We start from the raw sequence: 57,671 nt of genomic DNA on the forward strand, positions 1-57,671 counted from the left end.
CCGAGCTTGTGGCCGACCATGTTCTCGGTCACGTACACCGGGATGAACTTGTTCCCGTTGTGCACGGCGAACGTGTGGCCGACGAACTCCGGCAGCACGGTGCTCGCCCGCGACCAGGTCTTGATCACGCGCTTCTCGTTCCTGGAATTGAGCGCGTCGACCTTTTTGGTCAGCGCCTCTTGAACGAATGGACCCTTCTTTACGCTACGTCCCATAGGATCGATACCTTATTGAGTCGCTTTGCCGCGCTTGCGGCCGCGGACGATGAGGCGCTGCGACGATTTCTTCTTGTTGCGCGTCTTGACGCCTTCCTTCTTGCCCCAGGGGCTCACGACGTTGCGGCCGCCGCGTGTGCGGCCGCCGTGCGGGTGATCCACCGGGTTCATGACTTCGCCGCGGACTTTCGGACGGCGTCCCTTCCACCGCGTCTTGCCCGCCTTGCCCCACGACACGAGCTCGTGCTCTTCGTTGCCGACGACGCCGATCGTCGCCAGGCAGCGCGCGTGCACGAGCCGCATTTCCGTCGACGGCATGCGCAGCGTGACGTACTCGCCTTCCTTCGCGACCACCTGCGCCGACATCCCCGCCGACCGGCAGAGCTGTCCGCCCTTGCCGATCTTCAGCTCGATGTTGTGCACCGCGGTGCCGAGCGGCATCTCGGAGAGCGGCAGCGTATTGCCGGTGCGGATGTCCGCGCCCGGCCCCGACATGATCGTGTCGCCGACGGCCAGCCCTTTCGGGTGCAGGATGTAGCGTTTCTCGCCGTCGCTGTACGTGACGAGCGCGATGCGCGCCGACCGGTTCGGATCGTACTCGATCGTCGAGATCGTCCCCGGCATGCCGTGCTTGTTGCGCTTGAAATCGATGATGCGGTACTGGCGCTTGTGCCCGCCGCCGCGGCGACGCATCGCGATGTGGCCGTGGTTGTCGCGCCCACCGCTCTTCTTGAGCGGCTCGAGCAGCGACTTTTCCGGCTCGACGGAGCTCAGCTCGGAGAAATCCGACACCGAGCGGAATCGCGTGCCTTTCGTGACCGGCTTGAATTGACGAATTGGCATTGGTTCGTGTGCTCGCTGCTCAGGCTTCGAAGAAGGGCTCGATCTTGTCGCCCTCGCGGAGCGTCACGATCGCCTTCTTCCAGTTCGGGCGTCGGCCCACGTTGCGGGTCGCGCCTACGCGCTTCTCTTTGCCGCGCACGTTCATCGTCCAGATGTTCGTGACCTTCACGCCGAACAGCTCTTCGATGGCCGCGCGGATTTGCGTCTTGGTGGCTTCGCGGTGCACCTCGAACGCATATTCGCCGCGATTCTGATAGGCCGCCGACGTCTTCTCGGTGATCAGCGGCCGCACGATGGTGCGATGGACGGTGGGCATCGGTTACTTCCCCTTCTTCTTTGAGGTGCGCGGCTTCGAGCGCGCGGCCGCCGACTTCTTCGCGGCCCCTCCCTTGGCGGGAGACTTCTTCGCGGCGGCCTTCGCCCTCGGCGCGGCTTTCGCCGTCTTCTTCGCCGGGGATTTCGACTTCGTCGCCCGCGACGGCGCCGAGTGCTTGGCGTCCGCGGCGTCACGCTCGGCGAGCGGGGTGAGCGGATGGCCGATCGCGTCCGACTCGATCAACACCACGTCGGACCAGAGCAGGTGGTACGTCGAGACGTCGGCGTAGGGCATCACGTGCACCATCGGCAGATTGCGTCCGCTGAGGAACACGTTCGGCTTCGAGCCATTCGTCAGGATCAGCGCCTTCTGCTCACCGACGCCGAGCTTGTCGATGAGCGCCTTGAGGCGCGACGTCTTCGGCGAATCGTACTCGAAGCGGTCGATGATGAAGATGGCGTTCTCGCGCGCGCGGGCGTTGAGGGCGCTCTTGCGGGCGAGCGCGCGCACTTGGCGCGGCACGTACTGCGCGTAGCTGCGCGGAATCGGCCCGAAGACCGTGCCGCCGCCGACCCAGTGCGGGGCGCGGGTCGAGCCTTGGCGCGCGCGGCCTGTGCCCTTCTGCTTCCAGGGCTTCTGGTTTCCGCCGACGACGTACTTGCGGATCTTCGTCGCCGCGTTGCCCTGGCGCTGGTTGGCGAGAAACGCCTTCACCGCCTGGTGCATCACCGGCATGTTCACGGTGCCGTCGAACAGCTCGCCGGGGAGCGCGATCGAATCGCGCGCCGTGCCGCGGGCGCTGTAGGCGTTGGCCCGGAATGAGGTTTCGGTCGTGGTATCAGCCATGAGAGTTCTCTAGAGCCTAGCTCAGCTTGCGCACGACCACGACACCGCCGGGCTTTCCGGCGACGGACCCGCGGACGTAGATCAGGTTGCGCTCGGCATCGATCTTCTCGACGCGAAGGTGCGTCTGAGTGTGGCGCTCGTCGCCGTAGTGGCCCGGCATCCGTTTGCCCTTGATGACGCGCGACGGATCCGTGCCGGGTCCGACCGATCCGGGACGGCGGTGCTTCGTGTTGCCGTGCGTGTTCGGACCACCGCCGGCGCCGTGGCGCTTCACGATGCCCTGGAAGCCGTGTCCCCTCGACGTTCCGGTGACCTTCACCGTGTCGCCGACCGCGAACACGTCGACCTTGATCGTGTCGCCGACGGTGTACGATGGGATTTCCGCCTTGGCGTTCCCCGGCTCATCGAGCCGCACGGAGCGCAGCACGCGCGGCGGCGCCTCGAGCCCCGCCTTCTTGGCGTGGCCGACGGCAGCGAGCGTCGCCCGATGTCCCTTCGGCGCGCCCTCGCCTCGCTTCGACGCGCGACGCAGGCGCGACGCGCCCAGGCCGAGCTGCACGGACGAGTACCCGGCCTTCGCCGGGTCCGTGACCGCGACGACCGGATTCGGCGGCGCCTCGATCACCGTCACCGGGATCTGCTGCCCCGCCTCGTTGAAGATCTGGGTCATGCCCAGCTTTTTGCCTACGATGCCAATCATAGAAATGGAATTCCTCGGAGTCACTGCCGGCCGCGTAGCCTAATGGCAGTTGGACTATGGGGCTGGCTGCTGAGGTCTCCGGTCTCCGGTCACAGGTCACCGGGGTGTTCCCGGAGACCGGAGACCTGTGACCAGTGACCTAGAGTGCCATTCAGTCAACCAGTCCTCGATTAGTGCGCTCTCTACTCCACCTTGATTTCGACATCGACGCCGGCCGGCAGATCCAGCTTCGTCAACGCGTCCACCGTCTGGGCGCGCGAATCGAGGATGTCGATCACGCGCTTGTGCGTCTTGAGCTCGAACTGTTCGCGCGACTTCTTGTCGACGTGCGGCGAACGGAGGACCGTCCACCGCTGCGTCTTGGTCGGAAGCGGAATCGGGCCCGACACCTGCGCGCCCGTCTTCTCCGCCGTCCGCACGATGTCCGCCGACGCCTGATCGATGACGGCGTGGTCGAAGGCTTTTAGACGAATTCGGATACGGCCAGCCATAATTGGGATCTCTGTTGAGAAACTTTCTCGGTCTCAGGTCACCGGTTTCCGGTCACCGGGTCTGACGGCTGTCAGTTCCCGGAGACCGGTGACCCGTGACCGCCTTACGCCAAGATCTTCGTGACAACACCGGCGCCGACCGTGCGTCCGCCTTCACGGATCGCGAACCGGACCTGCTCTTCCATGGCGATCGGCGTGATCAGCTCGATCATCATCTGGATGTTGTCGCCCGGCATGACCATCTCCGTGCCGCCAGGCAACTCGATCGAACCCGTCACGTCCGTCGTGCGGAAGTAGAACTGCGGGCGGTAGCCCTTGAAGAACGGCGTGTGGCGGCCGCCCTCGTCCTTGGTCAGCACGTAGACCTCGGCCTCGAACTTCGTGTGCGGCGTGATCGAGCCGGGCTTGGCGAGCACCATGCCGCGCTCGATTTCCTTCTTGTCGACGCCGCGCAGAAGCAGACCGACGTTGTCGCCCGCCTGGCCGTCGTCGAGCAGCTTGCGGAACATCTCGACGCCCGTGACGACCGACTTCTTCGTCGAGCCGAAGCCGACGAGCGCGACTTCCTCGCCGACCTTGATCTTGCCGCGGTCGATGCGGCCCGTCGCCACCGTGCCGCGGCCCGTGATCGAGAACACGTCCTCGACCGGGAGCAGGAACGGCTTGTCGACTTCGCGCACCGGCTGCGGGATGTACGTGTCGAGGGCGTTGTAGAGCTCCTCGATCTTGCCGACCCAATTGGCGTCGCCGCTGATCGCGCCGCTCGCCGAGCCGCGGATGACCGGGGCTTCGTCGCCGGCGTAGTCGTACTTGCTCAACAGCTCGCGCACCTCGAGCTCGACGAGGTCGAGCAGCTCGGCGTCGTCGACGAGGTCGCACTTGTTGAGGAAGACGACGATCTGCGGCACGTTGACCTGGCGGGCGAGCAGGATGTGCTCGCGCGTCTGCGGCATCGGGCCGTCGACCGCGCTCACCACGAGGATCGCGCCGTCCATCTGCGCCGCACCCGTGATCATGTTCTTCACGTAGTCGGCGTGGCCCGGGCAGTCGACGTGGGCGTAGTGACGGTTCGGCGTCTCATACTCCACGTGCGACGTCGCGATGGTCAGAATCTTCGTCGCGTCGCGACGGCCCTGCGATTCCGACGCCTTCGCCACTTCGTCGTACGCGACGTACTTCGTGCCGTAGCCCTTGTCCGCCGACACCTTCGTGAGCGCCGCCGTCAGGGTCGTCTTGCCGTGGTCAACGTGGCCGATGGTGCCGACGTTCACGTGCGGCTTTGTCCGCTCGAACTTTGCCTTTGCCATTGAACTGATCCCTATTGGATTGAGGTATCTGGTCTCCGGTCGCCGGTATCCGGTCTCCGCGGTGTACGGTGACCGGTGACCTGTGACCGGCGACCTCTTACGCCTTCACCTTCGCCACGATCTCTTCGGCCTTGCTCTTCGGCACTTCATCATAGTGCGCGAATTCCATCGAGTACACCGCGCGTCCCTGCGACATCGAGCGCAGCCGTGTGGAGTACCCGAACATCTCCTCGAGGGGCACCGTCGCGGCGATCACCTGCGCTTCACCCCGCTGCGTCATGCCGCCGATCTTGCCCCGGCGCGACGAGAGGTCGCCCAGCACGTCGCCCATGAAGGCATCCGGCGTCACCACCTCGACGTTCATCAGCGGCTCGAGGAGCACCGGATGAGCGCGCTTCGCGGCCTCTTTGTACGCCATCGAGCCGGCGATCTTGAACGCCATTTCGCTCGAGTCGACGTCGTGGTACGAGCCGTACACGAGCTCGACCTTCACGTCGACCATCGGATAGCCCGCAAGCACTCCGTTCTCGAGCGCTTCCTTGATGCCCTGCTCGACCGGGGCGATGTATTCGCGAGGAATCACGCCGCCCACGATCTTGTCCTCGAACAGAAAGCCCGCGCCCGGCTCCGACGGCTCCATGTTGATGACCACGTGGCCGTACTGGCCCTTGCCGCCCGACTGCCGGATGAACTTCCCTTCGACCTTCTCGACGCGCTTGCGGATCGTCTCGCGGAACGCGACCTGCGGCCGCCCGATGTTCGCGTCGACCTTGAACTCGCGCTGCATGCGATCGACGATGATCTCGAGGTGCAGCTCGCCCATCCCGGAGATGATCGTCTGCGCGGTCTCCTCGTCCGTGTGGACGCGGAACGTCGGGTCTTCCTCCGACAACTTCGCCAGCGCGATCGACAGCTTGTCCTGATCCGCCTTCGTCTTCGGCTCGATGGCGACGTCGATGACGGGGTTCGGGAACTTCATCGCCTCGAGGATGATCGGATGATCATCGTCGCACATCGTGTCGCCCGTGCGCGTGTCGCGGAGGCCGATCGCGGCGGCGATGTCGCCGGCGCGCACTTCCTCGATCTCCTCGCGCTTGTTGGCGTGCATCTGCAACAGACGCCCGACGCGCTCGCGCTTGTCCTTCGTCGAGTTGTAGACGTACGAGCCCGACTCGAGCACGCCCGAGTACACGCGGAAGAACGTCAGTTTTCCGACGAACGGATCGGTCGCGATTTTGAACGCGAGCGCCGCGAACGGAGCCTCGTCGGAAACCGGACGCTCCGCGTGGTGCTCGTCGTGATGCGGGAGATGTCCCTCGATCGCCTTGACGTCGACCGGCGCGGGGAGGTAGTCGATCACCGCGTCGAGCAGCGCCTGGACGCCCTTGTTCTTGAACGAGGCGCCGCAGAGCACGGGGATCATCTTGCCCGTCACCGTCGCCTTGCGGATCGCGCTGCGAATTTCGTCGCAGGTCAGCTCTTCGCCGTTCAGGTACTTCTCCATCACGCTGTCGTCGTTGGCGACCGCGTGGTCGATCAGGTCGTGGCGCGCCAGCTCGGCGGCCTCGCGATACTCGGCGGGAATGTCGACGACGGTGAACTTCTTGCCGAGCGACTCCTCGTCGAAGATGTACTGCTTGCGTTCGATGAGATCGATGTGGCCCGTGAACAGTTCACCCGAACCGACCGGCAGCTGAAGGGGATACGCGTCCTTCGACAGGCGATCCCGAATCATGGTCATACACCGATCAAAGTCCGCGCCGACCCTGTCCATCTTGTTGGCGAAGATGATGCGCGGCACGCCGTAGCGGTCGGCCTGGCGCCACACGGTCTCCGTCTGCGGCTCGACGCCGGCGACGGAATCGAGGAGCGTGACGGCGCCATCGAGCACGCGAAGCGAGCGCTCGACTTCGACGGTGAAGTCGACGTGTCCCGGCGTGTCGATGATGTTGATGCGGTACTCGATGCCGTTGCGCGTCCAGAACGCGGTGGTCGCGGCGGACGTGATCGTGATGCCGCGCTCCTGCTCCTGTTCCATCCAATCCATCGTCGCGGTGCCTTCGTGCACCTCGCCGATCTTGTGCGCCTTGCCGGTATAGTAGAGGATGCGCTCGGTCGTGGTCGTCTTACCGGCATCGATGTGGGCCATGATGCCGATATTGCGATAGTGGTCGAGCGGTGTTTCGCGGGCCATATGAAGTCAGTTCAGCGAAGTCGAATTCAGTGGTCGTGCTGTATCTCGTCGTGCGGTTGCCGCCAGCAAAAACGCGGGTGGACCGGACCCCTCGAGAGGGCGGTATCCATCCGCAGTCGCCGGGTGCGCTCGCCGCTGCCGCGCGAGTGGGGACCCAAGGCGCGCCCGTCCCGAACCGTCCGTCGCGCCGGCGCGTGTGATCACGCCGCTCGCAACTCGGGATGAACGTCAGATTGTCCTGCGTTTCTTTTCGGGAGCCGTTGCACTCACTCGAGCGCGTCAGCCGGAGCAGACCCCTGCGTCATGCAGGCCCATAAGTCGGCGCGCAGTTCGCCGAAGACGTCGCTCGCGGTTGGCCCATTAGAGCGCCAAAACCCGGAGCCCTTTGAAGTTATCGGGGTTTTGCCTTGTGTCAACGGGTGGACACTGCCGGTGGGCCGGCGCGCGACCGCGGACTTGTCGCCGGGACAGGCGCCGCGTGAAGTACCGGCCTACCGGCCCCCTGGCCTCCCTGCCTATCGTGCTAGATGCCACCCTCTCCGAAAGGCCACGTGATCGCCATGGGCGGCGGCGGGTTCTCCATGGAACCCGGCAACACGCTGCTCGACGACTACGTGCTCGCGCAGGCGCGGCGCTCCAAGCCGCGGATCTGCTTCCTCGGCTCGGCCAGCGGCGACGCGGCCTCGTACGTCGAAAAGTTCTACGTCGCCTTCAGCCAACAGGCGTGCGAGCCGACGCACCTGCCCATGTTCGTGACTCCGCCGCCCGACATCGCCCGGATCGTCCCCCGGCAGGACGTCTTCTACGTGGGAGGCGGGAGCACCCGGAATCTCCTCCTCATTTGGCGCGAATGGGGACTCCATCGGCAGCTCGCCCGCGAATGGCGGCGCGGAAAGGTATTCGCCGGCGTCAGCGCCGGCTCACTCTGCTGGTTCGAATCGGGCGTGAGCGATTCGTTCGGTCCGCGGCTGGCGCCGGTGCATGCGCTCGGCTGGATCCGCGGCAGCCACTGTCCCCACTACGACGGAGAGGCGGAGCGACGTCCGGCGTACCACGCCCTCGTCCGTCGTGGCGCGCTGCCGGCCGGCTACGCCGCCGACGACGGTGCGGCGCTGCATTTCGTCGGACGGAAGCTGCGCCGCATCGTCAGCTCACGGCCGAACGCGAAGGCCTACCGCGTGACGCGCGTCGGCCAGGCCGTAACCGAGAAGCCGCTTTCGACTGATTTCCTCGGCGGTCGGGGAACGCGCTGAGCTTGGTGCGGCGTTCGACAATGGCATAGCGGTTTACCGACCGGCCGCCTGGTCGAGCTCGTCAAAATCTTTGCGGCATTCGCCGGCTGGGGCCGGCGTTCTCGTGCGCGCCTCTTGCACTTTGGTCCCATCGACAGGACTCCAACGAGTCCTCGTGGCACTGAAGGTCGCTCGCGACGCGGCCACCACGGAACGGACCCAACGACCGGAGATGCTTCCATGCGAATTCATACATTACTCATAGCGGGCGCGATCGCGGGCCTTGCCTTCACGGCGAGCTCGGCGCGAGCCCAGGACACCACGAGCTCGGTCAAGAAAGCGGGCGCCGCGGTGCACCACACGCTCAAGAAGACCGGCAACGCGGTCAAGAGGGACGTGAAGAAAGCCGGCAGCGCGACCCACCAGGCCCTGAGAACGGCCGGCAACAAGACGAAGACCGCGACCGGCGAAGTGACGGGAATTCACAAAGTGGGCGGCACGGTCGGGAACGCCGCGCAGTCGGTGAGCCGGACCGGTAAATCGGTCGCGCGTTCGGCGAAGCACGGCCTGAAGTCGACCAAGGCGAGCGCGCACCACACGCTGCAGAAAACCGGCGACTCGACCAAGGCCGCTGTAAAGAAACCGTTGTAGCCGGAACGAAACGCAGGGACGCGAAACCCTCCGTGCGCGGCGCGGAGGGTTTTTGCTGTCCGCGGCGCCCTGTCGGTGAACCCGTCGAACGCGAAGTTCCCATCCGTGCCCGCCTCAGCCGAGTGACGCGCTCGGCGGTCGAATCATCTAACAGACATGACAAAGCTCATGATCTTCGCCGGCGCGACGCTCGGCGGCTCGATCGGCTGGTGGCTCGGCGCATACGCGGGAGTCTTCGCGGCCTTCATGCTGAGCATGGTCGGCACGGGGATCGGGATGTACGCCGGGCGCCGCTTCGCCGCGGAACATTTGCAGTAGTCGCCGCTGGTCGCCGAGACCGTCGTGACTCGATCAGGGTTCGGCGACGCGCGCGATTGGTTTCTTTGTGCGCTCAGGTAGCCGGGCGGTGTTCGCGATCGCCCGCGCAATCGACGCGTGGGCATATGGTTCCCACGGTCGGGTCGGTGCGCGCCGGATGGTGTGCCCGCGTCTTGCACTTTGAGCATGTGCAAGGCTCGCGGCGCGGACAAAGCCGCGACGCGAAGTAGAAGTATCGGATGAGACGCTGGAGTATCTATGCGTATTCACAACCTGCTCATAGCGGGCGCGCTCGCTGGCCTGATGGGAACCGCCGGCTCGATGCACGCCCAGGAAGTGAAGAAGCCGCCCAACACCGAGCAGCACATGCAGCAGCCGGGCAATGGCCATCACAAGAAGGCCACGAAGCAGGGCGCGCACAAGCAGCAGCACAACCAGATGAAGGCCGCCAAAGGAAAGACGAAGACGGAGCCCGGCAGCGTCAGCAAGTCGCTGATGCGCAAGCCGTCGAAGTCCTCGAAGAACGGCGCGCGCTCGTCGAAGCACCCCGTGAGCTCGAGTAACGCGAGTCACCACAAGTCGGGTCACTCGACGAAGTCCGGCACCAAGTCCTATCAGTGACCGCACCACGCAGATCGCTGAATAGAATCCGGAAGCACGAAGCCCTCCGCCGGAACATCGGCGGAGGGCTTTTTTCGCGCCCGACGGCGCGGGGTCACGAGCCTTTCGGCTTCGCGGCGAACACCCAAGGAACGCCGCCCGGCGGTCCCGCGAGTCTACCAGCGATAGTGCGCGAAGGCCTTGTTCGCATCGGCCATGCGATGCGTGTCTTCCTTCTTCTTGATCGCGTTGCCTTCGCCCTTCGAGGCGGCGATGATCTCGGCGGCGAGCTTTTCGGGCATCGACTTCTCGTTGCGGTCGCGCGAGAACGAGATGAGCCACCGCATGGCGAGCGCGGTGCGTCGCTCGGGGCGCACTTCCACCGGCACTTGGTACGTCGCGCCGCCGACGCGGCGGCTCTTCACTTCGACGACCGGCTTGATGTTCGACAGCGCCTGCTTGAAAATGTTCACGCCGGGCTGGCTCGTGCGCGCTTCAACGAGGTCCATCGCGCCGTAGAAGATGCGTTCGGCCGTCGACTTTTTGCCCTGCAGCATCATCGCGTTGATGAACTTCGAAACGGTCTGGCTGTCGTAGCGAGCGTCGGCGAGCACCGGACGCTTCACTGATCCTTTGCGACGGCTCACTTCTTACCTCCGCCCTTGGGCTTCTTGGTGCCGTACTTCGAGCGGCTCTGGTTGCGGCCGTTCACGCCGGACGCGTCGAGCGAACCGCGCACGATGTGATAGCGCACGCCCGGCAGATCCTTCACGCGGCCGCCGCGCACGAGCACGATCGAATGCTCTTGCAGGTTGTGGCCTTCGCCGGGGATGTAGGCGATGACTTCGAAGCCGTTCGTCAGGCGAACCTTGGCGACTTTGCGGAGCGCGGAGTTCGGCTTCTTGGGCGTCGTCGTGTACACGCGCGTGCACACGCCACGACGGAACGGATTGGACTTGAGCGCGGGCGACTTCTCTTTCTTCGAGACGTCGCCTCGGCTACGGCGAACTAGCTGATTGATCGTCGGCATGAAATCCTTAATTCGAGACGGGATAACCCCGTGGCTGCGCTTCCCGCCGGCCAGGATTAGCCGGGGGAGACTGGTAAACGTAGACTAGGCTGGTCCGGCTGTCCAGTCGTAATCCGTTATCCGGACGACGGATACGCCCGCCCTCCCACTCCGCTCAGTCCGCCCTCAGCGCCGACATCGGGTCGGCGCGAGCCGCGCGCCAGGCGGGGACAGCGCTCGAGCCAATCGCGAGGAGCGCCAACACGCCGGCCCCAACGCCGAGCACGAGCGGGTCGCGGGGCGAAGTCGCGTAGAGCAGCGTCGACACAAGTCGGCCTGCCGCGAGCGACATCGCCAAACCACAAACGATTCCAGCTCCGACCATCCGCGCCGCGTCGCCGACGATCAATCGGAGGATGTTCGCTCCCGACGCGCCGAGCGCGGCCCGGATCCCGAGCTCGCCGATGCGCTCGTTGACGGAATAGGCCATCGCGCTGTACACGCCGATCGCCGCGACCAGCAATGCCAGGCCGCCGAAGACGGCGAACAGCGCCGCACCGAGGCGCCACGGCCGCAACTCCGGCTCGACCAGCGACGAGACAGTCCGCACGTACGGCGGCTCCGCCGTCGGAAAAACCGTTCGGAGTACCGATCGCAGCTTCATCGTCACTTGCGCGACCTGGCCGGGAGCCGCGCGGACCAACAGGTACGCCGGCCGTCCGAAGAAGCCCGTTTGCTGCGACACGAGCAAGAACGCTTCGGCGGCGGCGCCTTCGATGAGCCTGTTGAGATGCGAGTCCTTCGTGACGCCGATGACCCGCGTGCACGGATTCGTCGGCTTGATGAAGCGCAGGCATTGCCCGAGCGCCTCTCGTCCGGGCCAGTAGGCTCTCGCCGCCGTCTCACTCACCACGACAACTGGTTCCGAACCGGCGTCGTCGGCGTCGCCGAACCATCGGCCGCGTCTCAACTCGAGACCACTCGTCGCGTAAAAAGACGATGTGGCCGCGATCGCGGTTCCCTCGCGGTCGTTGACGAGTGGAACCGCGCCCGAGTCCGTGAACAGCCTGAGCCCGGCGTATCCGCCGAGGGGCGGGTGCGTCGTCAGCGCCACGCTCTCCACTCCTGGTGCGCGCGCCATCTGGTCGAGGGCGGTTTGCAAACCGGCGGCTTTCTCTGCGCGATGGCTCTCGTTGAAGTAGTCGATGGAGTTCGTCATGTCGTTGACGAAGAACACGGTCCCGAAGGCGAGGCGGTCGACGTCGTAGCCGACGTCGATTCCCTTCACGTCTCGCAGGCTCTTCGCGAACAGCCCGGCGCCGACGATCAGCACGAGCGACAGCGCCGTCTGCGCGACGACGAACGCGGGGCGAAGTCGCGAGGCGGCCACCGCCCGGTCGCGCGCGCCCGCCTTGAGCGCACGCGCGAGATCCGACCTCCGCGCGTGCAGCGCCGGGGCAATCCCGGCGACGACTCCGGTGAGTATCGAGACGACGAAGGTGGCGCTCGCGGTTCGCCAATCGAGCGCGCCGCCGGCAAGCTGTCGATCGGGAAGGATGAGACGCGTCAGCGCCGATCCGCTCCACAAGCCGACGGTCGCGGCGATCACCCCAGCCATGAGCGACAGCGTCACGCTCTCGACGAGCAGTTGCATGATCAATCGCGCGCGCGACACGCCGAGAGCAAGTCGCACAGCCACCTCGCGCCGACGCGACACGGCTCGAGCGAGCAACAGATTCGCGACGTTCGCGCACGCGACGAGCAACAGCACGAGTGCGACGCCGAGCAATCGGGAAACGATCGCGACTTCGGTCTTGGGCCGAATGCTCGGACCGAGTGACTCGAGAATCGGCCCGATGAGCACAGTGGCCGTGTCCGGATGTTCCGGCGCGTTCTCCAACTCGCCGTGGCGGAACGCAGCGGTGGCGGCCGCGGCGAGCGCCGCATCCGGTGTGCCGGACGACAGTCGAGCAACGACGCGCACAGCTGGCGAACGACGCCAACTCACGTACCACGGATTCTGTGGGAAATCGTCAGGGACGTTGGAGATCGGAAGCCAAACGTCCGTCGCGTTCAAATCCGCTCCGCGAAACCCGCCGCCGGCGACGCCGATGATCGTGTAGCGCTGTCGATCGAACCACGCTTCGCGCCCGACGATGTCGTTGTCGCCGCCGAAGTGATTCCTCCAGTAACCGTCGCTGATCACGGCTACGAGCGTCCGGCTGCCGAATCTGACTTCGTTCGGCGCGAATGATCGCCCGCGCTCGATCGCGACACCGAGTACCGGGAAGAACGATGCGTCGACGTAGGAGCCCAAGACGACCGAGCGATCGTCCCCTCGACCGACGACCACCGAGTCCGGCGGTGTGTACGCCGTGACCCGCGCGTTCGCGCTCATCGACGCCGCGACGACGCCGAACTGTGGATAGCCGATCTCCGACTTGATCGCGGGGACGCCGCCCGCCGTCCAGGTCGATCGTGTGTAGATGCGGCGGAGCTCGGCGGCCCGAGTGATTCCGTCCGGCGGACGAACGAACAATCGGTCGGCGAGCGACAAGACGGCGACGTTCGCCCCGACGCCAAGCGCGAGGGTGATCACGATCGTCGCGGTCACCACCGGCGTACGGCGAAACCCGCGCAGCGCGTAACGCACGTCGCGGACGATGCGGTCGAGCCACTCCGTAGAGCCTCGCGACCGTTGAACGCGCTCGTCGATCTCGCGCAGCGCGGCGGCGACCGATTTCAAATCACCCAATTCGGCGATCGCTTGCCGCCTGGCGTCATCCGGCGACGCACCGGCCAGGGTCAATTCCTCGACGCGCTCGCTGAGATGAAAGCGCAATTCGTCGTCGATGTCGGCGCGGACGTCTGGGCGCCAGAACCGGAGATACCGCCGCCATACGGGAGTCGGCATGCCTCAGTGTACGCCGCCGGTGCGATTCAATCAAGTGTTGAGGGAATGAACCAGGGGCAGCGCGTCGCGCGCCCGCACCGCGGCCGTGAACGGACCCAGCAGGTGGGCGATGCTGTTCGCGTAGTAGCTGATCAGCTCCCGGCCCCGCGGCAGCACCGCGAAGCCGTCGTTCGTCTCGGCGAGGACGCGGCGCATTTTCAGCATTCGCCACGCGCGGTCGAACGTTTCCGCGATGTCGCGGTCGTGGCGGATGACCCGCGCGTTCAGCTCGAGCAGCACGTCGCGCAGGTCGGCCATTCGGTCGAGGAGCGCGGCCCTCGGCAGAAAGTCGCGATCGAGACTCTGGATGGCCGCGCAGGCAAGCGGCACCGGCGTCACCGGAATCAACTCGCCGATGCGCGACATGACGGTGTCGCAGAGGGACTGGACGCGAGCGCGGCGTTCGACCTTCGGCAAGTCGAAGAGATCCGGATTGGCCGCGAACCACGGCTCGAGCGGCATCGGACGGCCGATGGTGACCGCGGCCCGCCCGTAGCGCTGCCATCGGCGAAGCGCGAGACGCGTCACGTTCCACGTCACGTAGCGCGACACCTCGCCCATCTGCGCGATTCGGCCCGGGCGCTCTCGCCCTTCCGACGACGCCAACTCACGCAGCAGCGAGCGATCCTCGAGCACACGATCGTAGTTGACGGCGACGGGCACGACGTTGATTCGCGAACGGAACGACGGATCGCGCGCGAGGCCGAGGACATAGTCGAGGAGTCCGATCTTGGGCGGCTTGAGCGTCCCGTCGCGCGTCAGGCCGCCCTCGAGAAAGATCCCTTGCGTCACGCCGTCACGCGCGGCGAGCTGCACGTAGCGCTCGAGGACCGCGTGGTAGAGCGGTTCGCGGTATCGCCGCCGCACGAAGTACGAGCCGAATGCCTTGAAGATGTGCTCGAGCGGAAATGCGCGAGCCCATTCGCCGACCGCATACGAGAGCGCCACGCGCCCGGCAAGCGCGTAGCTGACGAGCACGTAGTCGGCGTTCGACCGGTGATTGATCAGGTAGACCGCGACGGCGTCGCGGGCGAGCGGCTCGCCGGTCTCGTGCTCGAGCGTGACCTTGTAGAAGAGGCCGAGCAGGCGTCCGGCCGCGTGGTATCCCAGGCGGTGAAACCCGGCGCCACCGAAGAACGGAACGATCTCGTCGACATAGCCCGAGACGATCGACCACGCCGCCGTCTCGGAAACGTTCGCCGCGGCAGCGTGCTCGCGCACGGCGTGCGCCACTGCGGGGTCGTTCAGCAAACGTTCTCTCACCGCGCGCCGATCCAACCGCGCCGGCGGCTGGACGTTCGTCACGGAGCTGAGGCGGCGCGACGGCGCTGGGCCGCGGCGCGCGCGTAGATCTCCTGGTGGCGGTCGAGCCATGTCTCGGCATTGAATTCGCTCGACAGGCGCAGCTTCGCGCGCCGCACGCGCTCGGCCGCGGCGTCGGGCTTCGCGAACACTCTGCGAATCGCGTCGGCAAGGGCGGCCGGATTCTCCGACGGAACGAGGATCGCCTCGCTGCCCGACACCACGTCGGGCACGCCCCCGACGCGGGTCGCGACGACCGGTGCCTCCGCGGCGATCGCCTCCAGGAGAGCGATCGGCGTGCCTTCGGTGCGCGAGCTCTGCACGAAGACGTCGAATGCTTTGACCAGGCGGCTCGCCATCGGAACCATCCCCTTCCATAGGATTCGCGCACCGACGCGATCGGCGTGCTGCTGCTCGCGCTCGCGCTCGGCGCCGTCGCCCAGAACACACGCGACGATGTCGTCGTCTCGAATGAGACCCATCGCCTCAACGAGGACGTCGATGCCCTTCTCGCGCGAGAGGCGGCCGACCCACCCGACGACGCGGGCATCCGGCGGCAGATCGAGCAGCCGGCGCGCGTCGTCGCGTGGCGCCGGTTCGGCGACGGCCGAAAACCCGTTGCGAATCATGTACACGCGGTCGCCGGGGACCCCGTCCGACGTGAGCTGACTGGCGATCGGCTCGGAGACGGCGATCACCGCGTCGAACCGGCGTAGGCTCCTTCGGTGCACGTATTCATAGAAGCGATTCTTGAGCGAACCGCGCGTCCAGCCGTGGAGCGTCGAAACGGTCGGAATGCCGAGTCCGCGGATCGCCTCGGCATCCACGACGTCGGTGCGGCTGCCGTGGCTGTGTACGACGTCGGGCGCGAGCTCGCGAAGGAGATTCGATATTGTCTGTCGCTCGAGGCGATAGCGCCGCGGGGGCACGACGACTTCGCTGATCTTCACTCCGGCGAGATCGAGCGGAACGCGGAACGGATGGTCGGCGGCCATCGGCTCCTCACCGACGGCGAGCACCGTGACGTCGTCGTTGCGTTTCGACTGCCCGATGGCGAGGCCTTGCACGACGCGCTCGAGACCACCGATGCGGGCGGGCGCGAGCAAATGGACGATCTTCATTCGGCGGGCAAGGCGTGTGGCGGCGAGCGCTTTGGCATCCGTCACCTATCTATGCCGACAGCCGCGACCTGTCCACCAGGCCGCGGCTGCCGTGTGCGCGTCGGGCGGGGCTATCGATTCGCCGTATTGTCCAACGCGGGCTTGGTGGCAGTGACCGTCGACACCATGTCGCCACGCGAGGTGACGGTGTAGACGCGTCCCGCAATGAACGACACGGCCAGGCGCGTGATGACGTTGGTCGCCGAGCCCGTGTTGCGAGTGTTCAAATCGTACACGCCGCCCGGCATGGCCGTGAACGTTCCAGCCGACTTATAGGCGATCGCGGCGCCGACCGGGGCCTCGTTGCCGCTGGTGGTGCTCTTGGCGTAGAGCGTCATCGGCGTCGAATTCGAGACGGCGTTCACGAAACGCACGTACGCTTGCGTCGGATCGATGGTTGCCGGGATCGGATCCTCCACCACGAATGCGTCGGCCGTCTTTGCGACGGGATCGTAGATGCCGCTGATGTAGTACGAGTAGAGCTTCCCGTCCGCGAGCGACGCGGTGACACTCGCGATCGTCGGATGGTTGGCGGGCACCGCGGCGATTTTACCGGTCAGCGTGTACTGCCCGGGCGCGATCTGATTATAGAGTCCCCCGGAGCCCGCGGAGCCGGAGAGTGTACCAGCGGTCGAGTCATTGCCCGCCGTGCGACACGTCGTGGTGGTGTCGGCCGGCGGCTGGCAAATGCTCGAGCTGATCGCCGTGAGCTTCTGATCGTTGGCGTAGAAGGTCACCCCCGGTGCGGCGACACCGAAGTTGAAGAACTTTATGTCCGCGCCGCTGGTGGGAGCGGTGATGTTCTGCACGCCATTCTTGTCGCAAGCGGCGATCGCCGCCGCGCAGAGCGCCAGCGCGAGAGATCGATATCGTTTCATGTCCGATCCCGATTTTACGGTTGAGTGATCCACACGGGCTTCGTGTGGTAATCGAGGGCAAGCCCGCCGATCGCGCTCAGGGCCGGGATGTTCCATACGTATTCCGAGTTGTACCGCGGCCGAATACGCTGCGCGATCTTACCGCCGTTGTCCACATAGAGCAGCGTCGAGGTCGGGGGCGCGAAGCCCGGATACACCTGCGTGTTGCTCGCCGGATCGACGTCCGTGTAGTGGTATCGCCGCATGTCCATCCACAGCTCGTTGTGTCCCCAGGCCCATTGCGCGATGTACTTCTGGGACATGATCTGCGTGAGCGTGAGCTGCGCCGCGCTCGGAATGATGCGCGGATCCGCGAGGAATGCCGCCTTCTCGGCGGCGCCGATCGGGGACGCCGTGGCGGAGTTGATCTCCGAGTTGCGCGAATTCACGAAGTCGATGTGCGATGAGACGGCCTGCGTGTACGCGGCCAGCGCCGTCGCCTTGTCGCCTGATCGATACGCCGCTTCAGCTTTGACGAACTGCAGCTGCGAGTACGTCATGAAGGGAAATTTCGACCTATCGTCGAAGATGTAGCGGCTGTTTTGGCCGGCGGCGCCGGCCGATCCTGGCAGCCCGAAGAAGTTGTTCGGCTGCTGCGTCGTCGTCAGCGCGCCGTATCCGGGCACCGTTGGGTCGACGCCGCGGAACTGACCGTCCGGCGACGGCGCAAGCATTCGGCTCATGCGCGGATCGAGTGCGCCGAAATCCGTTCCGTTCATCAGGTTCACCACGAACTGCGTCTGCCGATAACTGTTGATGTTGCCGCGCCGCGGCCCCCAGAAGTTGTAGTCGTTACCGCCCGGATCCACCGCCGGATACGGGTACAGCGCGTCGTCGGCGTTGCTCGCGAACGAGCTGTTGATCGAGGCGATGACATCGGCAGGCTTGTACGTGCCCTTGTTCGAGAAGTGGTTGAGCGCGATGCCCTGCAGCCCGTACGCCATCTTCAGCCACTTCGTCCGATCGCCGTTGTACAGGTGATCCGTCTTGGCGAAGTAGGCCTGATCGACCGCGCCATCGGTGCGCTGCAGATCCTTGATCGCGACGCCGAGCAGGCGGAGAACTTCCGAGTACGCGTACTCCTGCGTGTCATAGTCGAAGGCGGAGCGCGTCGGATCGATCGCTTCCTTCACGATGATCTCGCCGTGCATGTCGGTGAGCACGAGCCAGCCCCACGCCTTCATGAAGTAGCCGGCGCCGGCGAGATCCCAACGCTGCTCCGCTTCGGCCTTGTTGATCATGTCGACGAGATTCTGGCCGAGCGACCAGTACACGTCGCGCCATTGCTCGGCGCCGTTGTCGCTCGCGGGATCGTAGCCCATTCGATCCCACGTGCTGATTGCCGTCTGCCCGTTCGCCAGGAACCATTCCTGGGTATATCGGCCGATGAAGCGGCCATCGAACTGCGGCGCCGTCACCATCCAGTGCTCCATCGGCGCCAGGTAGAGATTCGCCGACACGGACTCGGGAGCGTTCGGGTTCGTGTTGACGTTGAGATAATCCCGACACCCGCTCGCGAGGCCGACGAAGCCCACGACGAGCGTAGTCGATATTTGTCGTCTATTCATCGTGGAAGCCCTCAGAAGCTCAATTTGAAGCCGAAGTTGATGCCGCGCGGAATCGGGAAATCGCCGTAGTCGATGCCGACGCCGCCCGAGCCGCCGACCGCCGCGTCGTTGCCGTTCGCGATCGGATCGAGGCCGGTGTAGTTCGTCCACAGGAAGACGTCCGTCGCCGTGACGAACGCGCTGGCGTTGTGGCCGATGCGCTCGGGAAGCAGATACGACAGCGTCACGTCGCGGAGCCGGAGCCAGTTGATGTTCTTCTCGATGAACAGCTCCTCGCTCATCGAGGTGTAGTAGGACGTCTGGTACGCGGGGATGATCACGATGTTGTTCGGCGTCGGATTGGCGCTGTTCTCCTTTCCGTCGCGGAGCACGCCCGGAATGATTCGCGGCGTGTAGCGGTCGATGGTGCTCGTCGCGAGGCCGTGGACCGTGAGATAGTGCTCAGTGGCGTTGAAGACGTCGCCGCCCTTGCGGACGTCGAAGAGGAAGCTCAGCGTCGCCCGCTTCATCCGGATGTCGTTCGACACGCCGATCGTGAAGTCCGGCTGACGATCGTAGCCGCGATCGATGAAGGTGGTCGAGCGAACCGGAATGCCGGTGGTCGGATCGATCTCAAGCTGTCCGTTCTTGTTCCGGAGATAGAACAACCCGGTGAGCGACATGGTCGACAGACCAGGCTCGGTGCCGTTGCGAACGTTGCCGTACAACCACGTGTCCGAGACGTACGACTCGGGAAGCGCGTTCGGCAGCGAGACGGTCTTGCCCTTTGCCTTCGCAAAGTTGACCAGGAAGTCCCACGAGTAATCGCGTCGCTGCATCGGCGTCCCGCGAACCGATACCTCCACGCCTCGGTTCTCCGTCGACGCGCCATTCAGGTTGAACAGGATGAAGCCCGTGCCGTAGCTCTCGCGGAGGTTCTGGACGATCTGGTTCTGCGTGCGTTTGTGGTAGACCGTCGCGTCGATACCGAGGCGATTGTCGAGAAAGCCGAGCTCCGTGCCGAATTCGCTGGAATGCGCGAACTCGGGCTTGAGGTTCGGGTTCGGGCCTGTGAAGCCATAGCCGTATCCGCCGAACGAGGTCAGCTTGGCCTCGAGCGTCGTCCGATACGAGTAGGGCTGCGCGTCGCGACCAACCGAAGCAACTGCGGCCCGCAGCTTACCGGTCATGTGCTTCTTGAGCGACGGGAATGCGTCGGTGAAGATGAAGCTTCCCGACAGCGACGGATAGAAGAAGGAGTTTGCGCCGACAGGGATCGTCGACGTCCAGTCGTTTCGGCCGGTCGCGGAGAGATACAGGTAGTCGCGGAAGTTGACGGTGGCTTGCCCGAACGCGCTCACGAGGCGCCGCTGCGTGATGACCGTGCGGTCCGACTTGGCCTGAGCGTTGTTGATCGAGATGAAGTTCGGATCGAGGAAGTTGGTGCCTTCGGCACCATCGACCGTCGACTTCTGGTCGAGCACCTCATTGCCCAGCATGCCGCTGATCGACAGGCCCCTCACGAGCGGACGTTCGTTGAGGTTGAAGAGCGTCTGCGAGGCGATGTTCCGGGTGATGTCGTCGTTGACGTCGAGGATGCCGTTCGCCGTGCCGCTCATCGCGCTTTCGGGATGGCGCAGCAGCAGATCCTGGCTCGTGTAGGCGTCGGCCCCGATGTTGGTCTTGAAGTTGCCCCACGCGAACGGAGAGAAGGTGAAGCCGGCGTTCGTGACCACGCGGTTCGTCTTGGCGTTGCTCTTGTTCTTGTTCACCGAGAAGTACGGATTGTCGACCTCGTTCGACTGCGACAGCCCCGTGATGCGCTGCCGCGTGCCGGCGGGGGTGAGCCAATTCGCCGCGTTGTTCGTGTCCGGCCACACCAGCAAGCCGAGAAGCGGACTGTCGTCGCCCTTATAGGCTTGGTCGTTGTTCTCGTAGATGTAGTTCATCGACAGGTCCGCAATGAGCCAGGATGTGACCTGCCCCTGCGACGCTCCCGTCAGATTGATCTTGTTCATCCCCGTGTTCGGGATGACACCCTGCTGTTTGGTCGACGACGCGGAGATGCGGTACGAGAGCCTCGAGTCCGGCGCGCCGCCGCTGAACGAGAGGTTGTGCCGCTGCGTGGCCCCGGTCTGGAAGAAGTTGCCGATGTTGTTGTAGGTGTGGGTGCCGGAGGGATATGGTGTGCCGAAGTAAGTGAACGATCCGTAGCCCTCGCCCGAGATGCTGACCGTGCCGGTTGGCCCGTAGACGCTTTGAATATCCGGCTTCGCGCGGACCTGCTCGACGCGGAAGCTGTTGCTGTAGTCGAACCCACCGCCGCTGCGGCCGCGCTTCGTCGTGATGACGATCGCGCCGTTCGCCGCGTCGATACCGTAGAGGGCCGACGCCTCGGGGCCCTTGAGGACCGTGAGCGATTCGATGTCCTCGGGATTGATGTCGGCGCCGCGGTTCGTGAAGTCGACGTTGCGGTTACTGAACGCCAGCGCGGACGTCGGCGAGTCGGAGGCCAGGTTGCCGGTGTTGGTCGTCTTGTTGTCAACCGGCAGGCCGTCGACGATCATCAGCGGCTGGTTCGTGCTCGAGATCGAGCTCACGCCGCGGATGACGATCGACGTCGAGGCACCCGGCGCACCCGATGTGCTGGTGACGTCGACCCCGGCGACACGGCCCGCCAGCGCGTTGATGAAATTCTCACGCTGCGTCTGGGCGATGTCGCTGCCGCTGACCGTCTGCTGCGCGGTGCCGAGCTGCCGCTGTGACGCGGTCTGCCCCATCGCCGTGACGACGATGGCGTCGAGCGACGCGGCGACGCGGCGCAGCTGGACGTTGATGACATTCGCATCGCCGACCGTGCGTTCTTCGGGCGCGGTGCCGATCGATCGGAACTGAAGCACCTGCCCGACCGCCACCCGCACGGAGTAGTTGCCGTCGTTGTTCGTCGTCGTGCCGGCTCCTGTGCCGCGCACGACGATGGAGACGCCGGGGAGCGACGTTCCCTGTTCACTCGTGACTCTGCCAGTGACTGTTTTCTGTTGCGCCGCCAGTGGCGCCGCGCAGAGGCACAGTCCCATCAAGGCCGTGAGCACTCTGTTCTTCATAGTCGCGTGTACCAGGTAGGATGGTCGCGAAGGGTGCCCGTTCGTGCGCGTCGATGCGCCGCGATCATGAACGACGGGTCACCGGTGGGAGCTGCTGGACGCCAATTCCGTTCAGGCTGGACGGGGGAATCGTGGCGCCAGCCGGCATAAGTATCAAGACCGAGTCGGTACGAATTTGTGATTCATGAACTGATCAACCAATTCATCGCACTCTTCATCGCACCCATAGATCTCGTCCGAGGCGAACTCCAACGCCAACCGCGCGTCGTTGGATCTTGGATACGCTCTGCCTTACCGCGGGTTGCGACCGGAGCATGCGACGCAAGCGCGGCCGCACGCGGGAAAAAGCGACAAGACGTATACAATTTTGTAACGCGCCCCCGGTCGCTGACACGACGCCGGTTGCGCGGCAGAGGCGCGGCCCCGGCTATGGGGGTCCGCTGCGCTCGCGCACGCCCTTGACCGCGCCGAGGATCATCCGATTCAGCGCCGCGATCGACAAGCCGCCTGGATCGCTCGGCGGAAGCGTTGCGAAACCGATCGCGGTCGCCTTCGGATATCGCGCGAAGATCCGTTCGAACAGCACCGCCAATTCCTCGCTCGACGGACCGCCCGGCACTTTGTTCACGTGCATCGACACTTCTCGCGGATCGAGCACGTCCATGTCGATGTGAACGTAAATCTTATCGACCTGTGAGTTGAGCCGATCCAACTGCGCCCAGACGGCGGGCGTGATCCGGCGAATGTCGTCGACGGATAGCTGCTGAATCTTCGAATGATCGAGGAGACCCTGCTCTAGCGGATCCGTGAGGCGAATGGCGCCCATCACCACGTCTTCGTCACGCAACGGCGGATCGAGCGTTGCGTCGAGCCGCAGATTCTCGAGCGCGCGACCGGTCGCGATGGCGACCGGCATACCGCCCATCGAGCCGCTGCGCGTCGTTTCCGGCGTGTTGAAGTCGGGATGTGCGTCGAGCCACAGCATCCCGATTCGAAGCGGGCGTCCGCTCGGATCCGAATGCTCCAATCCCGCGACCATGCCCGGCATCGACGGACACGTCGCGTACAGTCCCACCGTGAAATACCCGTCGCGCTCGTTCTTCGCGACGATCCGCGCGTAATCGCCGAGCGCCCAGCCGAGGCGCTTCCACGCGCCGTACTCGGTGTCCTGCGTCGCCGTGAGTTTCGATTCTTCGATTCGAACGGCCACCCCTCGCCTGGCAAGCGAGTCTTGAATGCCGCCGCTCGCCATCGTATTCGGTCCCTCCGACGTACCGGTCGGCGAGAACGGCTGTTTGGCGAGTGCGACTCGCACCGATTGCGCGCGAGCCGATGCCGCGATCGGAAGGACGAGCGCGAACCACAGCGCGGGTGCGAGGCGGCGCATGCGACCCAAGAAACGCGCGGGCCGTGGGGGGCGCAAGAGAAGGGGCGAGCCCGAAGGCTCGCCCCTTTTCGTTCAAGAACTCGTCCGACTACTCGGCGCCTTTGATCGCCGGCCGCGGAAGCGGCGGGAACGGTGAATCTTCGTCGTCGGCCATCGAGAAGACGTTCGGCAGCTCGGCCGGCAGTGGCGGAAGCGGCTCGAAGCCTTCCGGCACCGCGAGCGCGATCTCGACATCCTGATACCGGTACATACCCGTACCGGCCGGGATGAGGTGACCGATGATGATGTTCTCCTTGAGGCCGAGGAGGTCGTCCTTTGCTCCCCGAATTGAAGCGTCGGTGAGCACCCGCGTCGTTTCTTGAAACGACGCAGCAGATATAAAGGACTGCGTCGTGAGACTCGCCTTCGTGATACCGAGAAGGAGCGGCTCCGCCGTCGCCGGCGTTTCCTTCTTCTTCTTGGCCCGATCGTTCTCGTCGCGGAAGATCTGACGATCCACGTGCTCCCCTTCGAGGAACTCGGTCTCGCCCGGATCCATGACGCGCACCTTCTGCAGCATCTGCTTGACGATGACGCCGATGTGCTTGTCGTTGATTTTCACGCCCTGCAGGCGGTAGACCTCCTGCACTTCGTTGAGCAGATATTCCTGCACGGCGCGCGGGCCCTTGATCCGCAGAATGTCGTGCGGATTGACCGGACCCTCGGAGATACGGTCACCGGCCCGGACGCGGTCGCCTTCGTGCACGCGAAGGTGTTTGCCCGCGGGCACTTCGTAGGTCTGCGCCTCGCGTGACTCGTCGAGCGAACCGTCCGGATTGATCGGCGCGACGAAGACTTCGCGCTTGCCTCTCTTGATTTCACCGAACCGCACGACCCCATCGATCTCGGAGATCGTCGCCGGATCCTTCGGCCTGCGCGCTTCGAACAACTCGGCGACTCGGGGCAGACCGCCCGTGATGTCGCGCGTCTTGTACGCTTCGCGGCCGACCTTGGCGATGATCGTACCGGGGAAGATGCGCTGTCCATCTTCCACGGTGAGCTGCGCGCCCGCCGGGATGATGAAGTCGCGCACGCGCTTCTCCTTGCCGCCCTTCTCCTGGATGATCTCGATGTGCGGGTGGAGCTTCTTTTCCCGGTCCTCGATGATCACGCGCTGGCGCAAGCCCGTGAGCTCGTCGAGCTCCTCGGACACCGACTCTTCTTCCACGATGTCGACGAACCGAACGGTGCCGTCCACGTCGGCGAGAATCGGGTTGGTGTAGGGATCCCAGGTGAAGATCACCTGGTCGCGCTTGACGTCCGATCCGTCTTCGACCATCAGGATCGCGCCGAGCGGCACTTGCAGGCGCGCGGCGATGTTGGCGTTGCGCTCGCCGCTCGACTTGATGAGGATCTCGCCCTCATACGACGTCACGATGCGCTGCTTCTCGGGATTGGTGACGACGACGAGCCGGTCGGAGTACTCGACCGTGCCCGCCACCTTCGACTTGCGCGCCGTCTGCTCGGCAATACGAGCGGCCGTTCCACCGATGTGGAACGTGCGCAGCGTGAGCTGCGTGCCCGGCTCACCGATCGACTGCGCGGCGATGATACCGACCGCTTCGCCCAGGTCGACGACGTTCATCGTCGCCAGGTTGCGGCCGTAGCACATGCGGCAGAGACCGCGCTTCGCCTCGCAGGTGAGGACGGAGCGAATCTTGACCGTTTCGATGCCCGACTCTTCGATGACGCGCGCCTTCTCCTCGTCGATGAGCTGACCGGCTTCGACGAGCAGCGTGCGGCGTCCCGACTCGTCGAGCTCGTGCGGATCCTCGACGTCCTCGGCGGCGAAGTTGCCGACGATACGCTCCGAGAGCGGCTCGATGATGTCCTCGCCTTCCTTCAGCGCCGACACCTCGAGACCCTGGATCGTACCGCAGTCTTCTTCGCTGATCGTCACGTCCTGCGCGACGTCCACGAGGCGGCGCGTGAGGTAGCCCGCGTCGGCCGTCTTGAGCGCCGTGTCGGCGAGACCCTTCCGGGCGCCGTGCGTCGACGTGAAGTACTCGAGCGGCGACAGACCTTCACGGAAGTTCGACTTGATCGGGCTCTCGATGATTTCGCCGATGCCGCCCGTGAGCTTCTTCTGCGGCTTGGCCATGAGTCCGCGCATTCCCGCGAGCTGCCGGATCTGGTCCCGGCTGCCGCGTGAACCCGAATCGAACATCATGAACACGGGGTTGAAACCGTCCTTCGACTCGCGCATCGACTTGACCATCTCGTCGGCGATGTCAGAGTTGGCGTGCGTCCACGTGTCGATGACTTTGTTGTAGCGCTCACCGTTCGTGATGTTGCCCGTCTGGTAGGCGCGCTGGAACCGCTCGACGCGCTCCTCGGCTTCGGTGAGGAGCCCCGCCTTCGCGGCCGGAATCTCGAGATCCTCGATGCCGATCGACACGCCGCCGCGCGTGGCGTTGGCGAAGCCGAATTCCTTGAGGCGGTCGAGGAACTGCACGGTGCCGGCGAGACCCGCGTTCCGATACGACTCGAACACGAGCTCCGACAGCGCCTTTTTCTTCATGTCGTGGTTCTTGTAGCCGAGCTCCGTCGGAATGATCGCGTTGAACAGCACGCGACCCGCCGTGGTCTTCTCCCAGCGCGGACCAGCCGAGTCGTTGACCCAGAACAGGAGCGCGCTGTGACGCGTGAGACGGTTGAGCGCGAGCTCCATCTCGATCTCGCCGACGTCGGTGAACCGGCGCAGCGTCTTGAGGTCGACGGAGTTGAAGTTGGCCGGCGCCTTGGTCGCGAAATAGCACCCGAGCACGATGTCCTGGCTCGGTTCAGCGACCGGACGTCCGTCCGACGGCTTCAAGATGTTGTTGCTCGAGAGCATGAGCAGACGCGCCTCGAGCTGCGCCTCGAACGAGAGCGGCACGTGCACGGCCATCTGGTCGCCGTCAAAGTCGGCGTTGAACGCCGCGCAGACGAGCGGGTGAATACGAATGGCCTTGCCTTCCACGAGCACCGGCTCGAACGCCTGAATGCCGAGCCGATGAAGCGTCGGCGCCCGATTCAGAAGTACAGGGTGATCTCGGATAATTTCTTCCAAGATCTCGTAGACCTCAGGGCTCTCGCGCTCGACGATCTTCTTGGCGCGCTTCACCGTCTCGGCGATGCCCTTTTCCACGAGCTTATGGATGATAAAGGGCTTGAACAGCTCGAGGGCCATGAGCTTAGGAAGCCCGCACTGATGCAGCTGGAGCTCGGGGCCGACAACAATCACGCTTCGGCCCGAGTAGTCCACGCGCTTGCCCAACAGATTTTGACGGAACCGGCCCTGCTTGCCCTTGAGCATGTCGGAGAGCGACTTGAGCGGACGCTTGCCGCGGCCGCGGATCGCCTTCGACCGGCGCCCGTTGTCGAACAGCGCGTCGACCGCCTCTTGAAGCATTCTCTTCTCGTTCCGGAGAATGACTTCAGGTGCGCGGTGCATGATCAGCTTCTGGAGCCGATTGTTTCTGTTGATGACGCGGCGATAGAGATCGTTGAGGTCCGACGTGGCGAATCGTCCGCCGTCCAATGGAACGAGAGGGCGGAGATCGGGTGGGATCACCGGCACGACGTCAAGAATCATCCACTCGGGGCGGTTGCGGACGTCGCCCGAATCGCCCGAGTTGCGGAACGCGTCGACGATCTTGAGCCGCTTGAGCAGCATTTTCTTGCGATGCTGCGACGTCTCGACGACGACTTGCGCGCGCAGATCCTCGGCGAGCTTGTCCACGTCGAGGCGGCGAAGGAGGTCGCGAACCGCGGGCGCGCCGATGTCGGCGAGGAACGCGGCGTCGTTCTCTTCCTTTGCCTTCGTGCGAAGGTTGAGGTACTCGTCTTCGTCGAGCAGCTGGTTGACTTCGACCTCTTGCTGGCCGGGCTCGATGACGACGTAGTTCGAGTAGTAGATGACCTTCTCGAGATCACGCAGCGTGATGTCGAGCAGGTTGCCCATCGGACTCGGCAGCGTCTTGAAGAACCAGATATGCGCGACGGGAACGGCGAGCTCGATGTGGCCCATGCGCTCGCGGCGCACCTTGCTCAGGGTCACTTCGACGCCGCAGCGGTCGCAGATTACACCGCGATAGCGAATTCTCTTGTATTTGCCGCAGTGGCATTCCCAGTCCTTGACCGGACCGAAAATCCGCTCGCAGAACAAGCCGTCCTTTTCCGGCTTGAACGAGCGGTAGTTGATGGTCTCGGGCTTGGTGACTTCGCCCCACGACCACCAGCTGCGGAGCCCCTGGAGCTCGAGACGCTCGCGCTCCTTGGGGTCCTTGGGTCCGCGGATTTCCTCTGGCGAGGCGATCCGGACCTGAATGAAGTCGAACGAGCTGGCGCGCTGTTCGCGCACGCTTCGGAAATCAATCATCGTTTACTCCTCCCCCCCGCTCCCCGCGCCGTTGGACGATGTGCCATCGCCGCCGGCGGCATTGGCGGCGGCCTGCGAGCCCCAATAACCGTCTGCGCTCTGACCCATCGTGACCTTGATGCCGAGGGCCTGTAGTTCCTTCACCAACACGTTGAACGACTCCGGGATTCCGGGCTCCGGAAGATTCTGTCCCTTCACGATCGCCTCGTAGACCCGGCTACGGCCGTTCACGTCGTCCGACTTCACCGTCAGAATCTCCTGCAACACGTGCGCGGCACCGTACGCCTCGAGCGCCCACACTTCCATCTCTCCGAAGCGCTGGCCGCCGAACTGCGCCTTGCCCGCCAGCGGTTGCTGCGTGACGAGCGAGTACGGTCCGATGCTCCGCGCGTGGATCTTGTCGTCGACGAGGTGCGAGAGCTTCAGCATGTAGATCTCACCGACGGTCACCGGCGACACGAACAGCTCGCCGCTGCGCCCGTCGCGCAGACGCACCTTGCCGAACGCGTTCAGACCGGCGAGCCGCATCAGCTCGACCGCGGCCGCGTCGACGTCCGCCTCCGACTTCTTGCCGAGCATTCCGGCGAGCGCCGGCAGCTCGTGGTCCGTCAACAGTGCGGCCGAGTCGAGCGCCTTGCGCTTCTCGAGCTGCTTGAGCGCGGCCTTGTACTCGGCGCGCTTCGACGCCGACTGCGACTCGTCGTCGACCCACGCCGTGTGGAACGCGATCTGGTTCGCGATCGCCGTTTCCTCACGCTCGCCCAACTCCTTCGCCGCGCCGGCGAGGAAGTCGCGGATCGCGTGGTGCATGTCGCGCGTCTCCTGCGACATGCCGCGGCCGCCAAGGTCGTTCAGCGTCGCCTCTTGCAACCGCACGAAGACTTCGTGCTCGGTCGACACGTCCGGCTTGATGTCGGCGAGCAGCGCGACGACGTCCTTGTCGGTGATCGCCGGCGCCGCGGTGCGAAGTCCCAGCGCCCGCGCGGCCCAGATCACGCCGGCCATCTTGAGCAGCAGCCCGATCTCGCGCTCGTTGGTCCCCTGGAAGACCGGCGTCTTGGCGTAGAAGCCAAGAATGCGCGCGACCCACCCGAGGTGCGTTTCGAGAATCTGTCCGACGTTCATTCGGCTCGGCACGCCGAGCGGGTTGAGCACGATGTCGACGGGCCGGCCGTCGGGGAGGAACGGCATGTCCTCCTCGGGCACGACACGCGCAACGATACCCTTGTTGCCGTGGCGTCCGGCCATCTTGTCGCCGACCGAGACCTTTCGCTTCTCGGCCAGGTAGACCTTCACGAGCTGGATGACGCCGGGCGGCAATTCGTCGGGCTGGAGAATGCGGTCGATGCGCTCTTCCGCCTTCTCTTCGATCTTGGCCTTCTCTTCGTTCGACGCGTCGATGATCTGACGCAGACGCTCGTTCACGCGCTTGTTCTCGACGCGGAGCGTCTTGAGGTCGATCGTCGACAGGCGCATCTCGCGGAGGCTCGCCGACGTGACTTTCGTCCCGGCCGCGATCGCCTCTTCGACCGTGCCCGCCTTGAGGGCGAGCGCGATCGTCTGCCCGTCGAGCACCTCGATGAGCTCCGAGTCGCGCACTTCGTTGACGCGAACCTTCTCTTCGCCCTCGAGCCGACGGACTTCACCGATGCGCTCGCCGCGGTCTTTCTCGACGACCTGGTCTTCGATCCGGGAGAAAATCTTCACATCAATGACCACGCCTTCCATGCCCGGCGGCACCTTCAGCGACGAGTCCTTCACGTCCTTCGCCTTCTCGCCGAAGATCGCCGTGAGAAGCTTCTCTTCGGGTGAGAGCTCGGTCTCGCCCTTCGGCGTGATCTTGCCGACCAGGATATCGCCGGGCTTGACGTGTGCTCCAATGCGAACGATGCCGCGCTCATCGAGGTCGAGCAGCGCCTCTTCCGAGACGTTCGGGATTTCGCGCGTGATCTCTTCCTGACCGCGCTTCGTGTCGCGGACGTGGAGCTCCAATTCCTGGATGTGGATCGACGAATACACGTCGTCCTTGACGAGCCGCTCCGACAAAACGATCGCGTCCTCGAAATTGTGACCGTACCAGGGCATGAAGGCCACCGTCACATTTGATCCGAGCGCGAGCTGTCCCAGCTCCGTCGCGGCGCCGTCGGCGAGCACGTCGCCCTGCTTCACTTTTTGCCCCTGACGAACGAGCGGACGCTGGTTGATGGCCGTGTCCTGGTTCGTTCTCCAGTACTTCTTCAAGCGGTAGCGGTCGTGCTGCGTGAGGCGCGCGAGCGGGCGATCGCCATCAGCGCCCTCCGCGCCCTTCTTCCTCTCGACCGCGGCCGCGTCGATGATGATCTCGTCGGCCGTGACGCGCGCGACGACGCCGGCCCGGCGCGCGATGACGACCGCGCCCGAGTCCTTGGCGACCTTATCCTCGAGGCCCGTGCCGACGAGCGGCGTGCGGGGATTGAGGAGCGGAACCGCCTGGCGTTGCATGTTCGAGCCCATCAACGCGCGGTTCGCGTCGTCGTGCTCGAGGAATGGAATGAGCGCCGCGGCGATCGAGACGAGCTGCTCGGGCGCGACGTCCATGTAGTCGATGCGATCCTTCGGCGTGAGCGGCGCGTCACCCTGCTGGCGGCAGAGCACGAGGTCCTCGAGGAAATTCCCATGCTCGTCGACGCGCGCGCTGGCCTGCGCGATCAACGCGCCTTCTTCTCTGTTCGCGTCGAGCCAGGCGATCTCGTTGAGAACCTTTCCGTTCTTGACCACGCGATACGGCGTCTCGACGAAGCCGAGGTCGTTCACCTGCGCGTAGCAGGCGAGCGACGTGATCAGTCCGATGTTCGGACCTTCAGGCGTTTCGATCGGGCACATGCGGCCGTACTGCGAGTAGTGCACGTCGCGCACTTCGAAGCCGGCGCGCTCGCGCGTCAGACCGCCCGGTCCGAGCGCCGAGAGACGACGCTTGTGCGTCAACTCGGCGAGCGGGTTGGTCTGGTCCATGAATTGGGACAATTGGCTCGATCCAAAGAATGCCTGGATCACCGCCGACACGGTGCGCGCGTTCACGAGGTCGTCGAGCGAGATCTTTTCCGGATCGGTGTTGATCGACATGCGCTCCTTGACCAGGCGCGCCATGCGCGACAGGCCGACGGAGAACTGGTTCGCGATCAGCTCGCCGACCGAACGGATGCGGCGGTTGCCCAGGTGGTCGATGTCGTCGACGTGTCCGCGGCCTTCATGCAGCTCGACGAGATATCGGATGATCTCGACGAAGTCTTCCTTCGAGAGCACGGTGTAGTCGGCCGGCATGTTCATGCCGAGCCGCTGGTTGATCTTGTAGCGGCCGACGCGGCCCAGGTCGTAGCGCTTTGGCGAAAAGAACAGACGCTCGAGCGCCTGCTTGGCCGTCTGCGCGTCGGGCGCGTCGCCCGGACGCAGCAGCGCGTAGATCTGCGACAGCGCTTCCTTCTCGCTGTGCGTCGGATCCTTGGCGAGCGTGTTCTTGATGAGCGTCGACTCGGCCCGCCCCGACGTCACGAACACGCTGACCTTGTTGATCTCCGCCTTGCGGATCTTCTTGATCACCGTGTCGTTGAGGAGCTGGCCGGCCTCGGCGACCACCTCGCCGTCGGAATCGACGACGTCGAGCGCCAGACGGCGGCGGACTTCACGCTCGCCGCGCTCGATCGCGTCCTGCTCGTCGCGCAGGTCGACCCGCATGTGCGACGAGAAGACCTTGATCGTGTCGATGTTCTGTCGGCGGAGGCGGTTGTACACCTCTTCCGTCAGCTCGTCGCCTTCCTTGACGAGCAGCACGTTCTCGGCGCGCTCGCGCTCGGCCTTCGCCTTCTTGGTGCGCGCCTTGGGCGCGTCGTCGGCGGTGGCTTCGCCCGGCAGAGCGATGTCCTCGGCGATGATCGCGCCGAGCAGCTCGCGCTGGTCGGTGCGGCTCTCGCGCTTCTTCGTCAGGTCGAGGTCGCGGACGGCGAAGAAGAGTCGGAGAATGTCCGAGTTGGTTCCGTAGCCAAATGCGCGCAAAAGCGCCGTGGCGGGGAACTTCTTCTTCTTGTCGATGTGGACGTACACGACGTCGTGGATGTCGACCGTGAACTCGACCCACGAGCCGCGGAACGGGATGATGCGCGCCGAGATGAGGCGCTGGCCGTTCGGATGGGTCGCTTCCTCGAAGACGACGCCCGGCGACCGGTGCAGCTGGCTGACGATGACGCGTTCCGCGCCGTTGATGACGAACGTGCCGAGCGGCGTGAGCAGGGGCAGCTCGCCGAGATAGACCTCTTTCTCGATGATGTTGCGCGGGCGCTTCTGCTCGTTGACGACCTCGTTGATGACCAGCTGCAGCGTCGCCTTGAGCGGCGCCGAGTAGGTCATGTCGCGTTCGATGCACTCTTCGACGGAGTACTTCGGCTCGCCGAGCGAATAGCGAACGAACTCGAGGGAGAAGTTTTCGTGGACGTCGGAAATGGGGAACAGGTCCTTGAAGACCCGCTCGAGACCGATGTCCTCACGATCGTGCGAGGCGGCATCCAGCTGGAGCAGCGCCTCGAAGGCGCGCGTCTGGATGTCCAGGAGGTGGGGCATTTCCATCCCCTGGTCGAGCTTCGCGTAGGAAATTTGCTTGATGTCAGACATGATTCACCGGAGACCTGGCGACGGACAGATCCCCCGCGCAGACGCGCGACAGCGCGTCCGTTCGGAGGACCAGGGACTGCATGATGTTGTTGGTGCGCGAAGTATTCGTATTCACTAATGGCGCTGGGCTGAAGGAAGGGACACTGAGGTCACCGGTCGCCGGTCATTGGTGTCCGGGGAAACCCGGAGACCGGAGACCGGTTACCGAAGACCGGAGCGTCACTTCACTTCCACCGTCGCGCCCTGCTCTTCCAGCTTGGCTTTGATCGACGCCGATTCGTCCTTCGTCACGCCGGCTTTGACCGTGCTCGGCGCGCTGTCGACGAGGTCCTTGGCTTCCTTCAGGCCCAGGCCGGTGATCTCGCGGACCACCTTGATGACCTGGATCTTCTTGCCGCCGGCGTCCTTGAGCAGGACGTCGAACTCGGTCTTCTCTTCCACGGCCGGAGCCGCCGCCGCGCCGCCGCCGCCGGCGGGAGCGCCGCCGACCGGGGCCGCGGCAATGGTCACGTTGAACTTGCTCTTGAAGGCATCGATCAGCTCGGCGAGCTCGAAGACGGACTTGTTGCCGATCGCTTCGAGGATCTCGTCGTTCGTCATGGTCGTAGGCATCTCGTCGTTCTCCCTATGTGATAATGCAAGTCGGTCAATCGTTGTCTCGGTCAGTCACTCTTTCAAAAACGGTCGGTCGACTGACCGACTTATCCGGCGCCGGCTCCAGCGCTCTCTTTCTGCTGCCGCAATCCTTCCAGCGCGCCGGCGAACATGTACAGGATGCCGCTGAGCGCTCCGACGAACCCGGCGAGCGGCGACTGCAGTCCGGCGCCGAGCTGGGCGAGCATTTGCTCGCGCGACGGCATCGAGGCCAGCTTGGCCACCTGCGCCTTGTCGATCTTGGTTCCTTCGAATACACCGCCCTTCACCGCCGGCTTCTGGTCGTTCTCCTTGGCGAAGTCGGTGATGACTTTGGCCGCGGCGACCGGATCCTTGGCGACGACGAGTCCTGTCGGGCCGCGCAAACGCTCGCCAATGAGGCCACTCTCGTTTACGGCGCGGAGGGCGAGCGTGTTCTTGATGACCACGTACTCGACGTTCGCCTTGCGCAGCTTGCGTCGGAGGTCGGTCATCCGCTTCACGTTGAGACCGGTGAAGTCGGTGTAATAGAGCGCCGTGGCGCTCTGCAATTTCGTCTTCAGGTCGGAGACCAGCTGTTCTTTCTCGGTGCGGTTCATTGTGCGCTCCCTGCCATTCGGTAGAGCGTGCTGTCGATCGACACGCCGGGGCCCATGGTGCTGGAGACCGAGACGTTCTTGACGTACACGCCCTTCGAGGCCGCGGGCTTGGACCGGACGATCTGATCCATGAACGCCGTGTAGTTGGTCTCGAGCGCGTCGATGCCGAACGACACCTTGCCGATCGGCGCGTGGACATTCCCCGCCTTGTCGACGCGGAACTCGATCTTGCCCGCCTTCGTTTCCTTGACCGCGTTCGAGATGTTGAACGTGACCGTGCCGGCTTTGGGATTCGGCATGAGTCCGCGCGGACCGAGGACGCGGCCGAGCTGGCCGAGCTGCCCCATCTGGTCCGGCGTGGCGATCAGCACGTCGAAGTCGAGCCAGCCGTCCTTGATCTTCTGAATGAACTCCGCGCCCACGTAGTCGGCGCCGGCGGTCTCGGCCTCCTTGGCCTTGTCGCCGGCGGCGATGACGAGCACGCGGACCGACTTGCCGGTTCCGGCCGGGAGAACGACGGTGCCGCGCACGACCTGATCGGCGTGGCGCGGGTCGACGCCCAGACGGACGGCCACTTCGACGGTCTCGTCAAACTTCGCGAATGCCGATTTCTTGACGATCTCCAGCGCCACGCGGGGCTGGTACGCCGAGGCGATGTCGCGATTTTTGGCGGCCGCGTTGTACTTCTTGCCATGGTCGCGCATCAGTCGACGACCTCCAAGCCCATCGATCGCGCCGCGCCGGCGACCATCATCATCGCCGACTCGATCGTGTCGCAGTTCAGGTCGGGCATCTTGATCTCGGCGATCTTGCGCACCTGGGCGCGCGTGACGCGTCCGACCTTGTTCCGGTTCGGCTGTCCCGATCCCTTGTCGATGCCCGCCTCCTTCTTCAGCAAGACGGCCGCGGGCGGCGTCTTCGTGATGAAGGTGAAGGACTTGTCGGAATAGATCGTGATTTCGACCGGGAGAATCGTATCCTGGCCCTGAGTTCGCGAATTGAACTCTTTGCAAAAGGCCATGATGTTGATGCCCTGCGGGCCGAGCGCCGTTCCCACCGGAGGGGCGGGATTGGCCTTGCCCGCGGGGATCTGCAGCTTGACGAACCCCGTGACTTTCTTGGCCATAAGACTCCTATAGACGACTTGCTAACAATCTCCCACTGGCACTGAACCGTCGGAGTGGTCGCCGACTTGCTTCCTGCGGTCTCCGGTCTCCGGTCGCCGGTCTCCGGGGTTTTCCGGTGACCGGTGACCTGCCACCGCATTTCAGTACGCTCTCAACTGCAAGTAATCCAACTCCACCGACGTAGGCCGGCCGAACAACGAGACCGACACCCGCACCTTGCCTTTGTCGACCATCACTTCTTCCACCGTTCCGTTGAAATCGGTGAACGGCCCTTCCGTGATGGCCACCGCCTGACCGACGAGGAACGGAATCTCCTCCTTCGGCTCCTCCTCCTCCTGCTCGACCGCGATGCCGAGGAGGCGGTTCACTTCATCGGGCCGCAGCGGCTGCGGGAATCGCTGGTCGTGACCGACGAACTTGATCACGCCCTGGATGCCGTTCACCACGTGGGCCGTTTCCTGGTTCATCTCCATCTCGACGAGCACGTAGCCGGGATAGAGCTTGCGTTCGACGTTGACCTTCTTGCCGTTCTTGATCTCGACCACTTCCTGCGTCGGGACGAGCGCTTGGCGAATCGCGCGCGCCTCGGGCGCCCGCGCGTCGCCGTCGATCTTCCGCTGGATCAGCGAACGAACCTTGTTCTCGTGGCCCGCGGTGGTCTGGATCGCGTACCAGCGATGCTCCGCCATGGTGTTCATCGTCCCGCGAACAACGCTGGAATTCCTTTGATCAGCAAACCCTGAAGAATCAGATCGAGAATCGAGATGACGGCTCCGAGCGCGAGCACGAAGAGGATGATCGAGATCGTCGCCTGCTGAACCTGCGGTCGGTCCGGCCAGGTGACCTTCTTCATCTCCGCGATCACGCCGTGGTAGAACGTGACGAGACGGGAAATCGGGCCCGGTCCGGGAGCGCTTGGCGTGCCCGACCCGCCCGTGCGTACGGCAGCGTCGGCCATTACTTGGTTTCCTTATGGACCTGGTGCTTGTTGCACCGCGGGCAGTACTTCTTCCACTCCACGCGCTCCGGATGGAGCCGCTTGTTCTTCGTCGTGAAGTAGTTCCGGTTCTTACACTCGCCGCAGGCGAGAATGATTTTCTCTCGAGGCATCTGCCAAGGACCTGAAAAAACGTGGTGCGCGTAGTTCCGCGTGGTACTGCGCGTGCTTCCTACAGAACTCTGAGAGCTGACGACCGGGATTGAACCGGTGACCTCACCCTTACCAAGGGTGTGCTCTACCAACTGAGCTACGTCAGCAACCTCTTACGTCATTTCCCTGCTTACTGTTCCTCGTCCAAACGTCGCCGCCGCTTCGTGACTCGCGCGGTCCAGAGTTCACAGAGCGGGAGACGGGGCTCGAACCCGCGACATCAAGCTTGGAAGGCTTGCGCTCTACCAACTGAGCTACTCCCGCCGAATGACCCGCCCTCTCCCTGTTCTCGCGCTCTACTCCGGCCGAACCGTTGTGTGCCACCAAATGGTGGGGGAAGGATTCGAACCTTCGTAGGGCGTAAACCCGGCAGATTTACAGTCTGCTGCCATTAGCCACTCGGCCACCCCACCGGAGTGTTCCGCGTTCCATCAAACCATCCGCTACTGCTCGCTCTCGCTCACACGAAAAATCGCCTTCCAGCCCGATCTCTAGAGCTGACGGCGAGAATCGAACTCGCAACCGCCTGATTACAAATCAGGTGCTCTGCCAATTGAGCTACGTCAGCAGACGGCCATTTTTTAGCGAGACTCGTAGGATACGCGGTTCGGAAAACAGTGTCAAGCCGCGCAGTGATCGGCGCTTACGCCTCGGCCGTGAAACCCGCCTCTAGCGGACCCGCTTCCAGGTCGTCCGACCGCCCGCGTCCTCGATCGCGATCCCCTTCCCAACCAGCTCGGCCCGAATCCGATCCGCCTCGGGGAAATCTCGGCGTTCGCGCGCTGCCCGGCGAGCCTCGAGCCGTTCTTCCACCCACGAAATGAGGGCCTGATCGTGAATTTCCCGGTCGGGCAGGATGTCGAGAACGCCGTTGATCCGCTCGAACGCCCGCCGAGCTCGCTCGACCGCCTCCACGTCGGATCCGCGGCGGTCGAGCTGGGCGTTCGCACGATGGATGAACGTGAAGAGGCCAGCCAAGGCGTTGGGCGCGTTCAGATCCTCGAAGAGCGCCGCCTCCACTTCGGCTATGGCTGTGTCCGCCGCTGCCGCCAGCTCGGGCGTTCCACCCGTCGCCGCCGCCAATCGATCCGCGAAGTCGCCCACACGACGCACGGCATTGATCGACGCCTCGAGCGCATCGTCGGAAAGGTTGAGCTCCTTCCGATAGTGCGTGTTGAAGACGAAGTGCCGGAGTGCCGCCGGTGATACATCGGCCTCGCGCATCCCCTGCACCGTCGTGACGTTGCCGAGTCGCTTGGCCATCTTCGCGCCGTCGGTCAGCAAAAAGGCGCCGTGGCACCAGAAGCGCGAGAACGTCTTGCCGGTCGCCGCCTCGGACTGTGCGATCTCGTCTTCGTGGTGCGGGAAGACGAGGTCGATGCCGCCGCAGTGGATGTCGAGCGTGTCTCCCAACAAATCGATCGCCATCGCCGAGCACTCCAGATGCCAGCCGGGCCGGCCGCGCCCCCACGGCGAATCCCACGCCGCGCCGGTCACCTCGTCGTTGGGCGTCGCCGCCTTCCAGAGCGCGAAGTCCTGCGCGTTCTCCTTCGAGTAGTCGTCCTGCGCGACGCGCGCCCCCGTCTTGAGCTCGCGTTTGTCGAGACGCGACAAGCGCCCGTACGGAGGAAAACGATCGATCGCGAAATAGACTGACTTGTCGTCCGCTTGATAGGCGACGCCGCGAGCGACGAGCTCCTCGACCAGCCGAATCATCTGCGGGATGTAGTCGGTTGCCTTCGGATAGACCTCGGCGGCCTGGATGCGCAGGTACTCGCGATCCTTGTGGAAGATCGCGGTGACCGGCTCGGTGACCTCGCGAATCGTCTTTTTCTGTTCGTGCGCGCGCCGGATGATCTTGTCGTCGACGTCGGTCAGGTTCATCACCTGGCGCACCTTCCAGCCGCGCAACTGCAGCGTGCGACGCAGGAGATCGACGAACAAAAACGTGCGGAAATTGCCGAGGTGCGCCGGATTGTAGACCGTCGGGCCACAACTATAGATGCGCACCGTCTCGCCGTCGGCCGGGACGAACGCCTCGGTCTGACGGGTCAGTGTGTTGTACAGCCGGAACTCGCGCGTGGCGGTCCCGGTCTGGGGCGCCCGCGCCGGCGAGGAGCTGGACAGGTCGGCGGACTGAGTGTGAGACGGACGCATCGACTCGTGACACGAGCAGTTGAGTGAATGCTAGGCATGTCGGAGGGGTCGGTCAACGAAACGGCGCTCGGCGACGCGGCGCGCCGTCGTTCGCGCCACGATTCGGCCGCCTCGCAGTACTACCGCTCGTTCCGTCAGGCGAGAGGCTAGAACCGGGTCGCGCAAGGCGACTACGACGGCGTCGCCGGCCTCGCATCGCTCACCGATCCACGGTCCAAGAGAGGCCGCACCAGCGTCGCCCAAATCGACCAGATGGATGTGCGACTCGTCCGCGGAGCGCGGCTCGTTTAACGACGAGCGATGGTAGTGCAAATGCGCACGCTCGAGTGCAACCGTTCGCTGCGGATCCCCGAACCACGAGACGACGCCCGAGTCGGGTGTCAGCAGCCCCGCCGCGCACAACAGCAGCGTCGTCTTTCCCGATCCGCTCGGCCCGACGACCGCGACCGATTCTCCCGCGGCGGCGAGGAGGTCCACGTCGACGATCGCCTGCGCGCTGGCGAGGCACGATCCCGATCCCGCGACGTATCGTTTAGAGAGCCGAGAAACTTCGAGCGCGGTTCGCACGCCGATCGATAGTCTGCTGGCGGTGCGTCAGCGTCATCGTTGGCTTTCGCGCGGGAACAAGCGAACGCACTCTGAATCGACAGGGGTCTGACACATGCCAGAAGACGAGTGGCCGTATCCGACAATCGACAAGCCGCTGCCGCTTGCCGACGGCGACGTCGTCCATCTGTACAGCGTCATCATTTTTGACCCCCGTTCCGGAGCCAGGAGCGCGTCCCTGCTTTATGGAACGAGCGTGGCCGAAGGCGATATCGCCGCGCTGGAGCGTCAAGCCGAACGAGTTGCCGCCGCGCTGAACGAATTCGCGGAACAACAACACCTTGGCCGAATGACGGCGCAAATCTGTCGCACGAGAGCTCAAGCCGAATCGCGGGAGCTGAGCGCTCAAACCATCTCGCTGAATCGCGCGGCCGACGGCCGCTGGCAGGTCGGCACCGCGCAGAACGACTGACCGCCGAACCGCGCTGAGCGTCGTGGCGTCAGGTGCGTCGTGACGAAAACCGTATTTCGACTGGAAACGGAGCGTCGCCGCTCAACGCCGAAAGTGACGTCAGCGGTCTGATGTCCGTTCCTGTCGTCGAGCGGAAAGCCGTACCCGAACCGCCAATCGAACTCAGAGTGGCCGGCACTCACCACCGCGCGCTCGTCCACCGGTCCACCCCCGTCCACCGACCTCAGGCGCTCTGCCGCCGCCCCTCGCTCTCGGCGAACGTAATGATGTCCGGCGCGGGTCCCGAAGGCGCGAGCACTCCGCCGCCCGGCCCGGGCACCCGAAGCAGCATTGGCCGCTCGCGCGTGGTGCGGCGGAAGCCCTGTCCCTCGTAGATCCGGCTGATCACGATGCGCCGTACGATGACCATCACCGCGGCGAGCGTCGGGAGCGCGACGACGAGACCGAGTCCGCCGAGCAGCGATCCCATGATGAGCACCGCCATGATCGTCATGACCGGCGGCAGGTCCACCTTCTTCGACATCACGAGCGGCGAGACGAGGTTGCCCTCGATCAGGTGGACGACGACGCCGAGTCCGACGACGAGCAGCGCATGGCCGACCGGACTGAAGCCGAAATAGCCTTTCCCGTTGAGAACGAAGAGCGCCGGCAACGTCGTCGACAGGAGCGTGCCGAAGAACGGCACGATGGCGACGAGGCCTGTGAAGATGCCGAACAAGAACGCGAACGGCACGCCGAGCAGATAGAGACCCAGACCGGTGATCAAACCGAGGAACGTCATCGTCAGCAGCTGTCCGACGATGTAGGCGCGCAGCGAGTCGGCCAGCTCGGCGAGCACGTCGCGGACGAGGTCGCGGTGGATCGGCGGGAAGAGCGCGATCAGCCACTCGCGGTAAAGCGCCGGGTGGATCGAGAGATAGATGCTCATGACGAGCACGGCGAAGACGTTGATCGCCGCCTCGACGATCTCGAACAACTTCGTCGGAATACCCGCGAAGATGCCGCTGAGTTGATCGTAGGCGGCCAGCAGCGCCTTGTGCTCGGTTGGCTTGCCGACGATGTCGCTCACGCCCGGCAACTTGGCGGCGACGCGATCGATTCCCACTTCCCAGGAGTTGATGAAATCGGGGAGCGCGAGGAAGAGCTGGCGCGTTTGGTCGGCGATGGGCGGCAAGAGGATCCAGCCCAACACGACGATGCCGCCGATCGAACCGACGATCGCGATGGCGAGCGCGGCGCGCTTCGAGAGCGTCGTCCGCCGGTCGAGCCAATCCGCGACCGCGCCCAAATAGAGCGAGACGAGAACGGCGAGCATGAGCAGCACGAACACATGCGCGACCGTCTTGAACAGCCACAGCAGTAGAAACGTTATGACCGTCGCCGCGAGGATCGGCGCGAACTTGAACTTCGTCCCGCCGATCGTGACCGAGCCGGTCGTCCGCGGCGAGTCGGCGGTCAAGGCCGTTGCTTCTCGCTCGTTACGTCTTCGATCTCGGCGTGGACCGTTTCTTCGTCGTTGTTGCCCGCGCCGAGCTTTTTGGCTTCGACCGAGCCGGCCGGAAGCATGCCCATCTTCTGCTTGAGCGCGAGGAGCTGCGAGTCGACGGTATTCGTCGTCGCCGAACGCTCGAGCTGCTTGAAGTCCTGCGCCAGCCGGTCTCCGGTGAACTCTTCCTCGATCTCGACGGACGCCTTGAGCTGGCGCTCGTTGTTCTCGATGCGCTCCTCCATGCGGGCGAACGCCTCGAACGCCGATTTCTCGGAAAGCGACGACATCGTGTCGTGGATGCGCTTCTGCGCCTGCGCGCGGCGCTGCCGGGCGATGAGCAGGTTCTTCTTGCGCTTGGCCTCTTCGATCTTGTCGTTGAGGTCGCGCAGCGCGTTCTTGAGCTTCTCGGTCTCGAGGCGGTGCTGCTCCCACGTCTGCGCCAATTGCTGGCCGTGCGAGTTGTGCTCCGTCTGGCGCATGAGCGCCTGCTTGGCGAGATCGTCGCGATTTTCCTTGATCGCGAGCATCGCTTTCGCTTCCCAGTCGGCGCCCTGCTTGAACTCGGAGTCGGCTTGGTCGCGCAGGCGCTTTTCGTCGGCGATCGCCGTGGCGACCTGCTGCTTCGCCTTGGCGAGCTGCGACCGCATGTCGACGATGATCTGATTCAACATCTTCTCGGGATCTTCCGCCCGAGAGATCAAATCGTTGATGTTCGACCGCAACAGGGTCGAAAGACGATCGAAAAGACCCATATCAGTGCGCCTCGCGATACGTGCCCAGCTCGCGCAGATGCGACGCGAGCGACACGGTGATGCTTTCGTACGCGGCGAGGAACTCCTCGTAGTCGAGGTGCGACAGCTCGAGGGCCTCGGTCATGACGATGGAGTTGGAGTCTTTCTCGATGCCGTACGAGCCGTGCAGCAGATCCGACGCGTTCAGCTCGAGCAGCCGCCGGCTGAGCGTCGCGACCGATTCGGCCTTCGTCGGCAGCGACATCACCTTGACGCGCAGCAGCACGACAGGCGGCGAGAAGTGCACGACGACGTTGAAATCGAGCTCGCCGCTCGGCCGCACGATCCACAGGCCCGGCTCGACCTCCGAATAACTGGCGCCTTCCGCGGAGAGGCGGTCGAGGAAGCCTTCGATCTCATCTTTCGTTACCATCGTGAGTCCTGTTGTCGATGAATACTGAAGGACCTACGAACGGGATTGTACGCGCGTTTCAGGCGGTGGACGGGTGAACCGGTGGACGGGTGGACCGGCACCGCATCGACTGGAAAGCTATGTGGCGAATCGGGACACGGCGAGGGTACGCAACCTCTCAGCCCCGCTTGATTTGCACGAGGCGCTCGCGGGCCAATCGCCGTCCCGTCGGCGTCGCCGCCAACCCGCCGCCGGCTGTCTCACGATATCGCACGTCCATTTCGCGGCCGATGTCTCCCATCGTGTCGATCACTTCGTCGGCGGGGATCGCGAAGGTGATGCCCGCGAGGGCCATCTCGACCGCGGCGAGCGCGATCGCCGCGCCGGTCGCGTTTCGGAAGACGCACGGCAACTCGACGAGTCCGCCAAGCGGATCGCAGACCAAGCCGAGAGTCCCCTGCTGCGCGAGGGCGACCGCGTTCACGACCTGCGACGGCGATCCGCCGAGCATTTCGGTCGCGGCGCCGGCAGCCATTCCCGCCGCGGCACCCGTCTCGGCCTGGCACCCGCCTTCGGCGCCGGACAGCGACGCGCGCTCGGCGACCACCGCCCCGATGAGCCCCGCCGTCGCGAGCGCGTCGACCACCGCATCGTCGGACAGTCCGCGCGCGGCCGCCAGTCCGGTGAGAACCGCCGGCAGAACGCCGGCGCCGCCCGCCGTCGGCGCCGCGACGATCACTCCCATCGCCGCGTTCACCTCCTGCACGGCGAGCGCACGCGCCAGGACGTCCCGAAATGGCGTGCCCGCGAGCGGCCCCGCCGGGCCACTCACCAGCTTCTGCGCGTCGCCGCCGACGAGCCCCGACGGTGACTTCAGGTTGCCGACCAACCCCTGCTCCACCGCTCCGCGCATGACGACGAGCGCGCGGTGCAGCACGTCGCGGATCTCTCCGATCGGCCGGCCTTGATCCGAGGACTCGGTCTCGAGCGCGAGTCGCGAAAGCGAGATACCGCGTGCCTCGGCGTCGTGTACAGCGGCGGCGAGCGATTTGTACATACTCGCAATTTAGACGGCGGGCCTGCCGGCTACGCCGAGACCTTGTCGAGCCGGAACGCCCACCGGACCCACGGCAAGGCTCTGATGTGATCGCGGACGTTCTCGGCGGGATACTCATCGAGCTCGATGACCATGAACGCGTCGCCGCCTTTTCGCTGCCGGGTCAGCCGAAGCGTCGCGATGTTGAGGCCATCGTCGGCGAGCAGCGTCGCGATCTTGGCGATCGAGCCTTTGATGTCTTCGGCGACGAGCACGATGGTGTGGTAGTTCCCGGTGACTTCCACCGGATACCCGTCGATCTCGCTCACGAGGACGCGCCCGGCGCCCAGCGACGACCCGATCATCACGGCGCGGCGATCGCCGCGCTCGAGAGTGATGCGCACCGAGTTGGGATGCGCTTCGTCGTCGAGCGTCGTTTTTTCGAAGGTGTACGCGAGTCCTTCGCGTTCAGCGATCTCCAGGGCGGTGCGGATGCGGTCATCATCCGGGCGGAATCCCATTAGTCCCGCGACGATCGCCTTGTCGGTGCCGTGCCCCTCGCCCGTTCGGGCGAACGATCCATGCAGCTCGATCTTCGCGCGCTCGGGCGTCCCGCCGACCAAGCCGCGGGCGAGAAGTCCGAGGCGACACGCGCCCGCCGTGTGGGACGACGACGGCCCGACCATAACTGGGCCGATGATGTCGAGTAGTGAAACCATGTCTGGAAAATACTCGGCGTCGTTCAAATGACGCGCGGGCGGCGTCGTGGCAAGCGGGCATCCACGATTTGATACTGCGACGATTTCGCGGAAAGATCACAGATTTCGCGGAGGAGAACCGAAGGCGAAATACCATGTCGCAATTGCCGACACGCCGCACGGAACCCGCTAGGCCAATCGGAGGTCCACCGGATCACGTTGGCGGAACGACCGTGATGACGACGCTGTCGGAGAAGATGCCGAGGCGTGCGTGAATCGCGGTCGAACCGGCGGACATCAGATCGAACGTGGCGGCCAGCGCGTTGAGATATGGCTGCTGGGCGCCGGCGATAGGAATAGTGATCGCTCCGGAGAATTGCGCGACGGCCGGGTTCGACGAGGTGACTTCCGTGTTGCTCGCGTCGACAGGCGCGCCGCTCGCATCGGTCGCGTTGACCACGAACCGCAGACGGCGTCCGACGACGAAGGCGCCCGTGTCGGGACGAATGGTCAACGTGCCGAAGGCCGACGGCAGCGGACGAGGGCCGGCGCCGTCAGGCGTCAGGCTCGAAGACGGTGAGTCGCACCCGAGCACGGTGATGGTGAGCGAGAGACAAACCAGCAGCTTCCGCATCGCCCTCCCGGGAATCGCGACGCTGTCAGCCGACCTTCTTACGTTGCCTCGCCTGAACGAGCGGCCGCAAATACCGGCCGGTGTACGACGCATCAATCTCCGCCAGATCCTCGGGGGTTCCCGCGGCGACGATGGCGCCGCCGCGATTGCCGCCGTCGGGACCGAGATCGATGATCCAGTCGGCCGTCTTGATCACGTCGAGATTGTGCTCGATCACGAGCACCGTGTTGCCGCGGTCGACGAGCCGGTGCAGCACGTCGAGCAGCACGCGCACATCCTCGAAGTGAAGACCGGTCGTCGGCTCGTCGAGGATGTAGAACGTGCGGCCGGTGTCGCGCTTCGAGAGCTCGGTCGCGAGCTTCACGCGCTGCGCTTCGCCGCCCGACAGCGTCGTCGCACTCTGCCCCAAATGGATGTAGCCGAGCCCGACGTCGACGAGCGTCTGCAGCTTCTGCGAGATGCGCGGCTGGTTCTGGAAGAAGTCGAGCGCGTCGTCGACGGTCATCTCCAGCACGTCGGAAATCGTCTGCCCGCGGAAGCGCACCTCGAGCGTCTCGCGGTTGTAGCGGCGTCCCTTGCAGACGTCGCACGGCACGTAGACGTCGGGCAAAAAGTGCATCTCGATCCTCACGAGGCCGTCGCCCTGACACGCTTCGCAGCGGCCGCCCTTCACGTTGAACGAGAATCGACCCGGGCCGTAGCCGCGGATCTTCGCTTCGGGCAGCTCGGCGAACAACTCGCGCACGGGCGTGAACACACCCGTGTACGTCGCGGGGTTGGAGCGGGGCGTGCGGCCGATCGGACTCTGGTCGATGTCGATCACCTTGTCGATGTGCTCGAACCCGGTGATCCGCCGGTGCTCACCCGGGATGACGCGCGCCCTGTAGAAGTGCCGGGCGAGGGCGCGGTGCAGGATGTCTTCGATGAGCGTGGACTTTCCGGAGCCTGAAACGCCGGTCACCGCGACGAACAGTCCGAGCGGAATCTCGACGTCGAGGTTGCGCAGGTTATGCTCGCGCGCGCCTTCGATGCGGATGAGCTTTCGCTCGTCGAACATTCGGCGTTTGGTCGGCGTCGGGATCGAGAGCTCGCCGGCGAGGTAGCGGCCCGTGATCGACGACGGGTTGCGCGCGATCTCGTCCACCGTACCCACGGCAATCACCTCACCGCCGTGCTTTCCCGCACCGGGCCCGAGGTCGATGACGTGATCCGCGGCGCGCATCGTCTCTTCGTCGTGCTCGACGACGATCACGGTGTTGCCGAGGTCGCGCAGTTGCTCGAGCGTCGCGAGGAGCCGCGCGTTGTCGCGCTGGTGCAATCCGATCGACGGCTCGTCGAGTATGTATAGGACGCCGACCAGCCGCGAACCGATCTGCGTCGCCAGGCGGATGCGCTGGGCCTCGCCGCCCGAAAGCGATTCCGCCGCGCGGCCGAGCGTGAGGTAGTCGAGCCCGACGTCGACGAGGAAACGGAGCCGCTCACGCACTTCTTTGAGAATCGGGCCGGCGACCTCGGGATCGAGTCCGGGCGCGCCGTCGCGGCGCACGGGCACGCGCTCGAAGAACGAGAGCGTGTCCGTGATCGGCAGCTCGACGACGTCGCCGATGCTCTTCGAATCGATCGTGACCGAGAGGGCTTCGGGCTTCAGACGCCGGCCTTTGCACTCGGGGCACGGCACCTCGATCATATATTCCTGCAGCTCCACGCGGATCGTGTCGGAATCCGATTCGTCGTACCGGCGCTCGATGTTCCGCAGCACGCCTTCCCACTCGATCGACGACGATGCGCCTCCCCCCTTGGCAGCGGACCTTGCGTCGCGCTTCTCGCCGTAGAGAATTGCCTCGCGCACCGACTTCGGCAGGTCGCCCCACGCCGAGTTCAGATCGAACTTGAGCTGACGCGCCAGCGCCGGCAGCACGATCTTCCGCAAATACCCGCTCGGCTCGCCCCACGGCAGGATCACGCCCTCGAGGATCGAGATGCGCGAGTCGCCGAGAATGAGCGCTTCGCTCACTCGCCGTCGCGTCCCGAGACCGCCGCACGCCGTGCACGCGCCGAACGGCGAGTTGAACGAGAAATGGCGCGGCTCCAGCTCCGGCAGCGAGATGCCGCACGTCGGGCAGCCGTAACGCTCCGAGAAGAGCTCCACGGTCTTCGCGTCGACGCTCGCGACTTCAACCACGCCTTCGGCGAGCTTGAGCGCCGTCTCGAGGGAGTCGGCGAGACGACTTCGATCTTCGGGCCTGACCGTGAGGCGATCGACGACGACCGAGATCGAGTGGTTCTGCCGCCGATTGAGCTTCGGCGGCGACGCGACTTCGACCAGCTCGCCGTCGACGTAGGCGCGGATGAATCCTTGCCGCCGAACGGTCTCGAACAGCTCGCGGAATTCGCCCTTGCGCTGCTGCACGAGCGGCGCACGAATCTCGAGCCGCGCGTCGCGCTGCCAGGTGAGAACGATGTCGGCGATCTGCGCCGCGCTCTGACGCTGCACGGGACGACCGCACTCGGGACAATGCGGCGTGCCCGCGCGTGCCCAGAGCAAGCGTAGGTAGTCGTAAATCTCCGTGACCGTGCCGACCGTCGACCGTGGGTTGTGGCCGGCCGTCTTCTGCTCGATCGAGATTGCGGGCGACAGCCCTTCGATCGAGTCGACGTCCGGCTTCTCCATGAGCCCGAGGAACTGTCGCGCGTAGGCGGACAGCGACTCGACGTACCGGCGCTGGCCCTCGGCATAGATGGTGTCGAACGCCAGCGAGGATTTTCCCGAACCCGAGAGTCCGGTCACGACCGTCAGACGGTCGCGGGGGATCGTCACGTCGATGTTGCGCAGGTTGTGCTCCCGCGCGCCGCGAACGATCAGCGAATCTTCTGCCATAGCCCGCGTAAGCTGCCGTACGAACGCCGAAGATACAAGGCAGTGACGGTCACCGCCCACCGGTCTCCGGTCACTGGCGGTTTCGGAGACCGGGGACCGGTGACGGCAAACCGGCACCGCGCAAACCCCGTCCCCCGTTACGTTTTGCCCGTTTTTCCCGTCTCCAGGCGTGCACACCGACGCGATCGTAATCCTGACCACTGTGGCCTCCGATGAGGAGGCCGTTCATTTCGTTCGGACCCTCCTCGAGCGGCGTTTGATCGCCTGCGGGACGGTCTTTCCGGCCGCCCGGTCCCTTTACCGCTGGCAGGGCAAGATCGCCGACGAGCGAGAGGTCGTCGTCATGCTCAAGACCCGGTCGGCACGGTTCGAATCCGTGCGTGAAGCGTTCTCCGAGTTGCACCCGTACAAGGTCCCCGAGCTCCTGGCGCTGCCGGTCGAAGCCGGACTCGACAAGTACCTCGAGTGGATCAACGGCGAGACCTCGCTCGCTCTGACGTGAGCGCAGCGCGAACCAAGCCCCCGAGATCCCTCCCCTCGTGAAACGCAGGACGATTGCCGGCATCGCGATCATCGCCGCATGGAGCGGTGGCGTCGGCGTGCTCGTACAGCACGAGTACTTCCGTCCGCGCCTCGAGCGGCTCGCCGAGGCGGCGACCCGCGTTGCCCCAGCCACGATGTACTACGCGGCGATGCACGGCGGCCGCCAGGTCGGCTTCGCGTCGTCTACAATCGATACAGCCAACACGTCGGTCTCGGAGAATGACTATTTCGTCGTCGAGCTGCCCTCCGGATTGACGATGCGGCGCGCCACTTCGCGGACGAACGTGACACTGTCCCGCGCTCTGCGGCTGTCGCGGTTCGAGCTCTCGCTCGAGACCGACAGCGCGCGCACCGACATGACCGGCCGCGTCGACGGGGACTCGGTCCTCTTCGTTCATTCGACGACGTCGCCCACGTCGGATACGACGCGGATTGCGATCACCGAGCCGCTCCTCCTGCCGACGCTCGTTCCGCTCGTGGTCGGCCTGGCTGAGAAACCGTCCATCGGCAAGCGATACGTGTTGCCCGTTTTCGACCCGGCGGCGAGAGCGTCGCGCAGCGTCGGCTATTCGATTCGCGCCGAGTCGCTCTTCATCCTGACGGACAGCGCGGTGCTCGACACGACGGTGACGCCCGCGATCTGGCGCGGTGCGCATCCCGACACGGTGCGCGCGTGGCAAGTCATACCCGACTCCGGAGTCGACATCGGCTTTTCCGGATGGATCGACGAGCAGGGACGCATCGTCGCGACGTCGCAGTTGGGGATCGAGCTTCGCCGGCAGCCCTACGAATTGGCGTTTCGAAACTGGCAGAACGATCCGCTGGCGCACGCGTCCGACGCGAGCCACGTGATCGGCACAACGGTGATCGCCGCGGGAAAGACTCCGAAAGGCGACAGACGGATCGACTCGCTGGTCGTTCGTCTCGACAACGTCGATCCCAAGCTCCGGCTGCGGCTCACGGGCGCGGGACAGCGGGCGTCCCACGACACGATTTTCGCGTCGACCGCCGACGAAAACGTGCTCTCCGTGGCGACCACACTGGGTCCGCCCTCCAAGATCGGACTCGCGCCGCTCGCGGCGACGATCACGCGCGGAAGCATCGAGCCCGAGGTCGTCACGAAACGACTCATTGCGTGGGTGCGCGACTCCATTCGGCCCCACGTGTCGTTCGAGATGTCGACGCCCCAGCACGTCCTCCTCACGAGGGCCGGGGATTGTAACGAACTCACCCAGCTTTTCGTCGCTCTAGCGCGCGCACGTGGCCTCACGGCTCGCCCTGTAACGGGTCTCTTGTACGTGGACGGGAAGTTCTATTACCACGCCTGGGCCGAGGTGCTGCTGAAGGACTGGGTTCCTGTCGATCCTATGCTTGGTCAGGCGCCGGCCGACGCCGCGCACATCCGGCTGATGCAGGGGTTGGCGCTTCGGACGGATTTGATTCGCCGCTGGGCCGGGCTCGACGTGAACGTCGTGTCGGTGAAGGAAACTCCACGCAAGAGTGAGACGACCCACCGATGATCAAGCTGACCAATCTCACGAAGCGGTACGGAGCGTTCACCGCGGTCAACGGCATCAACCTCGAGGTGCCGAAGGGAGAACTGTTCGGATTTCTCGGGCCGAACGGCGCCGGCAAGACGACGACGCTGCGCATGATCGCCGGCATCCTTCGCCCGACGAGCGGCAAGGCGGAAGTTGGCGGCATCGACGTCGTGGCCAGCCCGGTCGCGGCGAAGTCGAGGCTCGGATTCATTCCTGACCGCCCGTTCATTTATGAAAAGCTGACCGGCGGCGAGTTCCTGCGCTTCGTCGCCGGTCTATACGACCAGCAAGGCCCCGAGATCGAGCACCGCGGCCGCGAGCTGCTCGCGCTGTTCGACCTCGAGGCCTGGCGCGACGAGATGGTCGAGAGCTACAGCCACGGCATGCGGCAGAAGCTGATCATCGCGAGCGCGTTCGTGCACCGCCCGGAAGTCATCGTCGTCGACGAGCCGATGGTCGGCCTCGACCCGAAGGCGGCGCGCATTCTCAAGGATCTGTTCAAGGAATACACGCGGCGCGGCCACACCATCATGATGTCGACGCACACGCTCGAAGTCGCCGAGGCGATGTGCGACCGCATCGGCATCATTCAGGGCGGCGTGATCCGCGCCTGCGGAACGATGGATGATTTGCGCGCGCACGCCGAGTCGGGCATGGACGGGCTCGAGCAGATCTTCCTGCGCCTCACCGGCGAGAACGCCGCCCGCGCGCTGGTCGATGTCCTCGATGCCTGAGCAGGCGGCGGCTCCGTCGCTGCCGGATCCATCGACGGCGCACCTGCTGAGCCCCAAGTGGCTCACCGCCCGCGCGCACCGCGAGTCGGGACGCCGAGCGCGCACGATCTTCCTGCTGGTCTTCGGGTTCGTGTTCTGGACGTTCATCTACCTGATGCTCTACCGGCTGCTCAGCTATCTGCAGAAGCAGCCGGAGATCGGAACGCTCATCGCCGGCAAGGTGCTCGGCCTGATCCTCGCCGGGTTCTTCTCGATCTTGCTCCTGTCCAACGTCATCACCTCGCTGTCGAGCTTTTTCCTGGCGCGAGATCTCGACCTCTTGGCGTCGGCACCGGTCGATTGGCTCAAGTTCTACGTCGCGAAGGTCATCGAGACGCTCGTGAACTCGAGTTGGATGGTACTGCTCCTCGCCATTCCGATGTTCGCCGCGTACGGGGTGGTGTTCAAAGGCGGGCCGGTGTTCCCGCTGATCGTGCTCGTGACGTTCGTCCCCTTCCTCGTCATCCCGACGGTGATCGGCAGCGCGATCACGCTGCTCCTGGTCACGGTATTCCCGGCGCGGCGCGCGCGCGACATCCTGAGCGTCATCGCGGTGCTCGCGGCGGGCGGGCTGGTCGTTCTCTTCCGGCTTTTGCGCCCCGAGCGGCTCGCTCGGCCGGAAGGCTTCAAGTCGCTGGTGGAATTCGTCACCCTTCTTCGCGGTCCGACTTCGCCATTCCTGCCGAGCGAGTGGGTGCAGCGCGCCGTGATGTCGTGGCTCAACGTGCGGCCTCAGCTCCTGCCGTATTACCTCCTCTGGTCGACGGCCGCGGCGGCCGTGGTACTGGGGGCGCTGCTGCACCGCTGGCTCTACCCGATCGGTTTCAGCAAGGCGCAGGAGAGCGCGCAGCGATGGGCACCGAGCGGCCCGATGAGCCGCATCGGTCAGGCTCTGCTGACGCCATTCGGGATCGTCCGCCGTGAGTTGGTGCTCAAAGAGGTGAAGCTCTTCTTCCGCGACACCACACAATGGTCGCAGCTGATTCTGCTGGCCGTGCTCGTGCTCGTCTATGTCTTCAACATCAAGTTCCTGCCGATCGGTGGGCAGGGCGTCTCGTTCTTCTTGGCGAACGTGGTGCCGTTCCTCAATCTGGTCTTGGCGGGCTTCGTGCTCGCCTCGGTCGCGGCGCGCTTCATCTTCCCCGGCGTGAGCCTCGAAGGGAGAACGTGGTGGCTGCTGCGATCGAGCCCCCTTTCGATGCGCAACCTGCTCTGGTCCAAGTTCTGGGTCGGGACGTTGCCCTTGCTGGCGCTCGCGCTGCTGATCGTCGGGGTCACCGATTATTTGATGCAGGTTTCGGTGTTCATGTTCGTGGTTTCGACGCTGACGATCGCGTTCATGACCCTGGCCATCGCGGGGCTGGCGATAGGAATGGGAACGCTCTTCCCGCGCTTCGAGACGGAAAATGCCGCGCAGATTCCAACGTCGTTCGGCGGCTTGGTGTTCATGATGAGCGCCATCGCGTTGATCGGCATCGTGGTGGTTCTCGAGGCGAAGCCGGTCTACACGTATCTCGGGTCGAGGGCGTTCGACACGACGAGTGACCTCTTCGAGATGGTCGCCGGCTTCGGGCTCGCGGGCGCCGTGTGCGCCGCCGCCACTGTGATTCCGGTCACCGTCGCACTGCGACGACTCGAGCGCCTCGAGCGCTAAGCACTGTTCGTGAAGCCAATGTGACGACCCGGGAGATTGCCGGGTCGTTCATGCCGGATGCCCGAAACGTCTTTCGGAAATCCGCTGGAACGTCACCTAGGCTCGCTCCCCATATCGGTTGGAGTGGGCAACCCATGGGTTCAACCCACCCTCGGAGGAAGTTCGAAATGAAGCGTTATGCACTCGCGGCTGTCGCGGCGCTCTTTGTTGCCGGCACGCTGCACGCCCAGGCGGCGACGAAGCAGGACACGACCAAGAAGGCGAAGCCCGCCGCCGCGGCGACGGTGAAGCCCGCCGGTGCCCCGGCCGCGGCTGCGCCGGCCGACACGACCAAGAAGGCGCCGAAGAAGCGCGCCAGCACGCACAAGGCGGCCGCGAAGGACACGAGCAAGGCTGCGGCGGCCCCCGCGACGGCTCCGAAGAAGAAGTCGGCTCCGGCGAAGAAAGACACGACCGCCAAGAAGCCGTAACTCAGGCTGCTAGGCGGTGTCCGCAGGTGTTGCAGTATCGCGCCTCGAGCGCGACGACAGGTGCGCCACACGTGGCGCACCTGTCGTTTAGGTACCTGCCGCAGTTCGAGCAGTAGACCGCGTCGGATTCGGGGCGCGGCCCGCACGCCGGGCAGCCGGCCAGACGCTGGCGCTGCGTCAGCACGATCGCCTCGACCTCGGCGTCGGTCGGACGGATCGTGCGTCCAACGGTCTCGCCGCCCGGTCCCGCGGCCCGCATCGCCGCGATCGCGGACTTGGTGTACCGCGCCTTGAGCTCAGCATAGTCGGCGTCGGAGAGCTTGCCGGTCGCGCGGTCGAACTCGAGCTCGCGCAATGCGGCCACCGCGGACGACTCGTCGTTGTCGGCGGCGCGCGCTCGCTTGGCAACCGTCGGTACCGGCGCCGGGTTCCTGGTCCCGAAGAACACGGGATACAGCACGAACGCGAGCGCGCCAAGCGCGAGCAACGTCCCGACGACGAGCGCGACCACTACTCGCGGTCCCGCCGAATCGCCGCCTCGAGGCGCGCGAGCTCGTCGTCCGTCGCGTCGACCCCCTTCGCCGCGGGCCCGAGCGGCGCGGTCTTCGCCGACTGCGACCGCTTGAGGAACGCGAGGATGAACGCGCCCGCGGCCAGCACGGCGATTCCCGGCGAGACCCACGCGAGGATGTTGAAGCCCGATCGCGTCGGCGCCATCAGCACGCGCTCACCGTACGACGCCACGAACGCGTCGATGATCTCTTGCGCGCTGTAGCCGCCCTCGACGAGCCCCATCACGTCGCGGTGCATCGCGGGCGATACCTGGCACGTGAAGTCCGTCGTGCGACAGGTGAACACGTCGAGCGTGCAGCCGCCGCACTGACAATGCAGCTGGTGCTCGAGCGCGTCGCGCTGCGCGTTCGTGAGCTGCTTCACCGCGTTCGGCTTTGGTGGAAGCCGCACGGGCTTCACCGCCATGTCCATCACGCCGAAGTTGGTCGTGTCGCGCACGAGCGACGAATCGTGCGTCGCGCGAGGATTCTGCTGCTGCGCGACCGCGCGCGCCGCCACGACCATCGAACCGAACCCGGCTCCCGCGCCGGCGAGGAACGCGCGGCGCGAAACGCTCTTCGCCATCTCGTCGGTCATGTGCCGACCGGAACTCCGGCCGTCGCGGGCGGCATCACGGCCACGTACCCCGCCTGCGCGCGCCGGCGCTCGGCTTGCGGCCACATCACGATCAGGCCGCCGATCATCATCACGAATCCGCCGGTCCACACCCAGACGACGAGCGGGTTGAACGTGATGCGCAGCTCCGCGGTATTCGCGTCGCGAACGCCGGCCAGCGTGACGTAGGTGTCCAGCGCCGGCGTCGTGCGAATGCCAACGGCGGTGATCGGATTGAAGAGCGGATTTCCCTGGGCGTCGTGGTACGCGCGCTTCTCGCTTCGGATGACGCCGACCCGCTTCCCGTCGCGGTACGTGTCGAGTCCGACGCCGATCACCTGGGCGTCGCGCGGCTCCGACGTGGATACGCCCTGGCTCACGAAGCGCCACTTGTGACCATAGGGGTCGCTGGTCTCGTACGCCTCGCCGGTCTTCAGCGTGACGTCGTTCTCGCTCTTGAACGCGAGTCCGGCGAACGCCGCGAACAGCATCACGATGCCGGCGTGCACGATGTAGCCGCCGTATCGGCGCCGGTTCCGCGCGACGAGGTGATTGAACGCCGTGACCACCGATTCGCCGTGAATCGTTTGGCGCGCCCGCATTCCCTTGTAGAACTCCTGCACGATCGTGCCCATCACGAAACCGCACAGGATGTAGGCGACCAGCACGTTGGGCGCGCGCATTCCGAGCGCGAACAGCAAGGCGCCGGTGATCAGGCCGACCGAGGTCGGCGTCGCGAACTGCCGCTTGAGATTCGACACCGACGCCTTGCGCCACGCGATCAGCGGACCGATCCCCGTGAGCGCGAGCAGCAACAGACCAAGCGGTACGTTGACCGCGTTAAAGAACGGCGGGCCGACGGTGATCTTGTTCTGCGTCACCCACTCGGAGAGCACCGGGAAAACCGTTCCCCAAAAAATCGCGAATGCGATCCCGACGAGGAGCAGGTTGTTGTAGAGGAACGCCGCCTCGCGGCTGACCATGCTCTCGAGCTCGGCCTTGGCCTCCAGGTCGCGGAGTCGAGTCGCGACCAGATAGATCGTGACGCCCGCCGATAGCGCGAAGAACGTCAAGAACCACGGACCGACGGGCGACTGCGCGAACGAGTGCACGCTCTCGATCACGCCGCTTCGCGTCATGGTCGTGCCGAAAATCGCCAGCAAGAAACTCATCACGACCAGGACGACATTCCATTTGCGCAGCATGCCGCGCTTTTCCTGGATCATGATCGAATGCAGGAACGCCGTATTCGTGAGCCACGGCAGGAACGACGCGTTCTCGACAGGATCCCACGCCCAATATCCACCCCACCCGAGCTCGACGTACGCCCACCACATGCCGAGCACGATGCCGATGGTCAGGAAGAACCAGGACAGGAGCGTCCAGCGGCGGACGATGCCCAACCACTCCGCATCGAGCCGGCGCGAGAAGAGCGCCGCGATCGCGAAGGCGAATGGAATGGCCGTCGCCACGTACCCGAGGTAGAGGTTCGGGGGATGGATCGCCATTCCGGGGTTCTGCAGCTGCGGATTCATCCCGCGGCCGTCGAGCGGAATGAAATCGAGGCGCGTGAACGGGTTCGCCTTGAAGCAGGTCGTCGCGACGAAGAACAGGAGGATCGCCGAAATCGTCCCCGTCGCCCATGGGGTCAGCTCGGCGTTCCGGCGGCGGCTCGTCGCGATCGCGACCGTGCCGTACATCGATAGAATCAGCGACCAGAAAAGGAGCGACCCCGCCTGGCCGCTCCAGAACGCCGTGAAGATGTACACGCTCGGCATCGTGGAGCTGATGTGCCCCGCGACGTATTCACGTGAGAAGTCTTTCGTGAGCAGAGCAGTCCAGAGTCCGATCGACGCCAGCACGATCATCGCGAACGTCGCATACAGACCGCGGACGCCGCTGTCGGTGAGATCAGCGCGCCGCGTCGCACCACCGGCGAACGAGACAGTCGTCGACCACGCCGCCATGAGCAGCGCGACCCACAACGACAGCTCGCCGATCAGAATCACGCGCGTCCGGCCGTTTTCGGCTGGGCCGCCTTGTAACCCGGAGTCGCCCGATACTTCTCCGGCGCGTTCTCGTAGCGAGATGCGCACTTGGCGAGCAGCTCCGTCGCGTGGAAGGTGCCGTCGGTGCCCATCCTGCCGCCCACGACGACGTCCACGCTGTCGGTGAACGTGTCCGGCGCGATGCCGCGGTAGACGACGGGGATGGTCTGGCTGCCGTCGGTCACTCGGAACGCATACTCTTTCCCGCCCGCCGCGCGCTGCACGGATCCGGGAACGACGCGCGCCCCCACCTTCACGCCGACTTCGGTGAACGTGGGATCAGACTTGAGTTTGGCGGACAGCTCGGTGGGCGTCAGATAGTAAACGCCCGTCGAACGGATCGAGCTCGCCATCAGGTAGCCGGCGGTTCCGAGAACGATCGCGCCGCCGATCAGGAATTTCGTGCGTGGCTTCATCGTGAATGCATCGGTGCCGAGGCCTTCAATATAGTCGCCGGATCACGGCTTGGTTTGGTGCAGCAAGACGCCGGCCGCGGCCATGCCGAAGCCATCCCAGGTCAGGTCCTTGAAGCTCGGATCGCCGCCGGAATAGCGGTCGTAGACCTCCTTCCCGACGCTCACCCCCGCCGCGACGCCGATCGACGTATTCAGCGCCGGCGTCCGGTGCATCCCGGTAAGCCGCAGGGCGCTGAACGTTCCACTCTCGACGAAGGCCGCCATGAAGAAGTGCTTCACCTTGTCGGAACCGAACCAGCGGTCGGCCGCCCCGCCGGCCTGGTTCGGACCGCGATGCAGCGTGAACACTAGAAGCAAACCACGCATGACTCAGTCGCCTCCTCGTTTCCGATCCATGTCGTCGTGCGCCCACGCGATCGCCGTCCGCACCGCGCGCTCCCAACCGCCCACACGGTGATTCACTTCGGCCTGAGACATCCGAGGCGTGAAGATCGTGAAGCGCCGCGTCGCCAGAAACTCGTCGACGCCGTTCCAAACGCCGGCGGCGATCCCCGCCAAACCAGCGGCCCCGAGCGCAGTCGTCTCCACCATGTCCGGCCGCTCCACAGGAACGCCGAGCACGTCCGCCTGGAATTGCATCAACCAATCGTTCATCGTTGCGCCACCGTCCACGCGAAGCCGCGAGAAGTCGGCTGTTCCGCCGCTCGCATGATGCATCTCGGCCAGCACCTCCGCCGTGCTGTACGCCATTGCCTCGAGCGCGGCGCGTGCCAGGTGGGCGCGCGTCGTGCCGCGCGTGAGACCCACGATCGTGCCTCGTGCCTCGGACTCCCAGTGCGGCGCGCCGAGACCGGTCAGCGCCGGAACGAAGTACACGCCTTCCGTCGAGTCGACGGAACGCGCCAGCGTCTCCGTCTCGCGCGCGTCACGAATCACGCCGAGTCCGTCGCGCAGCCACTGAATCGCCGCTCCCGCGATGAAGATCGCCGCCTCGAGCGCGTACACCGGAAGGCCCCGCGCGTCGCAGGCGATCGTAGTGAGGAGACCACCGCGCCCGCCCTCCGGGCGCTCGGTTCCCGCGTTGAGCAGCAGAAAGGCGCCGGTGCCGTACGTGTTCTTGCCGCTGCCGCGCTCGGTGCAACCCTGGCCGAAGAGCGCGGCCTGTTGATCGCCCGCGACGCCAAGAATGGGCGCTTCGATTCCGAGTCCCTCGCGCGTGGCGAGACCAAAGTCGCCGGATGACGGTCGCACTTGCGGCAGCGCCTCTCTCGGCACACCGAAGATCGCGCACAAGTCGTCGTTCCACGCTCTCGAATCGATGTCGAACAGCATCGTCCGCGACGCGTTCGTCGGATCGGTCGCGTGAACGGCGCCTCCCGTCAGCCGCGAGATGAGCCAGCTGTCGATCGTGCCGACCGCCAAATCGCCAAGGCGATAGCGGTCGAGCAACCGCTCGTGATCGAGAAGCCACTCGATCTTCGTGGCCGAGAAGTAGGGGTCCGGCACCAGGCCCGTGTGCTGCATGATCCAGTCGGCGCGAGGGGCCAGCTCGCGGCATCGCGCCGCCGTGCGTCGGTCCTGCCACACGATGGCACGATGCACCGGACGCCCCGAGTCGCGCTCCCAGATCACGACCGTCTCGCGTTGGTTCGTGATGCCTATCGCATCGGGCCGAACCGCCGCCGCATCGACGGCGTCACGCGCCGCTGCTTGGACGCATTCGAGAATCTCGTTCGCGTCGTGCTCCACGAAACCAGCCGCCGGGAAATACTGCGGCACTTCGCGATAGCCGCGGCCGGCCACCTTGCCGTCCGCGCCGATGACAAGGCAAGTGACGCCCGTGGTGCCGGCGTCGATCGCGAGCACGTGCTTCACGGAGCGCTCAGAGAGAAATCGTACGGCGGCCGGTGGACCCCGCGGTCGCTGACGATGGCCGAGATGAGCTCCGCTGGCGTGACGTCGAAGGCCGGGTTGTAGACGGGCACGTTCACCGGTGCCGTTTGCGCGCCCAAAACGCGGCGCAGCTCGTCGGCCGATCGTTGCTCGATGAGAATCTCGTCGCCGCGCGGAGTCATCGGATCGAACGTGCTGCTCGGCGCCGCGACGTAGAATGGCACGGAATGGCGGCAGGCGGCGATCGCCAGCGGATATGTTCCTACCTTGTTCGCGACGTCGCCGTTCGTCGCGATGCGATCCGCCCCGACGATGCAGAGGTCCACCTCGCCGTCGCGCAGCAGCGAGGCCGCCGCACCGTCGGCGAGCACCGTGACGGGAACGCCCGCGCGCTGAAGCTCCCACGCCGTGAGACGGCTGCCTTGGAGCAGCGGGCGCGTCTCGTCGGCGTAGACTTCGATGCGCTTCC

At 65.0% G+C, this 57,671-nt stretch carries 52 protein-coding genes and 4 tRNA genes (1 of these 56 running past the window's edge); 10 read left to right on the forward strand and 46 right to left on the reverse strand.

Annotation, left to right across the window (positions count from 1 at the left end; translation table 11 throughout):
• The 8 genes from rpsS to fusA form a co-directional block, all read right to left on the reverse strand.
• A partial coding sequence (gene rpsS / locus VGQ44_20295) for a 30S ribosomal protein S19 (GenBank protein ID HEV8449180.1) occupies positions 1-215 on the reverse strand: 215 nt, incomplete at its 3' end.
• Positions 216-227: 12 nt separating this feature from the next.
• Positions 228-1,058: a 50S ribosomal protein L2 gene (gene rplB / locus VGQ44_20300; protein ID HEV8449181.1), complete on the reverse strand. Its 831-nt coding sequence runs from the start codon at positions 1,056-1,058 to the stop codon at positions 228-230.
• Between the two features lie 19 nt (positions 1,059-1,077).
• Positions 1,078-1,374, reverse strand: a complete 297-nt coding sequence (locus VGQ44_20305; GenBank protein ID HEV8449182.1) for a 50S ribosomal protein L23 — start codon at positions 1,372-1,374, stop codon at positions 1,078-1,080.
• A 3-nt stretch (positions 1,375-1,377) separates the two neighbouring features.
• Positions 1,378-2,220, reverse strand: a complete 843-nt coding sequence (gene rplD, locus VGQ44_20310) for a 50S ribosomal protein L4 (protein HEV8449183.1) — start codon at positions 2,218-2,220, stop codon at positions 1,378-1,380.
• A 16-nt stretch (positions 2,221-2,236) separates the two neighbouring features.
• Complete coding sequence (gene rplC / locus VGQ44_20315; protein ID HEV8449184.1) at positions 2,237-2,920, reverse strand: 50S ribosomal protein L3; 684 nt, start codon at positions 2,918-2,920, stop codon at positions 2,237-2,239.
• Between the two features lie 182 nt (positions 2,921-3,102).
• Positions 3,103-3,414: a 30S ribosomal protein S10 gene (gene rpsJ / locus VGQ44_20320; protein ID HEV8449185.1), complete on the reverse strand. Its 312-nt coding sequence runs from the start codon at positions 3,412-3,414 to the stop codon at positions 3,103-3,105.
• Between the two features lie 101 nt (positions 3,415-3,515).
• A complete protein-coding gene (gene tuf, locus VGQ44_20325; protein HEV8449186.1) occupies positions 3,516-4,718 on the reverse strand; it encodes an elongation factor Tu in 1,203 nt (400 codons plus the stop codon).
• Between the two features lie 97 nt (positions 4,719-4,815).
• Positions 4,816-6,912, reverse strand: coding sequence for an elongation factor G (fusA, locus tag VGQ44_20330; GenBank protein ID HEV8449187.1), 2,097 nt, complete (start codon positions 6,910-6,912; stop codon positions 4,816-4,818).
• 527 nt (positions 6,913-7,439) lie between these two features.
• On the opposite strand from fusA, the gene VGQ44_20335 reads away from it, so the two are divergent.
• The 4 genes from VGQ44_20335 (at position 7,440) to VGQ44_20350 (ending at position 9,734) form a co-directional block, all read left to right on the forward strand.
• Positions 7,440-8,165: a Type 1 glutamine amidotransferase-like domain-containing protein gene (locus VGQ44_20335; protein ID HEV8449188.1), complete on the forward strand. Its 726-nt coding sequence runs from the start codon at positions 7,440-7,442 to the stop codon at positions 8,163-8,165.
• A gap of 219 nt (positions 8,166-8,384) precedes the next feature.
• A complete protein-coding gene (locus VGQ44_20340; GenBank protein ID HEV8449189.1) occupies positions 8,385-8,795 on the forward strand; it encodes a hypothetical protein in 411 nt (136 codons plus the stop codon).
• Positions 8,796-8,951: 156 nt separating this feature from the next.
• Entirely contained in the window at positions 8,952-9,113 is a 162-nt protein-coding gene (locus VGQ44_20345; protein ID HEV8449190.1) for a hypothetical protein, read from the forward strand.
• Positions 9,114-9,371: 258 nt separating this feature from the next.
• Positions 9,372-9,734 (forward strand): hypothetical protein, encoded by a 363-nt coding sequence (locus VGQ44_20350; GenBank protein ID HEV8449191.1) that lies wholly within the window; start codon positions 9,372-9,374, stop codon positions 9,732-9,734.
• A 155-nt stretch (positions 9,735-9,889) separates the two neighbouring features.
• Here VGQ44_20350 and rpsG read toward each other — a convergent pair whose 3' ends face one another.
• From rpsG to VGQ44_20470, 24 genes are all read right to left on the reverse strand, one after another.
• Entirely contained in the window at positions 9,890-10,360 is a 471-nt protein-coding gene (rpsG, locus tag VGQ44_20355; protein ID HEV8449192.1) for a 30S ribosomal protein S7, read from the reverse strand.
• Positions 10,357-10,743 (reverse strand): 30S ribosomal protein S12, encoded by a 387-nt coding sequence (gene rpsL, locus VGQ44_20360; protein ID HEV8449193.1) that lies wholly within the window; start codon positions 10,741-10,743, stop codon positions 10,357-10,359. Before rpsL ends, rpsG begins: the two co-directional genes overlap by 4 nt.
• A gap of 154 nt (positions 10,744-10,897) precedes the next feature.
• Positions 10,898-13,636, reverse strand: a complete 2,739-nt coding sequence (locus VGQ44_20365; protein ID HEV8449194.1) for an ADOP family duplicated permease — start codon at positions 13,634-13,636, stop codon at positions 10,898-10,900.
• A 30-nt stretch (positions 13,637-13,666) separates the two neighbouring features.
• Positions 13,667-14,980: a 1-acyl-sn-glycerol-3-phosphate acyltransferase gene (locus VGQ44_20370; protein HEV8449195.1), complete on the reverse strand. Its 1,314-nt coding sequence runs from the start codon at positions 14,978-14,980 to the stop codon at positions 13,667-13,669.
• On the reverse strand, positions 14,977-16,098 hold the full coding sequence (locus VGQ44_20375; protein ID HEV8449196.1) for a glycosyltransferase: 1,122 nt from the start codon (positions 16,096-16,098) through the stop codon (positions 14,977-14,979). Before VGQ44_20375 ends, VGQ44_20370 begins: the two co-directional genes overlap by 4 nt.
• A gap of 110 nt (positions 16,099-16,208) precedes the next feature.
• Entirely contained in the window at positions 16,209-17,015 is an 807-nt protein-coding gene (locus VGQ44_20380; GenBank protein ID HEV8449197.1) for a hypothetical protein, read from the reverse strand.
• Between the two features lie 14 nt (positions 17,016-17,029).
• Positions 17,030-18,622, reverse strand: a complete 1,593-nt coding sequence (locus tag VGQ44_20385; GenBank protein ID HEV8449198.1) for a RagB/SusD family nutrient uptake outer membrane protein — start codon at positions 18,620-18,622, stop codon at positions 17,030-17,032.
• Between the two features lie 11 nt (positions 18,623-18,633).
• Positions 18,634-21,705, reverse strand: a complete 3,072-nt coding sequence (locus tag VGQ44_20390) for a SusC/RagA family TonB-linked outer membrane protein (protein ID HEV8449199.1) — start codon at positions 21,703-21,705, stop codon at positions 18,634-18,636.
• Between the two features lie 427 nt (positions 21,706-22,132).
• A complete protein-coding gene (locus VGQ44_20395; protein ID HEV8449200.1) occupies positions 22,133-23,092 on the reverse strand; it encodes an arginase family protein in 960 nt (319 codons plus the stop codon).
• An 88-nt stretch (positions 23,093-23,180) separates the two neighbouring features.
• Complete coding sequence (gene rpoC, locus VGQ44_20400) at positions 23,181-27,494, reverse strand: DNA-directed RNA polymerase subunit beta' (GenBank protein HEV8449201.1); 4,314 nt, start codon at positions 27,492-27,494, stop codon at positions 23,181-23,183.
• A 3-nt stretch (positions 27,495-27,497) separates the two neighbouring features.
• Positions 27,498-32,135: a DNA-directed RNA polymerase subunit beta gene (gene rpoB / locus VGQ44_20405; protein ID HEV8449202.1), complete on the reverse strand. Its 4,638-nt coding sequence runs from the start codon at positions 32,133-32,135 to the stop codon at positions 27,498-27,500.
• Positions 32,136-32,354: 219 nt separating this feature from the next.
• A complete protein-coding gene (gene rplL / locus VGQ44_20410) occupies positions 32,355-32,735 on the reverse strand; it encodes a 50S ribosomal protein L7/L12 (GenBank protein HEV8449203.1) in 381 nt (126 codons plus the stop codon).
• A 101-nt stretch (positions 32,736-32,836) separates the two neighbouring features.
• Positions 32,837-33,367, reverse strand: coding sequence for a 50S ribosomal protein L10 (gene rplJ / locus VGQ44_20415; protein HEV8449204.1), 531 nt, complete (start codon positions 33,365-33,367; stop codon positions 32,837-32,839).
• Positions 33,364-34,071, reverse strand: a complete 708-nt coding sequence (rplA, locus tag VGQ44_20420; GenBank protein ID HEV8449205.1) for a 50S ribosomal protein L1 — start codon at positions 34,069-34,071, stop codon at positions 33,364-33,366. Before rplA ends, rplJ begins: the two co-directional genes overlap by 4 nt.
• Positions 34,071-34,493, reverse strand: a complete 423-nt coding sequence (gene rplK, locus VGQ44_20425) for a 50S ribosomal protein L11 (GenBank protein ID HEV8449206.1) — start codon at positions 34,491-34,493, stop codon at positions 34,071-34,073. Before rplK ends, rplA begins: the two co-directional genes overlap by 1 nt.
• Positions 34,494-34,634: 141 nt before the next feature.
• A complete protein-coding gene (gene nusG, locus VGQ44_20430; protein HEV8449207.1) occupies positions 34,635-35,192 on the reverse strand; it encodes a transcription termination/antitermination protein NusG in 558 nt (185 codons plus the stop codon).
• Positions 35,189-35,452, reverse strand: a complete 264-nt coding sequence (secE, locus tag VGQ44_20435) for a preprotein translocase subunit SecE (protein ID HEV8449208.1) — start codon at positions 35,450-35,452, stop codon at positions 35,189-35,191. The genes nusG and secE overlap by 4 nt, the downstream gene beginning before the upstream one ends.
• Positions 35,452-35,604: a 50S ribosomal protein L33 gene (gene rpmG, locus VGQ44_20440; protein ID HEV8449209.1), complete on the reverse strand. Its 153-nt coding sequence runs from the start codon at positions 35,602-35,604 to the stop codon at positions 35,452-35,454. The genes secE and rpmG overlap by 1 nt, the downstream gene beginning before the upstream one ends.
• A gap of 74 nt (positions 35,605-35,678) precedes the next feature.
• Positions 35,679-35,751 (reverse strand) — tRNA-Thr (locus VGQ44_20445).
• An 84-nt stretch (positions 35,752-35,835) separates the two neighbouring features.
• A tRNA-Gly gene (locus VGQ44_20450) sits at positions 35,836-35,908 on the reverse strand.
• A gap of 64 nt (positions 35,909-35,972) precedes the next feature.
• Positions 35,973-36,057 (reverse strand) — tRNA-Tyr (locus VGQ44_20455).
• 82 nt (positions 36,058-36,139) lie between these two features.
• Positions 36,140-36,212, reverse strand: a tRNA-Thr gene (locus VGQ44_20460).
• Positions 36,213-36,313: 101 nt separating this feature from the next.
• Complete coding sequence (gene cysS, locus VGQ44_20465; GenBank protein HEV8449210.1) at positions 36,314-37,801, reverse strand: cysteine--tRNA ligase; 1,488 nt, start codon at positions 37,799-37,801, stop codon at positions 36,314-36,316.
• Between the two features lie 30 nt (positions 37,802-37,831).
• Positions 37,832-38,368: an ATP-binding cassette domain-containing protein gene (locus VGQ44_20470; protein HEV8449211.1), complete on the reverse strand. Its 537-nt coding sequence runs from the start codon at positions 38,366-38,368 to the stop codon at positions 37,832-37,834.
• A gap of 94 nt (positions 38,369-38,462) precedes the next feature.
• Here VGQ44_20470 and VGQ44_20475 point away from each other — a divergent pair, with 94 nt between their 5' ends.
• Positions 38,463-38,819: a hypothetical protein gene (locus VGQ44_20475; GenBank protein HEV8449212.1), complete on the forward strand. Its 357-nt coding sequence runs from the start codon at positions 38,463-38,465 to the stop codon at positions 38,817-38,819.
• A 223-nt stretch (positions 38,820-39,042) separates the two neighbouring features.
• Here the strand turns inward: VGQ44_20475 and VGQ44_20480 are convergent, their stop codons facing one another.
• The 7 genes from VGQ44_20480 to uvrA all read right to left on the reverse strand — a co-directional run bounded on the left by VGQ44_20480 (position 39,043) and on the right by uvrA (position 46,697).
• The gene (locus VGQ44_20480) at positions 39,043-40,278 is read right to left on the reverse strand and encodes an AI-2E family transporter (GenBank protein HEV8449213.1); all 1,236 of its coding nucleotides are present in this window, start codon (positions 40,276-40,278) and stop codon (positions 39,043-39,045) included.
• Positions 40,275-41,060, reverse strand: a complete 786-nt coding sequence (locus VGQ44_20485) for a PspA/IM30 family protein (GenBank protein ID HEV8449214.1) — start codon at positions 41,058-41,060, stop codon at positions 40,275-40,277. Before VGQ44_20485 ends, VGQ44_20480 begins: the two co-directional genes overlap by 4 nt.
• 1 nt (position 41,061) lies before the next feature.
• Positions 41,062-41,472, reverse strand: coding sequence for a hypothetical protein (locus VGQ44_20490; protein HEV8449215.1), 411 nt, complete (start codon positions 41,470-41,472; stop codon positions 41,062-41,064).
• Positions 41,473-41,629: 157 nt separating this feature from the next.
• Positions 41,630-42,508 carry an L-serine ammonia-lyase, iron-sulfur-dependent, subunit alpha gene (gene sdaAA / locus VGQ44_20495; protein ID HEV8449216.1) on the reverse strand — a complete coding sequence of 293 codons (879 nt, stop codon included), beginning with the start codon at positions 42,506-42,508 and terminating at the stop codon, positions 41,630-41,632.
• Positions 42,509-42,537: 29 nt separating this feature from the next.
• Positions 42,538-43,206, reverse strand: a complete 669-nt coding sequence (gene sdaAB, locus VGQ44_20500) for an L-serine ammonia-lyase, iron-sulfur-dependent subunit beta (GenBank protein HEV8449217.1) — start codon at positions 43,204-43,206, stop codon at positions 42,538-42,540.
• 193 nt (positions 43,207-43,399) lie between these two features.
• Entirely contained in the window at positions 43,400-43,819 is a 420-nt protein-coding gene (locus tag VGQ44_20505; GenBank protein HEV8449218.1) for a hypothetical protein, read from the reverse strand.
• Between the two features lie 25 nt (positions 43,820-43,844).
• The gene (gene uvrA / locus VGQ44_20510; protein HEV8449219.1) at positions 43,845-46,697 is read right to left on the reverse strand and encodes an excinuclease ABC subunit UvrA; all 2,853 of its coding nucleotides are present in this window, start codon (positions 46,695-46,697) and stop codon (positions 43,845-43,847) included.
• 169 nt (positions 46,698-46,866) lie between these two features.
• Between uvrA and cutA the strand changes: the two genes are divergently transcribed.
• From cutA to VGQ44_20535, 5 genes are all read left to right on the forward strand, one after another.
• Positions 46,867-47,199: a divalent-cation tolerance protein CutA gene (gene cutA / locus VGQ44_20515; protein ID HEV8449220.1), complete on the forward strand. Its 333-nt coding sequence runs from the start codon at positions 46,867-46,869 to the stop codon at positions 47,197-47,199.
• 37 nt (positions 47,200-47,236) lie between these two features.
• Positions 47,237-48,760: a transglutaminase-like domain-containing protein gene (locus VGQ44_20520; GenBank protein ID HEV8449221.1), complete on the forward strand. Its 1,524-nt coding sequence runs from the start codon at positions 47,237-47,239 to the stop codon at positions 48,758-48,760.
• A complete protein-coding gene (locus VGQ44_20525; protein ID HEV8449222.1) occupies positions 48,757-49,515 on the forward strand; it encodes an ABC transporter ATP-binding protein in 759 nt (252 codons plus the stop codon). The genes VGQ44_20520 and VGQ44_20525 overlap by 4 nt, the downstream gene beginning before the upstream one ends.
• Positions 49,508-51,208, forward strand: coding sequence for a hypothetical protein (locus VGQ44_20530; protein HEV8449223.1), 1,701 nt, complete (start codon positions 49,508-49,510; stop codon positions 51,206-51,208). Before VGQ44_20525 ends, VGQ44_20530 begins: the two co-directional genes overlap by 8 nt.
• 167 nt (positions 51,209-51,375) lie before the next feature.
• Entirely contained in the window at positions 51,376-51,678 is a 303-nt protein-coding gene (locus VGQ44_20535) for a hypothetical protein (GenBank protein ID HEV8449224.1), read from the forward strand.
• Between the two features lies 1 nt (position 51,679).
• On the opposite strand, the gene VGQ44_20540 is transcribed toward VGQ44_20535, so the two are convergent.
• The 7 genes in view from VGQ44_20540 to mtnA are tightly spaced (at most 42 nt apart) and all read right to left on the reverse strand, a layout consistent with a single transcriptional unit that may run on beyond the window.
• Positions 51,680-52,189 carry a zinc ribbon domain-containing protein gene (locus tag VGQ44_20540; GenBank protein HEV8449225.1) on the reverse strand — a complete coding sequence of 170 codons (510 nt, stop codon included), beginning with the start codon at positions 52,187-52,189 and terminating at the stop codon, positions 51,680-51,682.
• Positions 52,189-52,827 carry a cytochrome c-type biogenesis protein CcmH gene (locus VGQ44_20545; protein ID HEV8449226.1) on the reverse strand — a complete coding sequence of 213 codons (639 nt, stop codon included), beginning with the start codon at positions 52,825-52,827 and terminating at the stop codon, positions 52,189-52,191. The genes VGQ44_20540 and VGQ44_20545 overlap by 1 nt, the downstream gene beginning before the upstream one ends.
• Entirely contained in the window at positions 52,824-54,854 is a 2,031-nt protein-coding gene (locus VGQ44_20550; GenBank protein HEV8449227.1) for a heme lyase CcmF/NrfE family subunit, read from the reverse strand. The genes VGQ44_20545 and VGQ44_20550 overlap by 4 nt, the downstream gene beginning before the upstream one ends.
• On the reverse strand, positions 54,851-55,309 hold the full coding sequence (locus VGQ44_20555; GenBank protein HEV8449228.1) for a cytochrome c maturation protein CcmE: 459 nt from the start codon (positions 55,307-55,309) through the stop codon (positions 54,851-54,853). The genes VGQ44_20550 and VGQ44_20555 overlap by 4 nt, the downstream gene beginning before the upstream one ends.
• A 42-nt stretch (positions 55,310-55,351) precedes the next feature.
• Complete coding sequence (locus VGQ44_20560) at positions 55,352-55,675, reverse strand: hypothetical protein (protein HEV8449229.1); 324 nt, start codon at positions 55,673-55,675, stop codon at positions 55,352-55,354.
• Positions 55,676-55,678: 3 nt separating this feature from the next.
• Positions 55,679-57,184 (reverse strand): glycerol kinase GlpK, encoded by a 1,506-nt coding sequence (gene glpK, locus VGQ44_20565; protein ID HEV8449230.1) that lies wholly within the window; start codon positions 57,182-57,184, stop codon positions 55,679-55,681.
• Positions 57,181-57,671, reverse strand: the 3' end of a protein-coding gene (gene mtnA / locus VGQ44_20570) for an S-methyl-5-thioribose-1-phosphate isomerase (GenBank protein HEV8449231.1). Its footprint extends 538 nt past the window's final position; the window shows 491 of its 1,029 coding nt (coding positions 539-1,029); the start codon falls outside the window, past its right edge; the stop codon is at positions 57,181-57,183. The genes glpK and mtnA overlap by 4 nt, the downstream gene beginning before the upstream one ends.

This window comes from Gemmatimonadaceae bacterium (assembly GCA_036003045.1).
Classification (GTDB): Bacteria; Gemmatimonadota; Gemmatimonadetes; order Gemmatimonadales; family Gemmatimonadaceae; genus JAQBQB01.

Coding starts and splice junctions, on each gene's coding strand:
- rplB (HEV8449181.1), bottom strand. CDS start 1,058: ATGCCAATTCGTCAATTCAAGCCGGTCACGAAAGGCACGCGATTCCGC.
- VGQ44_20305 (HEV8449182.1), bottom strand. CDS start 1,374: ATGCCCACCGTCCATCGCACCATCGTGCGGCCGCTGATCACCGAGAAG.
- rplD (HEV8449183.1), bottom strand. CDS start 2,220: ATGGCTGATACCACGACCGAAACCTCATTCCGGGCCAACGCCTACAGC.
- rplC (HEV8449184.1), bottom strand. CDS start 2,920: ATGATTGGCATCGTAGGCAAAAAGCTGGGCATGACCCAGATCTTCAAC.
- tuf (HEV8449186.1), bottom strand. CDS start 4,718: ATGGCAAAGGCAAAGTTCGAGCGGACAAAGCCGCACGTGAACGTCGGC.
- fusA (HEV8449187.1), bottom strand. CDS start 6,912: ATGGCCCGCGAAACACCGCTCGACCACTATCGCAATATCGGCATCATG.
- VGQ44_20335 (HEV8449188.1), top strand. CDS start 7,440: ATGCCACCCTCTCCGAAAGGCCACGTGATCGCCATGGGCGGCGGCGGG.
- VGQ44_20340 (HEV8449189.1), top strand. CDS start 8,385: ATGCGAATTCATACATTACTCATAGCGGGCGCGATCGCGGGCCTTGCC.
- VGQ44_20345 (HEV8449190.1), top strand. CDS start 8,952: ATGACAAAGCTCATGATCTTCGCCGGCGCGACGCTCGGCGGCTCGATC.
- VGQ44_20350 (HEV8449191.1), top strand. CDS start 9,372: ATGCGTATTCACAACCTGCTCATAGCGGGCGCGCTCGCTGGCCTGATG.
- rpsL (HEV8449193.1), bottom strand. CDS start 10,743: ATGCCGACGATCAATCAGCTAGTTCGCCGTAGCCGAGGCGACGTCTCG.
- VGQ44_20365 (HEV8449194.1), bottom strand. CDS start 13,636: ATGCCGACTCCCGTATGGCGGCGGTATCTCCGGTTCTGGCGCCCAGAC.
- VGQ44_20375 (HEV8449196.1), bottom strand. CDS start 16,098: ATGAAGATCGTCCATTTGCTCGCGCCCGCCCGCATCGGTGGTCTCGAG.
- VGQ44_20380 (HEV8449197.1), bottom strand. CDS start 17,015: ATGAAACGATATCGATCTCTCGCGCTGGCGCTCTGCGCGGCGGCGATC.
- VGQ44_20385 (HEV8449198.1), bottom strand. CDS start 18,622: ATGAATAGACGACAAATATCGACTACGCTCGTCGTGGGCTTCGTCGGC.
- VGQ44_20390 (HEV8449199.1), bottom strand. CDS start 21,705: ATGAAGAACAGAGTGCTCACGGCCTTGATGGGACTGTGCCTCTGCGCG.
- VGQ44_20395 (HEV8449200.1), bottom strand. CDS start 23,092: ATGCGCCGCCTCGCACCCGCGCTGTGGTTCGCGCTCGTCCTTCCGATC.
- rpoC (HEV8449201.1), bottom strand. CDS start 27,494: ATGATTGATTTCCGAAGCGTGCGCGAACAGCGCGCCAGCTCGTTCGAC.
- rpoB (HEV8449202.1), bottom strand. CDS start 32,135: ATGTCTGACATCAAGCAAATTTCCTACGCGAAGCTCGACCAGGGGATG.
- rplL (HEV8449203.1), bottom strand. CDS start 32,735: ATGACGAACGACGAGATCCTCGAAGCGATCGGCAACAAGTCCGTCTTC.
- rplJ (HEV8449204.1), bottom strand. CDS start 33,367: ATGAACCGCACCGAGAAAGAACAGCTGGTCTCCGACCTGAAGACGAAA.
- rplA (HEV8449205.1), bottom strand. CDS start 34,071: ATGCGCGACCATGGCAAGAAGTACAACGCGGCCGCCAAAAATCGCGAC.
- rplK (HEV8449206.1), bottom strand. CDS start 34,493: ATGGCCAAGAAAGTCACGGGGTTCGTCAAGCTGCAGATCCCCGCGGGC.
- nusG (HEV8449207.1), bottom strand. CDS start 35,192: ATGAACACCATGGCGGAGCATCGCTGGTACGCGATCCAGACCACCGCG.
- secE (HEV8449208.1), bottom strand. CDS start 35,452: ATGGCCGACGCTGCCGTACGCACGGGCGGGTCGGGCACGCCAAGCGCT.
- rpmG (HEV8449209.1), bottom strand. CDS start 35,604: ATGCCTCGAGAGAAAATCATTCTCGCCTGCGGCGAGTGTAAGAACCGG.
- cysS (HEV8449210.1), bottom strand. CDS start 37,801: ATGCGTCCGTCTCACACTCAGTCCGCCGACCTGTCCAGCTCCTCGCCG.
- VGQ44_20475 (HEV8449212.1), top strand. CDS start 38,463: ATGCCAGAAGACGAGTGGCCGTATCCGACAATCGACAAGCCGCTGCCG.
- VGQ44_20485 (HEV8449214.1), bottom strand. CDS start 41,060: ATGGGTCTTTTCGATCGTCTTTCGACCCTGTTGCGGTCGAACATCAAC.
- VGQ44_20490 (HEV8449215.1), bottom strand. CDS start 41,472: ATGGTAACGAAAGATGAGATCGAAGGCTTCCTCGACCGCCTCTCCGCG.
- sdaAA (HEV8449216.1), bottom strand. CDS start 42,508: ATGTACAAATCGCTCGCCGCCGCTGTACACGACGCCGAGGCACGCGGT.
- sdaAB (HEV8449217.1), bottom strand. CDS start 43,206: ATGGTTTCACTACTCGACATCATCGGCCCAGTTATGGTCGGGCCGTCG.
- VGQ44_20505 (HEV8449218.1), bottom strand. CDS start 43,819: ATGCGGAAGCTGCTGGTTTGTCTCTCGCTCACCATCACCGTGCTCGGG.
- uvrA (HEV8449219.1), bottom strand. CDS start 46,697: ATGGCAGAAGATTCGCTGATCGTTCGCGGCGCGCGGGAGCACAACCTG.
- VGQ44_20525 (HEV8449222.1), top strand. CDS start 48,757: ATGATCAAGCTGACCAATCTCACGAAGCGGTACGGAGCGTTCACCGCG.
- VGQ44_20530 (HEV8449223.1), top strand. CDS start 49,508: ATGCCTGAGCAGGCGGCGGCTCCGTCGCTGCCGGATCCATCGACGGCG.
- VGQ44_20535 (HEV8449224.1), top strand. CDS start 51,376: ATGAAGCGTTATGCACTCGCGGCTGTCGCGGCGCTCTTTGTTGCCGGC.
- VGQ44_20545 (HEV8449226.1), bottom strand. CDS start 52,827: ATGACCGACGAGATGGCGAAGAGCGTTTCGCGCCGCGCGTTCCTCGCC.
- VGQ44_20555 (HEV8449228.1), bottom strand. CDS start 55,309: ATGAAGCCACGCACGAAATTCCTGATCGGCGGCGCGATCGTTCTCGGA.
- VGQ44_20560 (HEV8449229.1), bottom strand. CDS start 55,675: ATGCGTGGTTTGCTTCTAGTGTTCACGCTGCATCGCGGTCCGAACCAG.